The organism is uncultured Sphaerotilus sp. (assembly GCF_963924895.1).
GTDB lineage: Bacteria > Pseudomonadota > Gammaproteobacteria > Burkholderiales > Burkholderiaceae_C > Sphaerotilus.
Window position 1 is genome coordinate 54,856 of sequence record NZ_CAWURG010000041.1, and the last position, 55,206, is coordinate 110,061.

General features: G+C 67.8%; 57 protein-coding genes (2 of these 57 cut by a window edge). 23 read left to right on the forward strand and 34 right to left on the reverse strand.

Annotated features, from left to right (window positions below):
• The 4 genes from AABN02_RS15325 to AABN02_RS15340 all read left to right on the forward strand — a co-directional run.
• Positions 1-2,309, forward strand: partial view of a hypothetical protein gene (locus AABN02_RS15325; RefSeq protein ID WP_338415793.1) — the 3' portion only. Its footprint begins 454 nt before the window's first position; 2,309 of the gene's 2,763 nt are visible here — the last part of the coding sequence; its start codon lies off the left edge, out of view; the stop codon is at positions 2,307-2,309.
• A gap of 40 nt (positions 2,310-2,349) precedes the next feature.
• Positions 2,350-3,027, forward strand: a complete 678-nt coding sequence (locus AABN02_RS15330; RefSeq protein ID WP_338415794.1) for a riboflavin synthase subunit alpha — start codon at positions 2,350-2,352, stop codon at positions 3,025-3,027.
• Positions 3,024-3,584, forward strand: a complete 561-nt coding sequence (locus tag AABN02_RS15335; RefSeq protein WP_338415795.1) for a DUF1415 domain-containing protein — start codon at positions 3,024-3,026, stop codon at positions 3,582-3,584. Before AABN02_RS15330 ends, AABN02_RS15335 begins: the two co-directional genes overlap by 4 nt.
• Before the next feature lie 150 nt (positions 3,585-3,734).
• Positions 3,735-4,445, forward strand: coding sequence for a septal ring lytic transglycosylase RlpA family protein (locus AABN02_RS15340; RefSeq protein WP_338415796.1), 711 nt, complete (start codon positions 3,735-3,737; stop codon positions 4,443-4,445).
• Positions 4,446-4,467: 22 nt separating this feature from the next.
• On the opposite strand, the gene AABN02_RS15345 is transcribed toward AABN02_RS15340, so the two are convergent.
• Genes AABN02_RS15345 through AABN02_RS15370 form a run of 6 tightly spaced genes read right to left on the reverse strand, consistent with a single transcriptional unit; the run spans position 4,468 to position 12,723 of the window.
• A complete protein-coding gene (locus tag AABN02_RS15345; protein WP_338415797.1) occupies positions 4,468-5,382 on the reverse strand; it encodes a hydroxymethylglutaryl-CoA lyase in 915 nt (304 codons plus the stop codon).
• Positions 5,379-7,361 carry an acetyl/propionyl/methylcrotonyl-CoA carboxylase subunit alpha gene (locus AABN02_RS15350; RefSeq protein WP_338415798.1) on the reverse strand — a complete coding sequence of 661 codons (1,983 nt, stop codon included), beginning with the start codon at positions 7,359-7,361 and terminating at the stop codon, positions 5,379-5,381. The genes AABN02_RS15345 and AABN02_RS15350 overlap by 4 nt, the downstream gene beginning before the upstream one ends.
• Position 7,362: 1 nt before the next feature.
• Entirely contained in the window at positions 7,363-8,208 is an 846-nt protein-coding gene (locus tag AABN02_RS15355) for an enoyl-CoA hydratase/isomerase family protein (RefSeq protein WP_338415799.1), read from the reverse strand.
• A 16-nt stretch (positions 8,209-8,224) separates the two neighbouring features.
• On the reverse strand, positions 8,225-9,832 hold the full coding sequence (locus tag AABN02_RS15360; protein ID WP_338415800.1) for a carboxyl transferase domain-containing protein: 1,608 nt from the start codon (positions 9,830-9,832) through the stop codon (positions 8,225-8,227).
• 19 nt (positions 9,833-9,851) lie between these two features.
• Positions 9,852-11,024 carry an isovaleryl-CoA dehydrogenase gene (locus tag AABN02_RS15365; RefSeq protein WP_338415801.1) on the reverse strand — a complete coding sequence of 391 codons (1,173 nt, stop codon included), beginning with the start codon at positions 11,022-11,024 and terminating at the stop codon, positions 9,852-9,854.
• Between the two features lie 13 nt (positions 11,025-11,037).
• Positions 11,038-12,723: an AMP-binding protein gene (locus tag AABN02_RS15370; RefSeq protein WP_338415802.1), complete on the reverse strand. Its 1,686-nt coding sequence runs from the start codon at positions 12,721-12,723 to the stop codon at positions 11,038-11,040.
• Positions 12,724-12,918: 195 nt separating this feature from the next.
• On the opposite strand from AABN02_RS15370, the gene AABN02_RS15375 reads away from it, so the two are divergent.
• Both AABN02_RS15375 and AABN02_RS15380 read left to right on the forward strand, forming a co-directional pair.
• The gene (locus tag AABN02_RS15375; RefSeq protein WP_338415803.1) at positions 12,919-13,641 is read left to right on the forward strand and encodes a TetR/AcrR family transcriptional regulator; all 723 of its coding nucleotides are present in this window, start codon (positions 12,919-12,921) and stop codon (positions 13,639-13,641) included.
• A complete protein-coding gene (locus AABN02_RS15380; protein WP_338415804.1) occupies positions 13,638-14,054 on the forward strand; it encodes a signal peptide prediction in 417 nt (138 codons plus the stop codon). The genes AABN02_RS15375 and AABN02_RS15380 overlap by 4 nt, the downstream gene beginning before the upstream one ends.
• On the opposite strand, the gene AABN02_RS15385 is transcribed toward AABN02_RS15380, so the two are convergent.
• Entirely contained in the window at positions 14,003-15,100 is a 1,098-nt protein-coding gene (locus tag AABN02_RS15385; protein WP_338415805.1) for an acyltransferase family protein, read from the reverse strand. The two genes, AABN02_RS15380 and AABN02_RS15385, sit on opposite strands and share 52 nt — an antisense overlap.
• Before the next feature lie 107 nt (positions 15,101-15,207).
• The gene (locus tag AABN02_RS15390) at positions 15,208-15,402 is read right to left on the reverse strand and encodes a hypothetical protein (protein WP_338415806.1); all 195 of its coding nucleotides are present in this window, start codon (positions 15,400-15,402) and stop codon (positions 15,208-15,210) included.
• Positions 15,403-15,665: 263 nt separating this feature from the next.
• On the opposite strand from AABN02_RS15390, the gene AABN02_RS15395 reads away from it, so the two are divergent.
• From AABN02_RS15395 to AABN02_RS15410, 4 genes are all read left to right on the forward strand, one after another.
• Positions 15,666-16,307 (forward strand): CAP domain-containing protein, encoded by a 642-nt coding sequence (locus tag AABN02_RS15395; RefSeq protein WP_338415807.1) that lies wholly within the window; start codon positions 15,666-15,668, stop codon positions 16,305-16,307.
• Between the two features lie 31 nt (positions 16,308-16,338).
• Positions 16,339-16,482, forward strand: coding sequence for a hypothetical protein (locus AABN02_RS15400; protein ID WP_338415808.1), 144 nt, complete (start codon positions 16,339-16,341; stop codon positions 16,480-16,482).
• Positions 16,479-16,856, forward strand: a complete 378-nt coding sequence (locus tag AABN02_RS15405) for a type II toxin-antitoxin system HicB family antitoxin (RefSeq protein WP_338415809.1) — start codon at positions 16,479-16,481, stop codon at positions 16,854-16,856. Before AABN02_RS15400 ends, AABN02_RS15405 begins: the two co-directional genes overlap by 4 nt.
• Positions 16,857-17,046: 190 nt before the next feature.
• Positions 17,047-17,634 (forward strand): hypothetical protein, encoded by a 588-nt coding sequence (locus AABN02_RS15410; protein WP_338415810.1) that lies wholly within the window; start codon positions 17,047-17,049, stop codon positions 17,632-17,634.
• Here the strand turns inward: AABN02_RS15410 and AABN02_RS15415 are convergent.
• The 10 genes from AABN02_RS15415 to AABN02_RS15460 all read right to left on the reverse strand — a co-directional run bounded on the left by AABN02_RS15415 (position 17,570) and on the right by AABN02_RS15460 (position 25,788).
• Positions 17,570-18,544 (reverse strand): tripartite tricarboxylate transporter substrate binding protein, encoded by a 975-nt coding sequence (locus tag AABN02_RS15415; RefSeq protein ID WP_338415865.1) that lies wholly within the window; start codon positions 18,542-18,544, stop codon positions 17,570-17,572. The genes AABN02_RS15410 and AABN02_RS15415 overlap by 65 nt on opposite strands.
• Positions 18,544-19,272, reverse strand: a complete 729-nt coding sequence (locus AABN02_RS15420) for a hypothetical protein (protein ID WP_338415811.1) — start codon at positions 19,270-19,272, stop codon at positions 18,544-18,546. The genes AABN02_RS15415 and AABN02_RS15420 overlap by 1 nt, the downstream gene beginning before the upstream one ends.
• Complete coding sequence (locus tag AABN02_RS15425; protein WP_338415812.1) at positions 19,269-19,763, reverse strand: hypothetical protein; 495 nt, start codon at positions 19,761-19,763, stop codon at positions 19,269-19,271. Before AABN02_RS15425 ends, AABN02_RS15420 begins: the two co-directional genes overlap by 4 nt.
• A gap of 37 nt (positions 19,764-19,800) precedes the next feature.
• Positions 19,801-20,421 (reverse strand): hypothetical protein, encoded by a 621-nt coding sequence (locus AABN02_RS15430; RefSeq protein WP_338415813.1) that lies wholly within the window; start codon positions 20,419-20,421, stop codon positions 19,801-19,803.
• 4 nt (positions 20,422-20,425) lie between these two features.
• Entirely contained in the window at positions 20,426-21,127 is a 702-nt protein-coding gene (locus AABN02_RS15435; RefSeq protein ID WP_338415814.1) for a hypothetical protein, read from the reverse strand.
• Complete coding sequence (locus AABN02_RS15440) at positions 21,124-21,951, reverse strand: ABC transporter permease (protein WP_338415815.1); 828 nt, start codon at positions 21,949-21,951, stop codon at positions 21,124-21,126. Before AABN02_RS15440 ends, AABN02_RS15435 begins: the two co-directional genes overlap by 4 nt.
• Positions 21,948-23,108 carry a branched-chain amino acid ABC transporter substrate-binding protein gene (locus tag AABN02_RS15445; protein ID WP_338415816.1) on the reverse strand — a complete coding sequence of 387 codons (1,161 nt, stop codon included), beginning with the start codon at positions 23,106-23,108 and terminating at the stop codon, positions 21,948-21,950. The genes AABN02_RS15440 and AABN02_RS15445 overlap by 4 nt, the downstream gene beginning before the upstream one ends.
• Positions 23,105-24,082, reverse strand: coding sequence for a PQQ-dependent catabolism-associated beta-propeller protein (locus AABN02_RS15450; protein WP_338415817.1), 978 nt, complete (start codon positions 24,080-24,082; stop codon positions 23,105-23,107). Before AABN02_RS15450 ends, AABN02_RS15445 begins: the two co-directional genes overlap by 4 nt.
• A gap of 28 nt (positions 24,083-24,110) precedes the next feature.
• Positions 24,111-24,827: an ABC transporter ATP-binding protein gene (locus AABN02_RS15455; protein WP_338415818.1), complete on the reverse strand. Its 717-nt coding sequence runs from the start codon at positions 24,825-24,827 to the stop codon at positions 24,111-24,113.
• Between the two features lie 112 nt (positions 24,828-24,939).
• Positions 24,940-25,788 (reverse strand): MBL fold metallo-hydrolase, encoded by an 849-nt coding sequence (locus AABN02_RS15460; protein WP_338415819.1) that lies wholly within the window; start codon positions 25,786-25,788, stop codon positions 24,940-24,942.
• Between the two features lie 243 nt (positions 25,789-26,031).
• On the opposite strand from AABN02_RS15460, the gene AABN02_RS15465 reads away from it, so the two are divergent.
• Entirely contained in the window at positions 26,032-27,015 is a 984-nt protein-coding gene (locus AABN02_RS15465) for a hypothetical protein (RefSeq protein WP_338415820.1), read from the forward strand.
• Positions 27,016-27,036: 21 nt separating this feature from the next.
• On the opposite strand, the gene AABN02_RS15470 is transcribed toward AABN02_RS15465, so the two are convergent.
• On the reverse strand, positions 27,037-29,133 hold the full coding sequence (locus tag AABN02_RS15470) for a sigma-54-dependent Fis family transcriptional regulator (RefSeq protein ID WP_338415821.1): 2,097 nt from the start codon (positions 29,131-29,133) through the stop codon (positions 27,037-27,039).
• Positions 29,134-29,409: 276 nt separating this feature from the next.
• On the opposite strand from AABN02_RS15470, the gene pedF reads away from it, so the two are divergent.
• The 11 genes from pedF to AABN02_RS15525 all read left to right on the forward strand — a co-directional run bounded on the left by pedF (position 29,410) and on the right by AABN02_RS15525 (position 41,480).
• A complete protein-coding gene (gene pedF, locus AABN02_RS15475) occupies positions 29,410-29,886 on the forward strand; it encodes a cytochrome c-550 PedF (protein ID WP_338415822.1) in 477 nt (158 codons plus the stop codon).
• 124 nt (positions 29,887-30,010) lie between these two features.
• The gene (locus AABN02_RS15480; RefSeq protein WP_338415823.1) at positions 30,011-30,889 is read left to right on the forward strand and encodes an ABC transporter substrate-binding protein; all 879 of its coding nucleotides are present in this window, start codon (positions 30,011-30,013) and stop codon (positions 30,887-30,889) included.
• A 35-nt stretch (positions 30,890-30,924) separates the two neighbouring features.
• Positions 30,925-32,136 carry an NAD(P)/FAD-dependent oxidoreductase gene (locus AABN02_RS15485; RefSeq protein WP_338415824.1) on the forward strand — a complete coding sequence of 404 codons (1,212 nt, stop codon included), beginning with the start codon at positions 30,925-30,927 and terminating at the stop codon, positions 32,134-32,136.
• Between the two features lie 139 nt (positions 32,137-32,275).
• Positions 32,276-32,488, forward strand: a complete 213-nt coding sequence (gene rpsU, locus AABN02_RS15490; protein WP_179635735.1) for a 30S ribosomal protein S21 — start codon at positions 32,276-32,278, stop codon at positions 32,486-32,488.
• A gap of 144 nt (positions 32,489-32,632) precedes the next feature.
• Positions 32,633-33,079, forward strand: a complete 447-nt coding sequence (locus AABN02_RS15495) for a GatB/YqeY domain-containing protein (protein ID WP_338415825.1) — start codon at positions 32,633-32,635, stop codon at positions 33,077-33,079.
• Positions 33,080-33,113: 34 nt separating this feature from the next.
• Positions 33,114-33,464, forward strand: coding sequence for a TIGR01244 family sulfur transferase (locus AABN02_RS15500; protein WP_338415826.1), 351 nt, complete (start codon positions 33,114-33,116; stop codon positions 33,462-33,464).
• A 232-nt stretch (positions 33,465-33,696) separates the two neighbouring features.
• Positions 33,697-34,236 carry a TRAP transporter small permease subunit gene (locus AABN02_RS15505; protein ID WP_338415827.1) on the forward strand — a complete coding sequence of 180 codons (540 nt, stop codon included), beginning with the start codon at positions 33,697-33,699 and terminating at the stop codon, positions 34,234-34,236.
• Positions 34,233-35,780 (forward strand): TRAP transporter large permease subunit, encoded by a 1,548-nt coding sequence (locus AABN02_RS15510; protein ID WP_338415828.1) that lies wholly within the window; start codon positions 34,233-34,235, stop codon positions 35,778-35,780. Before AABN02_RS15505 ends, AABN02_RS15510 begins: the two co-directional genes overlap by 4 nt.
• An 80-nt stretch (positions 35,781-35,860) precedes the next feature.
• Entirely contained in the window at positions 35,861-37,291 is a 1,431-nt protein-coding gene (locus AABN02_RS15515) for an efflux transporter outer membrane subunit (RefSeq protein ID WP_338415829.1), read from the forward strand.
• 8 nt (positions 37,292-37,299) lie between these two features.
• Complete coding sequence (locus AABN02_RS15520) at positions 37,300-38,406, forward strand: efflux RND transporter periplasmic adaptor subunit (protein WP_338415830.1); 1,107 nt, start codon at positions 37,300-37,302, stop codon at positions 38,404-38,406.
• Positions 38,403-41,480: an efflux RND transporter permease subunit gene (locus tag AABN02_RS15525; RefSeq protein ID WP_338415831.1), complete on the forward strand. Its 3,078-nt coding sequence runs from the start codon at positions 38,403-38,405 to the stop codon at positions 41,478-41,480. The genes AABN02_RS15520 and AABN02_RS15525 overlap by 4 nt, the downstream gene beginning before the upstream one ends.
• Here AABN02_RS15525 and AABN02_RS15530 read toward each other — a convergent pair.
• The 7 genes from AABN02_RS15530 to AABN02_RS15560 all read right to left on the reverse strand — a co-directional run bounded on the left by AABN02_RS15530 (position 41,468) and on the right by AABN02_RS15560 (position 45,475).
• On the reverse strand, positions 41,468-41,881 hold the full coding sequence (locus AABN02_RS15530) for a type II toxin-antitoxin system VapC family toxin (RefSeq protein WP_338415832.1): 414 nt from the start codon (positions 41,879-41,881) through the stop codon (positions 41,468-41,470). The genes AABN02_RS15525 and AABN02_RS15530 overlap by 13 nt on opposite strands.
• Entirely contained in the window at positions 41,881-42,117 is a 237-nt protein-coding gene (locus AABN02_RS15535; protein ID WP_338415833.1) for an AbrB/MazE/SpoVT family DNA-binding domain-containing protein, read from the reverse strand. The genes AABN02_RS15530 and AABN02_RS15535 overlap by 1 nt, the downstream gene beginning before the upstream one ends.
• 92 nt (positions 42,118-42,209) lie before the next feature.
• Positions 42,210-43,853 carry a gamma-glutamyltransferase family protein gene (locus tag AABN02_RS15540; protein ID WP_338415834.1) on the reverse strand — a complete coding sequence of 548 codons (1,644 nt, stop codon included), beginning with the start codon at positions 43,851-43,853 and terminating at the stop codon, positions 42,210-42,212.
• Between the two features lie 47 nt (positions 43,854-43,900).
• Positions 43,901-44,293, reverse strand: coding sequence for a VOC family protein (locus AABN02_RS15545; RefSeq protein ID WP_338415835.1), 393 nt, complete (start codon positions 44,291-44,293; stop codon positions 43,901-43,903).
• Positions 44,294-44,334: 41 nt separating this feature from the next.
• Positions 44,335-44,763, reverse strand: a complete 429-nt coding sequence (locus AABN02_RS15550) for a PACE efflux transporter (protein WP_338415836.1) — start codon at positions 44,761-44,763, stop codon at positions 44,335-44,337.
• A gap of 50 nt (positions 44,764-44,813) precedes the next feature.
• Positions 44,814-45,245, reverse strand: coding sequence for a TA system VapC family ribonuclease toxin (locus AABN02_RS15555; RefSeq protein ID WP_338415837.1), 432 nt, complete (start codon positions 45,243-45,245; stop codon positions 44,814-44,816).
• Positions 45,242-45,475: a CopG family transcriptional regulator gene (locus tag AABN02_RS15560; RefSeq protein ID WP_338415838.1), complete on the reverse strand. Its 234-nt coding sequence runs from the start codon at positions 45,473-45,475 to the stop codon at positions 45,242-45,244. Before AABN02_RS15560 ends, AABN02_RS15555 begins: the two co-directional genes overlap by 4 nt.
• Positions 45,476-45,598: 123 nt before the next feature.
• Between AABN02_RS15560 and AABN02_RS15565 the strand changes: the two genes are divergently transcribed.
• Positions 45,599-45,823, forward strand: a complete 225-nt coding sequence (locus AABN02_RS15565; RefSeq protein ID WP_338415839.1) for a hypothetical protein — start codon at positions 45,599-45,601, stop codon at positions 45,821-45,823.
• Positions 45,824-45,973: 150 nt separating this feature from the next.
• Here AABN02_RS15565 and AABN02_RS15570 read toward each other — a convergent pair whose 3' ends face one another.
• The 8 genes from AABN02_RS15570 to AABN02_RS15605 all read right to left on the reverse strand — a co-directional run.
• Positions 45,974-47,581 carry an MFS transporter gene (locus tag AABN02_RS15570; protein WP_338415840.1) on the reverse strand — a complete coding sequence of 536 codons (1,608 nt, stop codon included), beginning with the start codon at positions 47,579-47,581 and terminating at the stop codon, positions 45,974-45,976.
• A 97-nt stretch (positions 47,582-47,678) separates the two neighbouring features.
• Positions 47,679-49,193 carry a tripartite tricarboxylate transporter permease gene (locus AABN02_RS15575; protein ID WP_338415841.1) on the reverse strand — a complete coding sequence of 505 codons (1,515 nt, stop codon included), beginning with the start codon at positions 49,191-49,193 and terminating at the stop codon, positions 47,679-47,681.
• Positions 49,194-49,207: 14 nt separating this feature from the next.
• Positions 49,208-49,684 (reverse strand): tripartite tricarboxylate transporter TctB family protein, encoded by a 477-nt coding sequence (locus AABN02_RS15580; protein WP_338415842.1) that lies wholly within the window; start codon positions 49,682-49,684, stop codon positions 49,208-49,210.
• An 83-nt stretch (positions 49,685-49,767) separates the two neighbouring features.
• Entirely contained in the window at positions 49,768-51,567 is a 1,800-nt protein-coding gene (locus AABN02_RS15585) for an ATPase, T2SS/T4P/T4SS family (RefSeq protein WP_338415843.1), read from the reverse strand.
• A 43-nt stretch (positions 51,568-51,610) separates the two neighbouring features.
• On the reverse strand, positions 51,611-52,510 hold the full coding sequence (locus AABN02_RS15590) for a methyltransferase domain-containing protein (RefSeq protein ID WP_338415844.1): 900 nt from the start codon (positions 52,508-52,510) through the stop codon (positions 51,611-51,613).
• Positions 52,507-53,001, reverse strand: a complete 495-nt coding sequence (locus AABN02_RS15595; RefSeq protein WP_338415845.1) for a DNA-deoxyinosine glycosylase — start codon at positions 52,999-53,001, stop codon at positions 52,507-52,509. The genes AABN02_RS15590 and AABN02_RS15595 overlap by 4 nt, the downstream gene beginning before the upstream one ends.
• On the reverse strand, positions 52,998-53,822 hold the full coding sequence (locus tag AABN02_RS15600) for a TatD family hydrolase (RefSeq protein ID WP_338415846.1): 825 nt from the start codon (positions 53,820-53,822) through the stop codon (positions 52,998-53,000). The genes AABN02_RS15595 and AABN02_RS15600 overlap by 4 nt, the downstream gene beginning before the upstream one ends.
• Before the next feature lie 43 nt (positions 53,823-53,865).
• Positions 53,866-55,206: the 3' portion of an HDOD domain-containing protein gene (locus AABN02_RS15605; RefSeq protein WP_338415847.1), read on the reverse strand. The gene runs 366 nt beyond the window's last position; 1,341 of the gene's 1,707 nt are visible here — the last part of the coding sequence; the start codon falls outside the window, past its right edge — the gene reads right to left on this strand; it ends in the stop codon at positions 53,866-53,868.

The window sequence follows — 55,206 nt, forward strand, 5'->3', positions numbered from 1 at the left end:
GCGGCGTTGGGCGCACCACCGCTCTAATGACATATGTGGCAGCCTGTATGCAGGAGTCGAGCACAGGGCCAAAAAAGATCTTGGTAGTGGACGCCGATTTGGAAGCTCCTGGTGTCAGCTTCTGGCTGGATGAAGCTAACCGGCCAACCGTGTCGTTCGTCCATCTGCTAGAAGCCCTTCACTACCCGCCTACCGGGTTAGTGGATGCATCACTGGATTTCTTCGCACAAGAATTGCGCAAGACTTCTCTTAGCGTCAATGGCATGCAACGCGAGCTATTCGTCTTGCCGGCGGCACTGGACCTGTCCGAGATTCAAGACATGCCCGTCACACCAGAACACTTGGCCCGCAATCCAGGCAACCCCTGGCAATTATCCGATCACCTGCATGCACTGGGCCGACGTCTAGGGGTGGACGCAGTTTTCATTGACTTGCGGGCAGGTTTGAGCGAATTGGCTAGCCCGATTCTGTTTGACCCTCGAGTAGATCACTTCTTTGTCAGCACGGTGGCTCCGCAATCAGTCAAGGGGATGGAGGAAGTGTTGCGCCGCCTTTATGCCTTCAACCGCCGACTGCCTGCAGAACAAAAAGAAGACGCACGGCCAACGGTGGTACTGAGCCTGCTGACCAAGGAACTCCGTGATGCTGGGCACTACGAACGGGCATTGAGGGTGCTCGGGGCGGCCTACCCCACAGACGATGCGCTAACACCCGGAGTGCAGTGGCTGGAGGCGGAGTTCCTCAGCAGCCTGATGTCGATTGGCTCCGTGCGGGATGCACTGGACATGTTGCCCATGTCAAGCCGCCTGTTCAACAGCGCGAGCGAATGGGCCTCGGCGCTCTACGCAGCACCCGCATCAATCCCCCCACCAACAACATACGCCACCACTGTCTCTGCTCCACAACAGACACCGGCGATGAAGCTCCGCGATATCTGCACAAGCGCCGAGTTTGCAGACAGCAGCGCCCCAAGCACCATTCTGGCCACGGAGCCTCTGTTAAATCTTGGAAAACACTATGCGAACGATTTGCCGAATATCTTGATGATTGGGGCAAAGGGAGCAGGCAAAACATTCACCTTTCGCCAAGTAGTCACCTCGATAACATGGTCGAATTTTTTAGGCAAGCTGGGATTTTCTGCCCGCAGCACAACAGATGCAGCCATCTTTCCAGTCCTCTGGTCCGACAACATACCAGACACGCCCGACGGAGAAATAAAGACCGCGCAACGCCACGCGATTAATCCGATCAAAGGTAAAAATGGCGGCAAAGACTCCCTTATTTTAGGCACCGCAGTTCGAAGGATGATCGAAGAGGCAATCAATAACCCTCCTAGCCACTGGGATGACTTCTGGGATGAGATCATCACCCGTCAGTTCGGCGTTTACCCAGATGGCTTGGGCGCCTTGAACAAGAAGTTGATTGAAAATTCAACTCGCATCGTGCTCGTTTTTGACGGGATCGAAGATGCGTTCAAAGATGCCACTGAGATTTGTGCTGCGGGGGCCATCCAATCCCTGCTGAGGCTGCCCAACCGCATCAGCGAGCTTGATGACCGGCAAATTGGTGTCATTGTCTTTGTGAGGGCTGACTACGTTCAGGCCACGATCCGTCAAAATCTAGGTCAATGGCAACAGCGGTTCCTGCCATTTCGACTGCAATGGAATCCAGAGAGCTTCTTACGTCTAGCGTTCATGCTGAGTTGTCAGGCGGGCATCCATACACAAGACCCAAAAACGGCGGAATCTCTGCGGATCGAGGAACTAAAATTCGAGTTAGAAAAACTATGGGGCAAAAAGCTCGGCACCGAGAAATCAAAAGAGGCATACTCTGCGCGATGGGTTTATTCTGCCCTGTGCGACCTGAAAGGCAATGTACAGGCCCGTGATTTGGTTCGTTTCCTGAAATTCGCTGCAGAAAAGGAATCATCACGCACAGGGCAGGCATGGGATCGCGTACTCGCCCCAGAATCAATGCGCCAAGCAATTCCACTGTGCAGCAAAGAAAAAGTTGACGAGGCCAAAACAGAGATTGCGCCATTAAGAAAGTGGATGGCACTCATACAAGACAACAGCGTTCGCAACCTCAAAGTACCATTCAGCGCGGAACAAGCTCAGCTTGATGCTCCGTTATTGAGTGCATTACAAGAGATTGGCGTCATCTATGAAGACACCGATGGAAACCTGGGTGAAGAGAGATTATTCCTACCCGAGATCTACCGATACGGCCTGGGCTTTGAAACTTCAGCGGCCGGTCGTCCTCGCACCCAGGCATTATTGAAAAAAAATATCGGCACTATTCCGCTGTGACTCACACATTCCCCATGATTTCCTACCCGAACTACTGACCATGTTCACCGGCATCGTCCAATCCATCGCCACCGTCGCGGCCATCACCGACCGCCCCGGCCTGCGCAGCTTCACGCTCGCCTTCCCGCCCGGCTTCCTGGAGGGCCAGGACATCGGCGCCAGCGTCGCCTGCGACGGCACCTGCCTGACCGTCACGCAGCACCGCGATACGCTGCATGCCGACTTCGACGTCATGCAGCAGAGCCTGAACCTCACCACGCTCGGCACGCTCCAGGTCGGCAGCCGGATCAACGTCGAGCGCGCGGCCCGCGACGGCGTGGAGATCGGCGGCCATCCGCTGTCGGGCCACATCGATTTCCAGGCAACGCTCGCCGGGATCCGCCAGCCCGAGAACAACCATGTCCTGCGCATCGCGGTGCCGGCGCCGTGGATGCGCTACGTGTTCCCGAAGGGCTACATCGCCATCAACGGTGCGAGCCTCACCATCGCCGAAGCCGACCGCCAAGCCGGCTGGTTCGAGGTGTGGCTGATCCCCGAGACGCTGCGCCAGACCACCTTCGGCGACAAGCAGGTGGGGGACGCGCTGAACATCGAGATCGAGCGGCAGACGCAGGTGCTGGTAGACACCGTGCGCGACACGCTGGAAGAGAAACTCGGGCCGCTGCTGCCCGCCCTGAAAGACCTGCTGCGCGAACGCGGCGTGGAGATCGACGCATGAGCCAGAACACCCCGACCCCGAACGACACCCAGGTCATCGCCGACACCGTCGAGTGGCTCGAAAAAGCCGTCATCGGCCTGAACCTGTGCCCCTTCGCCAAGGCGGTGCATGTGAAGGAGCAGATCCGCTACGTGGTCAGCGCGGCGACCACGCCGGAGGCGCTGCTGGAAGACCTGGTGAAGGAGCTGGAGCTGCTGGCCGAGGCCTCGCCCGAGAAGATTGAGACCACGCTGCTGATCCACCCGCAGGTGCTCGGCGACTTCATGGACTACAACGATTTCCTCGACGTGGCCGATGCGGCGGTGGAAGAACTGCAGCTCGACGGCATCCTGCAGGTCGCCAGTTTCCACCCCGACTACCAGTTCGACGAGACCCACATCGACGACATCGAGAACTTCAGCAACCGCGCGCCCTACCCCACGCTGCACCTGCTGCGCGAGGACAGCATCGACGCCGCGGTGGCCGCCTTCCCCGATGCGGAGGACATCTACGAGCGCAACATCGAGACGCTCAAGGCACTCGGACATGCCGGCTGGAAGCGCCTGTTCACACGCTGAACCCGGTGTTCCAACAGCGGTAAGTGCGCGCTGCAATTGAATAAATCGACTGGTACCCGCGCTTATCCCTGTTTCACGCTGCTTGCAGATGCCGTTAGACTGCGCTCCCGACACACCCCCGGACGGAGATCGACATTGATTGCACGCACCGTGAAAGTCCCCCTGCATTGCCTGAGCCTCGCCCTCGCGCTGACCACTTTGGTGTTCAGCAGCCACGCCGCAGAGGAACAAGCCACCAGCGAGGCTCCACGGTCACCGACCGCAGCAGCCGCAGCAGAGCTGCCTGAGCGGGCGGCCTCCGCCGCGACGCCGTTCGAGCGCCTGGTCGAGCGCCCCATCGGACGTGTCACCAGCGCGGCCGGCGCAGTGGTCACGGGCGCGGCGACCGCCGCCACGAACGTCGCCACCACCGCGGCCAACACAGCCACCCATGCCGCCGTGGACGCCGCCACCGCCGCGACAGCGGCCGTGTTCAGCGTCGCCAATGTCGCCACCTCCACCGCGGTGAACGCCGCCACAGCCGCCGCCACGCTGTTCCAGACCGGCCGCGTGTCGTTCTATGCCGACAAGTTCCACGGCCGCCCGACGGCCAGCGGCGCGCTCTACAACGCCGAGGAGATGACGATGGCGCACCGCACGCTGCCCATCGGCACCAAGGTGATGATCACCAACACCACCAACCAGCGCAGCGTGGTCGTGACCGTGAACGACCGTGGTCCGTTCACGGGCGGCCGCGTCGCCGATCTGTCACGCGCGGCGGCCGAGAAGCTCAACATGATCCGCGTCGGCATCGCCGAGGCGACGCTGCACGTGCTGCCGAACTCCGGCAACAAGCAGGACAGCAAGACCAAGGTCCGCTGACCTGCCACCGCGTGGCCGGTGTTCAGCCGCGCCGCGCCAGCAAGGCCCGCGCCACCCGCGAACCCGACACCCGCCCGAGTTCCGCGCTGATCCAGGCGCCGCAGTCGACCAGCGCGTCCAGATCGATGCCCGTGCTGGCACCCAGACCGTGCAGCAGCCAGACGAGGTCCTCGGTGGCGACATTGCCGGTCGCGCCCTTGGCGTAGGGACAGCCGCCCAGCCCGGCCACCGAGCTGTCGAACACCCGCACCCCCATCGCGTAGCTCGCGTAGACGTTGGCCGCGCCCATGCCGTAGGTGTCGTGGAAATGGCCGGCCAGCAAGGCCATCGGCACCCGCGCCGCCACGGCATCAAGCATGCGGCCGACGCTAGCCGGGTTGCCCACGCCGATCGTGTCGCCCAGCGACACCTCGTAGCAGCCCAGATCGCGCAGCCGCCAGGCGATCTCGGCAACGGCCTGTGGCGCGATGGCCCCTTCGTAGGGACAGCCGACCACACACGAGATGTAGCCCCGCACGCGCACGCCAGCCGCCTGCGCCGCCGCCATGATCGGCTCGAAGCGGGCCACCGACTCGGCGATCGAGCAGTTGATGTTCTTCTGCGAGAAGGCCTCGGACGCCGCGGCAAACACCGCCACTTCCTTGGCGCCCGCCGCGACTGCGGCCTCGAAGCCCTTGAGGTTCGGCGTCAGCACCGGGTAGTTCACGCCCGGAAATTCGGTCTCGGACGGCAGGCCGGCCATCACCTCGGCGTGGTCGGCCATCTGCGGCACCCACTTCGGCGAGACGAAGGACGTCGCTTCGATGTCCTTCAGACCGGCCGCGGCGAGGCGTCGGATCAGCGCCAGCTTGGTGGCGGTGGGGATGGGCTGCGGCTCGTTCTGCAGGCCGTCGCGCGGACCGACCTCGACGATGCGGACCGTCTCGACGGGGTTCATGGCTGCACCTCGGCTTCGAAATCCACCAGATCGACCCCGTCCGTCACCTGATCGCCCGCCGCGAAATGGAAGGCCTTCACCAGCCCCTTGGCCGGCGCGCTGATGGTGTGTTCCATCTTCATGGCTTCGAGCACCAGCAGCGGCGCGCCCTTCTCGACCACGCTGCCCGCGGTGGCGATCAGCGCGATCACCTTGCCGGGCATCGGTGCCTTGAGTCCGCCCGCATGGTCGTCGCCACCACCGCCCGCGCTGAGCGCGCCCACGACGGTGACCGGCCACGAGCGGCCCTCGAAGAACACCTGTCGTTTCTCGCCGCTGGTGACGACGGCTGCGCTGACCCGGCGCTCGCCGAGCTGCGCGTGGACCGTGCCGCTCGGGCCGAACTGGCCGCGCACGGTCAGCGACTGGCCACCGATCGTCAGTGCATGGCCGCCGCTGACGTAGGCGACACCGATCGGCTGCACCTCGTCGCCGAAGCGCAACGTCAGCGTGCGCTGCGTGGTCGAGTTGAGCCGCCAGCCATCGAGCACGGACCACGGCGAATCGTCGCGCACGCCTTGCGCCTCGCGCTGCAGTTCGGCGAGCGCAGCCAGCGCCCAGACCGCCTGCGGCACGGGCTGCGGCGCGGGGAACAGCACGGCGTTCTCGCGCTCGATCAGCGCCGTGTCCAGATCGGCATTGGCAAACGCGGGCGCCGTCACCAGCCGCTGCAGGAACTCGACGTTGTTCGACACACCCACCACGCGGTACTGCGCCAGCGCCGCCCGCATCCGCGCCAGTGCCCGCGGCCGGTCGCGGTCCCAGACGATGAGCTTGGCGATCATCGGGTCGTAGTGCGGCGAGATCTCGTCGCCCTGCTCGACGCCAGTGTCGACGCGCACATGGTCGTTCTCCGCGGGCGGCACCAGATGCACGAGGCGGCCGGTGGACGGCAGGAACCCGCGGTCCGGATCTTCCGCGTAGATGCGGGCCTCCAGCGCGTGGCCGTCGAGCGTGAGCTGCTCCTGGCGCAGCGGCAGCGGCTCGCCGGACGCCACGCGCAGTTGCCATTCCACGAGGTCCAGCCCGGTGATCATCTCGGTGACCGGGTGCTCGACCTGCAGCCGGGTGTTCATCTCCATGAAGTAGAACGAGCCGTCCTGGTTGGCGATGAACTCGACCGTGCCGGCGCCGACGTAGCCGACCGCCTTGGCCGCCTCCACCGCCGCCTGGCCCATCGCGGCGCGGCGCTCAGGGGTCATGCCGGGCGCGGGCGCTTCTTCCAGCACCTTCTGATGTCGGCGCTGCACCGAGCAATCGCGCTCGAACAGGTAGACGCAGTCGCCCTGCGTGTCGCCGAAGACCTGGATCTCGATGTGGCGCGGCCGGAGCACGTACTTCTCGACCAGCACGTGCTGGTCACCGAAGGCGTTGATCGCCTCGCGCTGGCACGAGGCGAGCGCGGATTCGAAGTCCTCCGCACGGTCGACGCGGCGCATGCCCTTGCCGCCGCCGCCCGCGCTGGCCTTGATCAGCACCGGATAGCCGATGTTGGCGGCCTGTTCGGCGAGGAAGGCCGGCTCTTGCCGGTCGCCGTGGTAGCCCGGCGTCAGCGGGACACCGGCCTTGTCCATCAGCGCCTTGGCTGCGGACTTGCTGCCCATCGCCCGGATCGCCGACGCTGGCGGGCCGATGAAGACGATGCCCGCCTCGGCGCAGGCGTCGGCGAAGGCGTCGTTTTCGGACAGGAAGCCGTAGCCGGGGTGGACCGCCTGCGCACCCGTGGCGCGGGCGACTTCGAGGATCTTGTCGGCGCGCAGGTAGCTCTCGCGCGCGGCGGCCGGTCCGATGCGCACCGCCTCGTCGGCCAGTCGGACATGGCGGGCATTGGCGTCGGCGTCGGAGTACACCGCGACGGTCGCGATGCCCATGCGGCGTGCCGTCTTGATGACGCGGCAGGCGATCTCGCCGCGGTTGGCGATCAGGATCTTGGTGAACATGTCAGTGTCCCGTCGAGGGGTTCGGTGCAGGCGCGGAAACCATCCACGCAGGCGGTCGTTTGTCGAGGAAGGCGCTCAAGCCCTCACGCGCTTCCGGCGTGGCGCGCAGCGTGGCAATGCGGCGGGCGGTGTCGTCCACCACGTCATCGGTCACCGGCTTGTTCGCAACCGCCCGAATCAGATCGGTCGCCGCCGCCTGCGCGTTCGGACCGCCGGCCAGCAACGCCTCGACTATCGCCTCGACCTGCGGGTCCAGCCCGCCTTCGCTGTCGGTGACCTCGTGGGCCAAGCCGATCTCGCGAGCACGCGCCGCGGAGATGCGCTCGGCGGTCTGGAAGTAGCGGTAGGCCTGCCGCTCGCCGATGGCGCGGATCACGTAGGGGCTGATGGCGGACGGGATGATCCCGAACTTGACCTCGGAGGTCGCGAACACGGCCCGGTCGCTCGCCACGCAGATGTCGCAGGCGGCGGCCAGTCCCATGCCGCCACCGAGGGCGGCGCCGTGGACACGGGCAATCGTCGGCTTGGCCAAGGTGGACAGCGTGCGGAACAGCTCGGCGAGGCGGCGCGCGTCGGCGAGGTTCTCGTCCACAGACGCCGCGCCCTGGCGCTGCATCCACGTCAGGTCGGCGCCGGCCGAAAAGCTCTTGCCCTCGCCGGCCAGCACGATCACGCGCACGGCGGGGTCGGCATCCAGCGCCAGCAGCGTGGCGGTCAGCTCGGCGATCAGTGTTTCGTCGAAGGCGTTGTGGACGGCGGGTTTGGCCATCCAGACCCAGGCGACGCACTGCGCTGCGTCGCCACGCCGATCGATCTTCAAGGTGTTCAAGGTGGTCAAGGTGGTCATCGTCATCGCTGTGGCCTCACATGCGGAACAAGCCGAACTTGGTCGGCTCGATCGGCGCATTCAGCGACGCCGACAGCGACAGCCCCAGCGTGCGCCGCGTCTGCGCCGGATCGACCACGCCGTCGTCCCACAGGCGGGCGGTGGCGTAGTACGGATGGCCCTGGTCCTCGTACTGCTGGCGGATCGGCGCCTTGAACGCGGCCTCATCGTCCGCGGACCACGCGCCGCCCTTGCCCTCGATGCCGTCGCGCTTGACGGTGGCGAGCACGCTCGCGGCCTGTTCCCCGCCCATCACGCTGATGCGCGAGTTCGGCCACATCCACAGGAAGCGCGGCGAATACGCCCGGCCGCACATGCCGTAGTTGCCCGCGCCGAAGGAGCCGCCGATCAGCACCGTGAGCTTGGGCACCTGGGCCGTGGCGACCGCCGTGACCATCTTGGCGCCGTCCTTGGCGATGCCGGCGCTCTCGACCTTGCGACCCACCATGAAGCCGGTGATGTTCTGGAGGAAGACCAGCGGGATGTTGCGCTGCGCACAGAGTTCGATGAAGTGCGCGCCCTTCTGCGCCGACTCGCCGAAGAGGATGCCGTTGTTGGCGATGATCCCGACCGGCATCCCGTGCAGGTAGGCGAAGCCGGTGATCAGCGTCGTGCCGTAGCGGGCCTTGAACTCGTCGAAGCGCGAGCCGTCCACGACGCGGGCGATGATCTCGCGCACGTCGTAGGGCTTGCGCGGGTCGGCGGAGACGATGCCGTAGATCTCTTCCGGGTCGTACAGCGGCGCTTCGCTCGGGGCCAGCACGAGCTGCGACGGCTTGCGGCGGTTCAGGTTCGCGACGATGCGGCGGCAGATGAACAGCGCGTGGCTGTCGTTCTCGGCCAGGTGGTCGGCGACGCCGGAGACGCGGGTGTGGACATCGCCGCCGCCCAGGTCTTCGGCGCTGACCACTTCGCCGGTCGCGGCCTTCACCAGCGGTGGGCCGCCCAGGAAGATCGTGCCCTGGTTCTTGACGATGATCGTCTCGTCGCTCATCGCCGGGACATACGCGCCGCCTGCGGTGCAGGAACCCATCACGACGGCGATCTGCGCGATGCCCATCGCCGACATCGTGGCCTGGTTGAAGAAGATGCGGCCGAAGTGGTCGCGGTCGGGGAAGACCTCGTCCTGCTTCGGCAGGAAGGCGCCACCAGAGTCGACGAGGTAGATGCACGGCAGGTGGTTCTGCATCGCGATCTCCTGCGCGCGCAGGTGCTTCTTGACCGTCATCGGGTAGTAGGTGCCACCCTTCACCGTCGCGTCGTTGGCGACGATCATGCATTCGACGCCCTGCACGCGGCCGATGCCGGCAATCATCCCGGCGGCCGGCGCGTCGTTGTCGTACAGGCCGAGTGCGGCGAGCTGGCCGATCTCCAGGAAGGGCGTGCCGGGGTCGAGCAACTGGTCCACGCGCTCGCGGGGCAGCAGCTTGCCGCGGGCCGCGTGCTTGGCGCGGGCCGAGACACCGCCGCCGAGGGCCACCTTCGCGGCCTGCACGCGCAGGTCCTCGACCAGGGCTTTCATGTGGGCCGCGTTGGCGCGGAACTCGTCCGAGCGCGGATTGATCTTGCTTTGAAGGGCTTGCATGGTGTCGCTCGGCTCGGGCTCAGCAGGTTTCGTTGAACAGCTCGCGGCCGATCAGCATCCGGCGGATTTCGCTGGTGCCGGCGCCGATCTCGTAGAGCTTGGCGTCGCGCCAGAGGCGGCCGGTGGGGTACTCGTTGGTGTAGCCGACGCCGCCGAGTGCCTGGATCGCCTCGCCCGCCATCCACGTCGCCTTCTCGGCGGTGTAGAGGATCACGCCGGCCGCGTCCTTGCGCAGCGTGCGGCTGTGGTCGCCGCGGTCACAGGCGCCGGCCACCGCGTAGCCATAGGCGCGGCAGGCCTGGAAGGTCGAGTACATGTCCGCCAGCTTGCCCTGCATGAGCTGGAACTCACCAATCGACTGGCCGAACTGCTTGCGCTCGTGGACAAAGGGCACGACCACGTCCAGGCACGCCGCCATGATCCCGAGCGGCCCGCCCGACAACACGATGCGCTCGAAATCGAGGCCCGACATCAGCACCTTGGCGCCGTTGCCCTCGCCGCCGAGCACGTTTTCTTCCGGCACTTCGCAGTTGTCGAAGAACAGCGGCCACGTGTTCGAGCCGCGCATCCCGAGCTTGTCGAGGTGGTGGCCGTGCGTGAAGCCGGCCATGCCCTTCTCGACGATGAAAGCCGTCATGCCGCGGGCGCCCATTTCTGGCTCGGTCTTGGCGTAGACCACCAGCGTGTCGGCGTCGCCCCCATTGGTGATCCACATCTTCGAGCCGTTGAGCACGTAGCGGTCACCGCGCTTCTCCGCCTTGAGCTTCATGCTGACCACGTCCGAGCCCGCGCCCGGCTCGCTCATCGCCAGCGCGCCGATGTGCTCGCCGCTGATGAGCTTGGGCAGGTACTTGCGCTTCTGGGCGTCGGTGCCGTTGCGGTTGATCTGGTTGACGCACAGGTTGGAGTGCGCGCCGTAGCTGAGGCCGACCGAGGCGCTGGCGCGGCTGATCTCCTCCATCGCGACCATGTGGGCGACGTAGCCCATGTTCATGCCGCCGTATTCCTCGGCGACGGTCAACCCGTGGACGCCGAGGTCGCCGAGCTTCTTCCACAGCGCGTGCGGGAAGAGGTTGTCGCGGTCGATGTCGGCGGCACGCGGGGCGATCTCGTGCTGGCTGAAGTCGCGCACGGCATCGCGCAGGGCGGCCACGTCGTCGCCAAGGGGGAACTGGAAAGTGGATTCGAACATGGTGGTTTCCTGGTCAGGCGGTCTTGTCTTCGGCACGCTGCAGCGCTTCGGTCATGGCGCGGCGCATCAGGTACTTCTGCACCTTGCCGGTGATGGTCATGGGCATTTCGGCGACGTCCACGAAGCGGATGTGGCGCGGCACCTTGTAGTGGGCGATCTGGTCGCGGCAGAAGGTCTGGATCTCCTCGGCGGTGCTGGTCTCGCCCGGCCGCAGCACGATCCACGCGCAGACCTCCTCGCCGTACTTCTGGTCTGGCACGCCGAAGACCTGCACCGACTGCACCTTCGGGTGGCGGAACAGGAACTCCTCGATCTCGCGCGGGTAGACGTTCTCGCCGCCGCGGATCAGCATGTCCTTCACGCGGCCGACGATGTTGCAGTAGCCCTCGGCGTCGATGGTGGCGAGGTCGCCGGTGCGCATCCAGCCACCGTCGACGATGGCCTCGCGGGTCTTGGCTTCGTCGCCCCAGTAGCCCTGCATCACGAGGTAGCCGCGCGTCCACAGCTCGCCCGGCGTGCCGACCGGGACGGTGTTGAACTCGGCATCGACCACCTTCGCCTCGACGTGCGGCTGCACGCGGCCGACGGTCGTCACGCGGCGGTCGAGCGGATCGTCGGCGCTGCTCTGGAACGACACCGGGCTGGTCTCGGTCATGCCGTAGGCGATAGTGATCTCGGCGAGGTGCATCTGCGCGACGACCTTCTTCATCGTCTCGATCGGGCACGGCGAGCCGGCCATGATCCCGGTGCGCAGGCGGCTGAGGTCGAAGGTGGCGAAATCCGGGTGGTCCAGCTCGGCGATGAACATGGTCGGCACGCCGTGCAGCGCGGTACACCGTTCCTCCGACACGGCGGCCAGCGTCGCCCCCGCGTCGAAGATCTCGCCGGGGAACACCATCGCCGCCCCGCTCGACACGCAGGCCAGCACCGCCAGCACCATGCCGAAACAGTGGTACAGCGGCACGGGAATGCAGAGCTTGTCCGCGTCGGTCAAGCGCATCGCCGCCGCGACCGCCAGGCCGTTGTTGACGACGTTGTGGTGCGTCAGCGTCGCGCCCTTGGGGTGGCCGGTGGTGCCGCTGGTGAACTGAATGTTGATCGCATCCAAACAGCCGAGCGTGGCCTCGATCGCGTCCAGCGCCGCCACATCGACGGCTTCCGGCGCCGCCAGCACATCGGCGTAGCGCAGCATCCCCGGCGTCTGGCCATCGCCCATGCGGATGATGAAGTCGAGCGCCGGCAGCTTCGGCGCCACCGTCTGCAGCATCGCCAGGTAGTCCGCCGTGCGCAGCCGCTCCGCCGCGACCACCGCCCGGCAGCCCGACAACTGCAGCGCATATTCCAGCTCCGACAGCCGGTACGACGGGTTGATGTTGACCAGCACGATCCCGACGCGGGCGGTGGCGAACTGCGTGACCAGCCACTCGACGCGGTTCGGGGACCAGATGCCCAGACGCTCTCCACGGCGCAGGCCCAGCGCGAGCAGGCCCGCCGCCAGCCGATCGACCTCGACCGAGAACTGGCGCCAGGTCCAGCGCACGCCCTGCTCGCGGAAGACGACGGCCTCGCGGTCGCCGAAGCGCGCCACGGTGTCCGCCAGCCACTGCGGAATCGTCCGCGCCGACAAGGGCGTGTCGACCGGGCCGCGCACATGGCTCAGTCCATTCAGGGGCACGGTGCCCGGCATTGCTTCCGTCATGTCTCACTCCACGTTCGATTCTGTATTGAGTGTTACTCAATATGGTCTGAATCCGCGTAAACCCTTGGCGGATGCAAGCCCAGATCACGGCGCTGCATCGGCGTGCGTAGCATAGGCTATCCAGAAGTCGGGCGCAAGTTATTGAGTAATACTCAACTTCTGTGCAGCCATCGGCGAACCCACTAAGATCGCGCCATGACGCACGCCCTCCCCGACACCGACGATCCGCGCAGCGCGCAGCGCCGCGGCCCCGCCAGCGCCAAGTCCGAGCAGCGCATCCGCGACCTGCTGCGCGTCGGCCGCGAGGTCTTCGCGGAAAAAGGCTACGAGCGCGCGACGACCACCGAGATCGCCCAGCGCCTGGGCATCAGCGAGGCGACGGTCTTCACATACTTCCGCGGCAAGCGCGAGCTGTGCGTGCGGGTGATCAGCGACTGGTACGACGAGATCATCGCGACGATGGAGTCGGGCCTGCCGCGCGAGCAGCCGATCCGGGCGCAGCTGCACTACCTGATCCAGACGCACCTGCGGCTGTTCCTGGTGCAGGGCACGGGGCTGTGCGCGCTGGTGCTGTCGGAGGGGCGCTCGAAGGGCCAGGAGCTGGGCGAGAGCTTCCTGCCGCTGCAGCGCCGCTACACCGCGCCGCTGATGGACCTGCTCGCCCGCGGGCAGGCATCCGGCGAGTTGCGCCGGGATGTGCCGCTGCGGCTGCTGCGCTCGATGGTGCTCGGGCCGATGGAGCACATCCTGTGGGAGGCGGTCGCGCAGGACAAGGCGACCGACATCGATGCGGTGTCGACCGATCTGGTCGCGCTGCTGTGGTCGGCCATGCAGGCGCCGGACGCCGAACTCGCGGCACTGCGCCGGATGCGCAACGAACTGGCCGACGCGCTGGCGCGCACCGGCGCGGTCACTTGAAGCGCCGCCGCCTCCACCGCAGCCGGCGCGTCGCGGCCTACCTCTGGGTGGCGCCGGTGACGCTGGTCGGGCTGGTGCTGGCGCTGGTCGCGCTGGCCGGCGGGGGGCAGGCGCGGTGGGTCGAGGGCCAGCTCGAAGTCGCGGGCGCGCGCAGGCTGCGCAGCTTCGGGCGCTGGCCGCAGGTACGCCACTTCGGCGCGATCACGCTTGGCCACGTCATCCTCGGCCGTGACCACGCCACGCTCGCCCGCTGGCGCCGCCACGAGCAGGTGCATGTGCGGCAGTACGAGCGCTGGGGGGTGCTGTTCTGGCCGCTCTATCTGGCGGCCAGTGGCTGGTGCTGGCTGCGTGGCCGGGACGCCTACCTCGACAACCCCTTCGAGATCGAGGCCCGCCAGACGGACGGCGCCTGAATCGGGGACGGCCGCAGCGGACCGCTCCCGGGCGAGGCCAGCAGCCGCTCTAGCCCCCACCCGGCCAGCAGCGCCAGGCCCCACGCCACGAGCAAGCCGACCAGGTGCATCTCTGGCGAGGCGGGCCACAGGCGGTAGACCACCGCGCCCACCACCAGCATCACCGGGTAGTGGAGCAGGAAGACGGTGTAGGAGATGCGGGACAGGAAGGCCAGCAGCCGCTGCAGCGGTCCCGCCCGGAGCCAGCGCCAGCTGCGGCCGACATCCAGCGCCAGCACCAGCGCGACAGTGCCCGCCAGGGCCAGCCGACTGCGCCACTCCACCAGCAGCGCCAGCCCGGTCAGCAGCACGATGAGCGTGGTCCACCACACCCGGTGGGGTGTGGCCTGCGCCCACTGCGCCAGGATGCCCAGGCCGTAGGCGCCGAAAAAATAGGGTGCCCAGATGTCGAGTGTCCGGTCACGGTTGAACACCAGCAGCGCGCCCGCGGTCAGCAGCAGCACGGCCAGCGCCGTGGCAGTCCCCCGCCAGGCCCCGTCGCCCACCCGGACGGCCCGCCCCGCACACAGCAATGCCAGCAGCGCGTAGAGCTGCAGGTCGATCGCCACATACCAGAGCCCGGCCGACAGCGCCGGCTCGCCCAGCACATCCTGCAGCATCAGCGCATTGGCGATGAACTGCCCGGCGGTCGGCGCCTCGGGGATGTCCGGGTACTCGCCCAGCGCCCGCGCGAAGAACGCACAGGCCACCGCCGCCAGCAAGGCGACCGCATACGGTGGTACCAGGCGCTGCAGCCGCCGCCACAGCGTGCGGGGCAAGGCAGCGGGAAAGCGGCCGACCGGGGCATCCGGGGTGGGCAGCATTCCACGGGCGGCGAGGAACCCGCCGATCACCAGGAAGACCTGCACGGCCAGCCGGGCCTGGTCGACCAGCCATTCCCGCAGGTCGCCCGCGAGCATGCCGGCGACATCGGACATCGGCCCGTAGAGCGCCAGGTGGTGCAGGACGATGAGTTGAGAGGCGACTGCCTTGCCCAGATCGACCATCGGCAGCGATGGTCCTTGAGGGTTCCGGTTTGAAAACTGCATCGCCGGCATCCTAGCCGGCGACGCTTGCGCGGAAGTTATGCCAGAAGCTTCACTTCAGGTTCGCTTCAGGCGAGCGCGCGGAGCGGCCGGGTCATGCCCGACTTGCGACGCAGACCGGCCGACAGGCTCCAGCGGGCGCGGCCATGGCGGGCCCGGGTGTCGATGCGCTCGGCGGTGCAGGTGATCAACCAGGTGTTGACGCCGATCGACCGGACGGAGGCCATCGAACGTTCTGGGGCTGGTGACGAAAAGACGGACATGCACTGACTCCTGTAGCAGAACCGAACGCGATGCAGACAACTGCTTGCGACTTCTTTCAGTTCCGGCTTCGAAGTCTGCTGGAGGCCTGTGCGGATTGCCAGCTTCAGATCCCCCGCGAACACGGGCCGAAGGAACAGGTCGACGTGAAGATGGCGCGGTTTGAAGCGTGTGGAAGCCACGAACCCCCCGGGTCTGTGGCGTACCAATCGACACCAGGTGGGACCACCTCCCAGAATGAATTCAAGCAAAGAGGCCACCTGACATGACCCACAAGAACAGCCACTCCATCCACCGCATTTGTAACTTCGCCCGTTTGTTCGGCGCCACCCTGCTGATCGGGCTGCTGAGCGCCTGCAACGGTGGCGGCGACGAATCGCCGGTCCCGTGGACCCCCAGCACGGTGCTGCCTTCCGGTACCGCGACGCCCACCAGCAGCGGCACGCCGACCAGCAACGCACTGACCGCCGCCAACAGCTGCAGCATCACCGCCTTCCAGGCTTCGGTCATCGCCGAAGTGAACCGGCGGCGCGCCAGCACGCAGTCTTGCGGCAGCCGGGGCAACTTCGCCGCCGCGGGCGGCCTGCGTTGGAACGACACGCTGTTCCGCGCCGCCGCGGCCCATGCCAACGACATGGTGACGAACAACTTCTTCGCCCACATCGGCAGCAAGGGCAGCAGCATCAGCGACCGGATCAACGCGATCGGCTACAGCTGGGCCAGCGTCGGTGAGAACATCGCCGCCGGCCAGCCGACCGTGGCGCGGGTGGTCGATGCCTGGATGGGCAGCGATGGCCACTGCGCCAACCTGATGAATCCGGTGATGGAGGAGTTCGCGGTGGCCTGTGTCTACAACACGACCAACCGCTCGAACTACTGGGTGATGGATCTGGCGAAGCCGCGTTGAAGCCCTGACGGTTGCGCTGGGCTATCGTGTGGTGGAAGGTCCAGGGTCTTCCCTCACCTTCGAACACCAGGGGCGCAAAGCCACGCTGCATCGCCCTCACCCTGGAAAGGAAGCGCTACGCTACCGGGTCAAGGCCGTGCGCGAGTTTCTGCAACGCCTGGAGATCGGACCATGAGCAACACCCTCTCGTACCGCGGCTACACCACCAGCATGACCTTCGATCCGGACGACAAGATCATCGTCGGCCGTGTGCTGGACATCGATGACATCCTGTCTTTTCACGGCGAGTCCGTCGGCGAGTTCGAATCCAACTTCCACATGGTGGTGGACGACTACATCGCCGCCTGTGCCCAGTTGGACAGCCCGCCCGAGAAGCCAGCCAGCGGCAAGATCATGCTGCGGGTCGCCCCCACCGTTCACGCCGCGGCGCTCAAGGCAGCCGCTCGGAGCGGAATCAGCTTGAACAAATGGGCCGAGCAGGCGCTGAGCGCCGCAGCGCACTTGCCTGCTGGCCGCTCGACTTCATCAGGCAAGAGCCGCCACGCTTGAGCGCGCTGCGTGCATCGACATCCAGGCTTTGAGCCAGTTTTTACGGGAGGGAAACCATGCAAGACAGAGAGAAAATTCAACCCAGGCGCGGACTTACGTCCTGCAATTGGCAAGCTAATACTCAGCATTCAGGCTGTTACGCCAGCAGGGCGTGACGTCCATATTGAGTTAGCCCGCATCGGGGAAGTCCATGTCACAGTTGAATTTAATTGGCGCTGCAGGCGAGTACTACGTTTGCGCTGAGCTATGTCGCCAAGGCATGCTTGCCGTGCTCACACCTAAGAACAATCCACTGTTTGATGTCGTCGCTACCGCACTCGACGGATCGGCGAGCGTCACGATCCAAGTCAAGACGCGATCCATTCATAATAAGCTTGGCTGGAAGTTGGGTGCGGACATCGCGAACGCAACCAAGTCAAAAGGGCAATTCATTGTCTTGGTAAATCTGCACGAAACCCATCTACCGGATTTCTATGTCTACACTTGCGAGGGCTTGGCGGCTCGTGTCACCGCGATCTATGAGAAGTACATAGCCACGCCGAAGCGTGATGGCACACCGCGCAAGGCAGTTGGGTTCAGATGGTTCGATGAAATCTCGTTTGCACCAGACGATCACGCTCGCAAGAATGATTGGTCGGCAATCGGTCGGGCGCTAAATGCGGGCCAACTCAAACGTTATCCAGACAAAGAAACCACAAAACAATCCCCGAAACTCACCCCCCCTTATTCAACCCCAACCTCTCCACCGCCCTCTTCTCCGCCGCAAACCCCTCCTTGAGACTGCGCCCATAGTCCTCGGCGTCAAGGTAAGTCAGTTCCTGGTCGTATTTCGCCAGCTCGGCGATGTGCGCCGGATCATTCATCGCGGCCTTGAACGCATCGTGCAGCACCGCGACCACCGCCGGCGACATCCCCCGCGGCCCGACCAGCCCGTACGGTGACGTGGCGACGATGCCCAGGCCCAGCTCCTTCAGCGTCGGCACCGTCGGCCAGCGCTTCGTGCGGTGTTCGCCGAAGGTGGCCAGCAGGCGCAGCCGCCCGGAATCGACGAACGGTGCGAACCCGTTGGAGTTGATGCCGACCATCACCTGCCCCGACGACACCGCCAGCATCTGCTCGGACGTGCCCTTGTACGGCACATGCACGTACGTCAGCCCGCGCTTGGCGCACAGCTCGTCGAACACCACGTGCGGCGTCGTGCCCACCCCGTTGGTCGACACCGTCAGCTCGCCCGGATGCGCCTTGGCCCAGGCGAACACATCGTCCAGCGACTTCAGCGCACTGCCACCCGGCACCAGCACGCCGAAGGTCACGCCCGAGATCTGGATGATCGGCGTCGTGTCGCGGATCGGGTCCCAGAGCACCTTCTGGATGTGCGGCGCACGCAGCACGGGCTGCGGCAGTTGCGCGATGGTGTAGCCGTCGGGCGCGGCCTGCTGCAGCACCGGCATCGCCAGCGTGCCGCCCGCCCCGGCGCGGTTGTCCACGATCACCCGCTGGCCCAGCTGGCGCCCGGCCAGTTCGGCCAGCAGGCGCATCGTCAGATCGGTGGCCCCTCCGGCCGGCCACGGCACCCACAGCGTGATCGGCCGTGTCGGAAAACGCTCGCTCGGCTGGGCCATCACCTTGGCGCTGACCGGCCCGAAGGCCGCGGCACTCAACGCGCCCAGCACCTGCCGGCGGCTCATCATTCCCATGACATCAACTCCATCTTCATCACGCCGCCCAGCAGAAAGGTCGAATTGGCCGGCTCGCTGCGCTCCACGCGCACGAGGCCGACGCCTGGGCAGTACCACTCCAGCGTCGTCAGCGGCATGTCCTGCCAGCCTTTGACAGGGTCGGAAAACAGTTTCAGCTTCGCCTCGCCCTGGACCTTGACGCAGCCGTCGAACGCGCCCGCGGGCGTCTCGACCTTCTGGTTCAGCGCCGCGATCGTGTAGACCATCGGCACCGCCGGGTGACTGTGCCGGATCTCGGGCGGGAAATCATTGCGCCTGCGCAGCAGGTAGGTCGTCGTCGAGGCCGGCCAGTTGGTGCCGACCGCAATCGGCGCCTTCAGCACGTAGCGCGGCTGCGGATCGGGCTTGGGCGCGTCCTCCAGGTCGCTCTTGGTGGCGACGCGGTAGACGCCCGTGTCGTCCGCGCGCAGCCAGTAGTCGATGCCGGAGTCGCTGTGGCGGCGGAAGGCCGTGCCGGAGTCGAGCGTTCGGTCGCTGCCTTCGTTGCTGAGCACGACGGTCTCGCGCTCGACGGTGCTGTTCTCCCACTCGCTGCTCAGGCGGTAGGTCCAGCGGTGGCCGGACTCCAGCGGGAAGTAGGACGCCCCCGGCGCCGAGCGGCCACAGCCACTGAGCACGCCAAGCGCGAGGACGGAGGTGCCGACAGCCGCGGCAAGGCGCAGGGCGGCGTGCTTCATTTTTCGGGCAGCTGCGGCACCGGCAGGTCGCGGATCTTCACCACCTGCTCGTCCGAGCCGGGCCGCAGCCAGTTCAGGCCCCGCTTGCCGGCCTTCGGCTCGGTGGTGCCCAGCTGGGTGACGCCCTGGCGGGACTTCTTGATGCCCTCATTCAGCAGCGCGTGCAGGTCCTTGGCGTAGGGCAGCTGGTAGCCACGCGGCGCCTTGACCGGCTTGCCGTTTTCCAGCGCCTGCACCCAGACGAACAGTGCGCCCGACGACTTGGTCGTCGGCTCGTCGAACACCGCGGCCAGCAGCACGAAGCGCTCGGGCAGCGCGTCCGTGCTCGGCCAGCCCCACATCTGGTGGATCGCCTCGTCGGCCCAGAAATAGAACACGCAGACGCCGGCCACCAGCAGCCCCTTGAGCCACACCGGCCAGCGCGACCACAGCAGCGCCAGCACAGCCAGCGTCGCCAGCACCACAAACCCCAAAACCACCGCGAGTGTCATGTCTCGTTGCTCCTGTCCTTGTTGTCGTCGGCCCGCGTCACAGGCGCTGGACCAGCGTGCGCGGCAGCGTGTTGACGCTGCCCACGCTGCCATCGGGCAGCAGCGTGAAGCGCACCAGCGTGGCCTCATCGCCCTTGCGCGCGATCGTGGCCTGTCCGTAATAGGCGATCTCGGCCCGCGGATTCACCTTCAGCACCGACACCGTGGCGGTCACCGGCTGGCCGTCCTTGGTGTCGTAGTAGTGCGCGTTGACGGTGTACTCGCCCGGGGCAATGCCGCGCAGCGTCACCACTTCCTGGTTGATCGGGTTGATGATCTTCTGGCCGTTGACGACGATGGTGTCGTTCGACAGCCCGCGGTCGTCCCGGTCCAGGTGCATCATCCCGGCCTCGCGGGCGCGGAACCAGACGAGGTTGCCGCCGGGGTCCTGCACCCAGGTGTCGATGTCGTTGGGGTTCATGTCCGGCCAGGACACGGTGATGATGTACTCGGCCTTGGCCGGGATGTCGCCGGTCTTCAGCGCCTTCGGGTTCATCGCCAGCAGCGCGATGATGAAACAGAAGACGAAGGCGATCAGCATGTTGAACAACATGTCGTAGAAGGGATCGACCTCCGCCTCCCGCCCGCCGGAGCGGCCCCGCCCGCCGCGCGTGGCCACGCCGTCAGCCCCCGCGGCCGGCGTCGCGGCCGATCGTCAGACCGGCGCGCTGGCAGTCGCTGATGAGGGCGTCGGCGTAGCGGTCCAGCCGGGTGAGCTGCAGGCCGAGCACGATGTTGCCGACCAGCCCGACCATCGTCGTCAGCAGCGCCACGCCCAGCCCGGAGGTCAGGCTGCGCAGCAGGTCCTGCGACTGCGTGGCGTCGAAGCTCTGCATCTGCCCGATCTGGATCGCCAGGATCGAGAAGCCGATCACCTTGCCGAGCAGGCCGAGCTTGAGCTGGATGCCGTTGACCCACCACGCGGTGTGGTGCGGGCCTTGCGCCTGGTCCATCAGCAGATCGAGCGGCGCCCCGGCATCGCGCGGCGCAGCGGCCAGTGCGGACCAGTATTCAGCCGCCCAGCCCTCGACGCCGACCAGCCCCTCGTGCCGGGTCGACATCGCCAGCGTCATCAGCCGGCGCTGGCGCTGCAGCTCCCGCGAGCGGCTGCCGCACCACAGCGTCGAGGCGACGAAGACCACGATGATCACCAGCGTCAGCCCGGTCGGGTCGGAACTCAGCAGCAGGTGCCACACCCCGCGCATCCCGAGCAGCCAGGTCGCGAACACCAGCAGCCCGCCGAGCGTGCACCACTCCAGCAGCAGCGGCTCGTCGACCTGACCCTGCCCGCCCGCGGCGCGCCACAGTTTCGTCAACGCCGTCATGCCGGACCTCCGCCGCCGCGCTTGGTCAGTGCACCGAAGCCGCGTTGCGGGTCATACCCCCAGCTCGCCGCGGCGAAGCACAGCGCCAGCGTCCCCAGCACGATCCACGGCGACAGGCCCGCGTCCTTGCCGTACATCGCGAAGCGCATCCACTCGACGGCGTGCGTGAAGGGGTTGAAGCGCGCGATCTGGTAGACCCAGCCGGCGCCCGACTCCTCCAGCTTCCACAGCGGGTAGAGCGCGGTGGACATGAAGTACATCGGGAAGATCACGAAGTTCATGGTGCCGGCGAAGTTCTCCAGCTGCTTGATGTGCACGCTCAGCAGCAGCCCGAGCGCGCCCAGCATCAGCGCGCTGCACACCGCCGCCAGCAGCAGCTGCGGCGTCTGCGGGCCGATCAGCGGCAGCTCGGTGCCGATCAGCCGCGCGATCACGACAAAGGCCAGCGCCTGCGCCAGCGAGAGCACGGCCGTGGCGGTGAGCTTGGAAAACAGGATCCACGGGCGCGGCAGCGGCGCCGTCAGCAGCAGGCGCATCAGGCCCATCTCGCGGTCATAGACCATCGCCAGGCTGGACTGCATCCCGTTGAACAGCAGCACCATGCCGACCAGGCCGGGCGCGATGTAGACGTCGTAGGGGATGTAGGTGTCATACGGCTCGGCGATCGCCATGCCGAACACATTGCGAAAACCCGCCGCGAACACCGCCAGCCACAGCAGCGGCCGCACCAGCGCCGACACCAGCCGGCCGGTCTGGCGGGCAAACTTGGCGATCTCGCGCCAGACGATGGCGCGCATGGCCTGCAGGGCATGGCCGAGGTTCATGGGCGGGCCACCTTGCAGAGTTTTTCGGGTGCATCGACGCCGAGGGTGTCGAGGTTGTTCTTCGGGTGCAGCACGCCCTCGACCGGCGCCATCGCGACGACGCCCTGCCCGTCCGTCAGCAGCATGGGCTGGCGCAACTGGCCGTCCCAGGCGCGGAAACTCATCGGCGTGCCCTTGGAGCCGTCGAATTCGAGTTCATTCAGCGCCTTGGCGAAGGCGGCCACCGGTCCCTTGGGCACTTCGGTGGCTGCGGTGACGATGGCCTTGCCGGCCATCCACGACGCCCAGTCGTGCGCGGTCATCGGGCGGCCGGTGGTCTTGGCAAAGCGGCGCGACACCTGCGGCGCACCAAAGCGGTCGAACTGCGACGACCACGCCAACGCCGTCAGCCCCGCATCGCCCACCACGGGGCGCGGCAGGCTGGTGCGGTAAGGCAGCGTGCGGGCGAACTCGCCATCGCTGTCCACCACCCAGACCACGTCGTAGGTGGCGTTGCCGGTCAGCAGCTTCAGGTTCGCCAGATCCCGCTCGCGCGGATCGGCCGAGAGCTTGAAGGGCTTGCTCGCCGCCAGCTTCAGGCCGTAGCGCTTGATCGAGGCCTGCGCGGTGGCGCTGCGCTGGGCGTCTGCGGGTGACGGGCCGGTCAGCAGCAACACCTGGCTCCAGCGGGCCGCCGACAGCGTCTGCGCCAGCGCGTCGGTGCGCATCCGTTCGCTGGGCAGCAGGTGCAGCAGGCGCGGTCGGCAGTCCTGCTCGCGCAGGCGGTCGCTGGCGTCGCCCAGGTTCATCACGGGCAGCTTGACGGCGTCGGCCGCAGCCAGCGTCCAGTCGGCGGGCAGGTCGGTCAGCACGACGGCGGCGCCGCCCTTCTCCGCCTTCTGCGCGGCGTCCTTGGCCGCGGCGGCGTTGGCGACCGGCACGGTGTCCAGCGTCAGCACCGCACCGGCGGCCTCCAGCTCGAACTTCGCCTCCTTCAGCGCCACCTGCAGCCCATCCGCGGCGGGGCCGCCCGGGTGGCCGAGGTAGGCGCGCTCGGTGCGGCTGCGCTCCAGGCGCGGGTCGTCGGCGGGGACGAGCAGGGTCAGCTTGAAGGTCGCCGCCTGCGCAGATCCAAGGGCAGCGCCAGCCAGCAGCGCGGCGAACACCGGGCGCTTCATTCGACGATCACCGCGCCATACGGCACGCGGCCCACCGGCAGACTCTTGAGCGGCTTGGCCGTCGCGACATCGACCAGCGTGACGTCGTCCGACAGGCCGTTGACCACCAGCAGCTGTTTCTCGGCCTTGTCGAGCGTGACGTTCCACGCCCGCTTGCCGACCAGCGCCAGCGCGGTCGTCTTGTGGCTGGCCACGTCGACAAAGGCGACATGGTTGGCGCGGCCGAGCGCAACAAAGGCCTGCTTGCCGTCCTTCGTCATCGTGATGCCCACGGGCGTGATGTCGGTCGAACGTGCGCCCTTGACCTCGAACTTGACCGTGTCCGTCACCGACCAATCCTTGGTCGAAATGATGCTGACGCTGGCCGACATCTCGTTGGTCACCCAGAGCTGACTGCCGTCCGGCGTCAGCGCCAGGCGGCGCGGGCGCTTGCCGACCTTGACGTTCTTCACCACCTTGCCGGTGGCCGCGTCGATGACGTGGACCATGTTCGCCACCTCGGAGGTAACCCAGACCAGCTTGCCGTCGGGGGACGCCTTCACGCCTTCCGGCTCCTTGCCGACCTCGACCGTGCGGGTGAACTTGCCGCTGGCGATGTCGAAGAAGCCCAGGGCCGCGTCGTCTTCCTGCGAGATGTAGAGCGTCTTGCCATCCGGCGACAGGTCGAAGGCTTCGGGGTCTTCGCCGATCGCCAGACGGCCGACCGACTTGCGCGTGACCAGGTCGATCACGTCCGCCGCGTTCGACTCGCCGCAGGCGACCATCAGCTTCTTGCTGTCCGAGGTGAGCTGCACGTGGCGCGGGCGCTTGCAGGTCGGCACCGTGCCGGTGACCGCCATCGTCTTCAGATCGATCACGGTCAGCGTGTGGTCCTTCTCGCTGGACACGTAGGCGGTCTGCGCCTGCGCCAGCAGGGACACCGCCACCATCGCGGCGCCCAGCAGGCTGCGCTTGGACACAAGCTTGTTGTTCATCGTCGTCTCCAGAATGTTGTTCAGGCGTTCACCGGGCCGTGGCGCGGATGAAGGCTTCTTCCAGCCCGCCGCCGCCCAGCGCCGCAGTCACGTCGGCCGGCGTGCCGTCGGCCAGCAGCTTGCCTTTGTGCAGCACGACCACGCGGTCTGCTGCCTCGGCCTCTTCGACCAGATGGGTGGCCCACAGCACCGTGCTCTGCCGCTCGGCGACGTCGGCGCGGATGGCGGTCATCAGGTCGCGGCGGGACTTGGGATCGAGGCCGACGGTCGGCTCGTCCATCAGCACCACCTTCGGCCGGTGCAGCAGCGCCCGCACCAGTTCCACCTTGCGCCGGTTGCCGCCGGACAACTCGCGCACCTGGCGCGCCAGGTCCTTGTCGATGCCGAGCGCCACACAGCCGGACTGGATGCGCTCGGTCGCCACCGCCTTCGGCAGGCCATGCAGATCGGCGTGGAAGCGCAGGTTGCGCTCCACCGACAGGTCCAGGTCCAGCGACATCTGCTGGAACACCACGCCGATGTCGCGCAGCGCCCGCACCGCCGAATGGCGCAGTGACTGCCCGGCCACCTCGACCTCGCCCTCGTCGGCCACAAAGAGGCCCGTGAGCACCTGGAACAGCGTGGACTTGCCGGCGCCGTTCGGGCCCAGAAGCGCCACAAACTGGCCCGCGGGCAGCGCCAGCGTCAGGCCGGCCAAGGCCGTGCGGTCGCCGTAGCGCTTGATCAGACCGTTGAGACGCAGCATGGGCAGTGGATCGGTGTGGGAAATGGCACAGCCTGCGTTGTACAGGGGCGAGCAAGCGGCGTCGTGCCCGGACTTACACCGAGGCGCGCGGCCAGATTGTTCCAATTGGCGTTCAGAGATCGATCTCCATCCGGTCCGCGGCCAGCTCCACGCCGTGCCGCGCCAGCTCACCGTGCAGCCGGACGGGGCCGGCATCCCAGTCCGGCATGGCCATCAGCACCTTGCGGCGTGCGCCGACCCGGTCGAGCTGCGCCAGCATGCCCAGACCACCCAGCGCTCCCGGATCGCCGTCGTCCGGCCAGACGTCGACCCGGTCGTCTCCAAGCAAAAGGCAGTCGGCCTGTTGCATCCACTCGACCGCCTCGAAGCCGGCGGCCGCCAGACTGCGCGCGCAGAAGAAGCGCTGCCCGGTCACCAGATCCCGCACGGCCAGCGCGATGGTTTCACCCACCCCACCCGACGCGGGTTGCGCAGCGTGGCGCGGCAGGGGACCGTCGGTCGCGACCGCCGTGAATTCGAGCGTGGGCTGCCCCTCGATGTGGAACACCGCCTCGCGCGACTCACCCGCCACCGGGATGACGTGCCACTGCACGCCGCAGTAGTGCTCCAGCAGCGGCAGCACGGGCAGCGCGTGCGTCAGTTCCTCGAACACCGCCGGCGTCGCGTAGAGATGGATGGGCGCACCATCGCGCAGGCTCAGTAGGCCGGTGACATGGTCCACCTGCGCATCCGTCAGCACGACGGCACGCACGGCCGCGTCCGGCAGACCTGGATGCCGCAGCAGGCGGGCATCGGTCGACAGCTGCGTCGCCACCGAAGGCGACACATTGATCAGCACCCAATGCAGGCCATCGCCTGACAAGGCCACCGCACCCGGCGCACGGGTCGAGTTCGGCCCTGCCCGGGCGCACTGGGCCAGTGGCACGGCTTCGTCGCCGCCTTTGAGTACTACCAGTTTCATGAAGTCCCCCCTCATGGTCTTCACAGTGAACACGCGACTGCATACAGCCGCCTCGTCCGTTTTTTGCAAGAGCCATGCCGATGATTGACGTGCACGTGAACCGCGGTTCCGGGCTGCTACAGGCGGGCGCGGCGCCTCTCCAGGCTCGGAACGTCTTCGATTTCGGCGGTGGCTGGCGCCATGGAAGCAAGTTGCTCCATTGCGGAACAGCATCGTTTCAAACCTGACACAGGGGCAACCCCAATGCAACGGAACTGGACATCGACGGTGTGCCATGTCGCCACGGCCGCCCTGCTGCTGCTGGCCGGACCGGCGTGGGCGGCCAATGCCTGCCCCGGACCGGCGATCCGGGTGCAGTCCGCCGCACCCGGTGTCTGGCTGATTCCCGGCGCACCGGGCGACACCACGGCAGACAACCGAGGCGCCATCTCCAACCTGCTGGCCGTGCGCGAGGGCCGCCGGCTCTGGCTGGTCGGCAGCGGGCCGTCGATCGCCTACGCACGGGCACTGAACTGCCAGCTCCAGCGCATCAGCGGACGGCGGGTGACGGACGTGATCGCGCCATGGCCGCGGCCGGAACTGGTGCTGGGACAGGCCGGACTGGTCGGCGCCCGGCGCTGGGCGCACGAGGACGTGGCCGGCGCGATGCGGGAGCGCTGCCCACGCTGCATCGAGCGCCTGCGCCTGCGCCTGGGGGCGGCCGCCACCGATCTCGCCGACGCCAAGATCGCCCTGCCCGACCACCGCCTGCAGGGCGAACGCGGCACGCTCGGGCCGCTGCGCTGGCAGCGGCTGCAACGCTCCGGCGACACGTCCGTCACGCTCTGGTCACTGCCACGCGCCCACCTGCGCACCGCCCACGGCCTGCTCTGGGCCGATGGCGCACCCGATCTGCGGGACGCTGACACCGACTCCCTGGAACGCGCCTGGCAGCAGCTGGCCGCCGACGTGACCGAGGACGCGCGGTGGGTGCCTGAACAGGGCCCCGTGCTGCCAGCAGCAGCGGCAGCCGCGCACCTGCGCTATCTGCAGGCCCTGCGGTCCGCCATCGACGACGCACAGGCCCGCGGCGCGCCGGAGTCGGATCCGGCACCGGCCTTGCCCGGCGTGTCCGACGTGGTCAACCAGAGCCTGCGCCACCAGCTCAACTGGCAGCACGTCTGGCGCGAGGCCGAAGCCCGCTGGATGGCGGCACCGCTGACACCCGCGGCCAGCAGCAGCCAGTGACGCCAGCGCCAGCGCGGACGCTCAGCGCGGCGTTTTCCAGCGCAGCTTGCGGTAGATGGTGTTGCGGCTGATGCCCAGCTGCTTGGCCGCCACGGAGATGTTGCCGCCCGCCGCATCCACGGCACGCTGGATGGACTGCAGCTCGATGTCTTCCAGCGAGCGGCCTGCCTGATCGTCCACGGGAAAGCCAGCGGCCGGGGACACAGGTGTGGCGTCGAGCGGCGCCATCCGCTGCACCGGCTCCGGCTCTGGCGCCTGCATGGCCACCGCCGGGCGTTGCGCCGAGGCCTGGCGGGCGTCGTCGATGAAGTCGTCCGACAGGTGGTCGCGGCTGATCACCGCATCCCCGGACGCCATGACGCTGGCGGTGCGCAACACGTTGAACAGCTGGCGCACATTGCCCGGCCACTGGTAGCCCTGGAACAAGCGCAGCACGTCCGGGTTCAGGCGCAGGCGGCGGTCCGGGTTCTCGCGCTCCAGGATGCGCTCGATCAGCGGCATCAGGTCGGTGCGCTCGCGCAGCGGTGGCAGGCGCACGGCCAGCCCGTTCAGGCGGTAGTACAGGTCCTCGCGGAAGGTCTTCTGCTCGATCATCTCGCGCAGGTTGCGGTGCGTGGCGCACACCAGCATCACGTCCACCGACACCGCCTTGGCGCTGCCCAGCGGCGTGACCTGACGCTCCTGCAGCACGCGCAGCAGGTGCGCCTGCAGCGTCAGCGGCATGTCGCCGATCTCGTCCAGGAAGAGCGTGCCGCCGTTGGCCTGCACCAGCTTGCCCACCGCCCCCTTGCGCCGGGCGCCGGTGAACGCACCTTCCTCGTAGCCGAACAGTTCGGCCTCGATCAGCGTCTCGGGGATCGAGGCACAGTTCACCGCCACGAAAGGCTGGCGGGCGCGTTCGGAGTCCTGGTGGATGGCACGGGCCAGCAGTTCCTTGCCCGTGCCGGTCTCGCCCAGGATGAGGATGGGAATGTCGCGGTTGATGACGCGGCGGATCTTGTCCACCAGCGTGCCGACCTGCGCATCGCCCGTGATCAGGCTGGCCAGACCGGCACGCTCGGTCGATGCTGCAGGCGGTCGGGCGGACGGCTCGCGCGCCGGCGCCGACGCTCCCTGCGTCTCGTGGGTGGGCACGACATCACTGACCGGCGAAGCCGCCTCCATGCCATGCCACACCGGCCAGTTGAAGCGGGCATGCACGTGGAACTGACGGCCGTTCGACAGCTCGACCGGCTGCGGCTGTGCCAGCGGCGAGCGGAAGCGGTCCACCAGCGCCGACACGCTGGTGCCGAACAGCGTGGACAGCGAATGCATGCGCAGCGCCGCCCCGCTCAGGCCCAGCTGCTCCAGCGCGCCGCGGTTGGCGCCCACCAGCTTGCCGTCCTGACTCACCGCGAGGATGCCCTCCATCAGCGTGCCGATGAACTCGACGCGGCTGTGGAAATGCAGGCGCATCACGTTGCGGTAATCGTCGGTGAGCCAGTGGTTCTCGATCATCCGCGCGCTCATCTTCACCAGCCCCATCGTGTGCTGGTGGTAGGTGCGCTGGTCGCCGGACACATCCAGCACGCCGAGAATGTTGCCGCGCGGATCGAGGATCGGCGCGGCCGAGCACGTCAGGAAGTGGTTGGCGTGCATGTAGTGCTCGTCCGCATGGACGAGCGTGGGCGATTCCTCGATCAGCGCCGTGCCGACCGCGTTCGTGCCCTTGGACTGCTCGGACCAGTTCACGCCGGGCTGCAGCGCGACCTTCGAGGCGCGGGTCAGGAAGTCGTGGTCGCCGATCGAATGGATGATCGTGCCGGTGGCATCGCACAACACCACCATCGAGTCGCTGTTGACGATCTGCTCGAACAGCATCTCCATGACCGGCGCGGCGTGGGCGTAGAGGCGCTGGTTGCGCTCGCGGGCCACGACCAGGTCCGAGCGGCCGAGCGGGGAGAAGTCCAGGCGCTCGATGCGCGACAGGCCGAGGGCGGCGCAGCGCTCGTGCGAGTTGTCGATCTTCGAGACGTGGGTGTGGTCCAGTGGCAGCGCCGACGCGATCGGCCGGCGCACATCGCCCTGCGTCGCACGCAACCGCAACCCTGCCGAAGCGGGTGTGTAGGGTCCTGCCATGGTCTTGTCTCCTGTCTACTCTGCCAATCAGCGCTGCCGGACCACCCCATTGTCGTCCGACTGTCACTGTCATCTATTCGCACACGTTAGCCGTTGCGGCTGTCACAGCGGTGGAAAATCTCCCGAGCTGCCGCGCAATTTCGAAGCAACTACGGCGTACCACCTCCGGACAGACCCTTGTTTCAAGGCCGTATCCGGGACCTTGTCCGTGCTTGGCACAGCGATTGCAGAAACGATGCCAACCCCCTTTGAACAGACACTCTCTGGAGACAACGAATGGCACGAGGCAACCTCTTCCGCGCAGCAATCCTGGCCGCTTTCTGTGCCGTGGCCGGTGGCCCGGCCATGGCCCACGGCGATGTGACACCACAGGCCGTGGACACGACCAGCCTGCCACAACTGGGCGCCGACTGGCGCGCTGAAAACCCGTACCGCAAGAACGACAAGGCCGCGGCCATCGGCTCCTCTGCCTTCAACCAGAACTGCGCACGCTGCCACGGCCTCGAAGCCATCTCGGGCGGCATCGCCCCCGACCTGCGCAAGCTCGACAACGATTGCGCCCCAATGAAGGACGAGAAAAAGCGCAATGCCTGCGTCAAGGAAATGGACGACTACTACCTGAGCAGCCTCCGCCACGGCAAGGTACGCAATGGCGCGGTCTACATGCCTCCGTTCGAAGGCGTGTTCAGCCAGGAAGCCATGTGGGCCATCAAGTCCTACCTGGAAACCCGCCGCGAAAAGCCGCTGCCCTGACCCTGCCGGCGTCTTCACGAGGTCCGTAGCACGGGTTCACTGACAGAATCCGGCTCCGGGCCTCGCCCGTTTTCCAGACCCCAGACCACCGCCCGCCGCCTGCAGCGCGGACCAGGAGACAGACATGAGCCACTCCAACAACGACAAGGCGCACGACCGCCGCGCCTTCCTCGGCAAGACCTCGACGCTGGCGCTGGGCGCGCTCGGCGGCCTGCTCGGCGTCGGCAGCGCCCACGCCGAGGACAAGACTGGACTGGCCCGCGTGCGTGAACGCGGCCGCCTGACCGTCGGCATCTACAACGACCTGCCGCCGTTCCATGTCAAGGGCCAGGGCATCGAGATCGAGCTGGCCAAGGCACTGGCGGGCACGCTGGGCGTCGAGGTGTCGCTGCTGCCCTTCCCGGCCGACGACAACATGAACGACGACCTGCGCAACATGGTCTGGAAGGGCCACTACCTCGGCTACGGTCCGGCCGACGTGATGCTGCACGTCCCGGTCGACCGCCCGCTGATGCAGGACAACCCGAAGGTCAGCATCTTCGGGCCGTACTGGCGCGAGCGGGTCGTGGTCGCCCGCGATCTGGTCAAGCTGCCCCAACTGGACTCCCTGGAGCCGCTGCGCCAGGTGCGCTCGGCGGTGCCGGGCCTCTCGCTGGCCGGCTGGCTGATGATCGGCGCCGACGACGGCGCCCTGCGCGAGAAGCTGATCACCAAGGTCGACGACGGTGTGGCGGCGGCGCGGATGCTGCAGCGCGGCGAGGTCGCCGCGGCGGCGGGCCTGCGTTCGGAGATCGAGTCCGTGCTGCGTGGCGATCCGCGTTTCGCGATCGCGCCGATCCCGATGCCGCGGGCGCCGAAGGACGGCTGGGCGGTTGGCATGGCCGTCAAGAAGGAAGCCACCGATCTGGCCGAAGCGCTGCAGGCGGGCCTGAACACGCTGGGCGAAAAGGGCGAGCTGAAGGCCATGTTCGCGCGCGCCAATCTGGCCTGGCAGCGCGTCTGACCTCCACGCTCCTGGGGCGCGGATAATCCCGCCCCATGGAAACCTTTGACGTCGTCATCGTTGGGGCCGGCGCCGCCGGCCTTTTTTGCGCCGGTCGTGCCGGCCAGCGCGGCCAGCGGGTGCTGCTGCTCGACCACAGCCCCAAAGTCGCCGAGAAGATCCGCATCTCCGGCGGTGGCCGCGCCAACTTCACCAACCGCGATGTCACGCCGGCGAACTTCCTCTCGGACAACCCCCGTTTCTGCCGCTCGGCGCTGGCCCGCTACACCCCGGGCGACTTCATCGAACTCGTCCAGCGCCACGGCATCGCCTTCCACGAGAAGCACAAGGGCCAGCTCTTCTGCGACCGCAGCGCCGAGGACCTGATCACGATGCTGCTGCGCGAGTGCGACACGGGTGGCGTGGTGCGGCGCCAGCCCTGTGGTGTGAAGGCGATCCGGCAGCGCAGTGGTGAGGCTGGCGGGTTCGAACTCGATACCGATGCCGGCCCCGTGCAGGCATCGCGGCTGGTGATTGCCACCGGCGGCCTGCCCGTGCCCAAGATCGGCGCGACCGATTTCGGCCTGCGCATCGCGAAACAGTTTGGCCACACCCTGATTGAGCCGCGTCCGGCGCTGGTGCCGCTGACCTTCGATCCGGTGCAGTGGGCGCCGTATGCGGCGCTGTCGGGTGTGGCACTGCCGGTCGGCATCTCCACCGGCAGCGGCAAGGCGCGCACCACCTTCCTCGAAGACCTGCTGTTCACCCACCGCGGCCTGAGCGGCCCAGCCGTGCTGCAGATCTCCAGCTTCTGGCGCCCCGGCCAGGCGCTGCAGATCGATCTGGCCCCCGGCGTCGACCTCGGCGCGCGGCTGCTGGCCGCCAAGCAGTCTTCGCGGCGCCAGCTCGGCAACGAATTCGCCGCCCTGCTGCCCACGCGACTGGCCGAGGCCTGGCTGCAGGGCGCCGGTCTGGATGCCCAGCGCCCGATGCCCGACTGCAAAGACAAGGACCTGCAGGCGGTGGCCCAGCGCGCCCGCGCCTGGGACGTGACGCCGACCGGCGATGAAGGCTGGAAGAAGGCTGAAGTGATGGCCGGCGGCGTCGACACCCGCGAACTCAGCTCGCAGACGCTGGAGAGCAAGCGCGTGCCGGGCCTGCACTTCATCGGCGAGGTGGTCGATGTCACGGGCTGGCTGGGCGGCTACAACTTCCAGTGGGCCTGGGCGAGTGCCGCCGCCTGCGCGGACGCTTGCGCGACAAGCTGATTGATTTCCACCAGCTCCAGCAAACTCACCTATAATCCAAGGCTTTGCTGGCAAAGAAGCCTGTTCGAGTCGGCGACACCAGGGTTTCCGGAACCCCGCGTCGGCCACCGAGGGCATAAACCGAAGGATCTTTCAGTTCATGACGACCATCCGAGTCAAGGAAAACGAGCCGTTCGACGTTGCACTGCGTCGCTTCAAGCGCACCATCGAAAAGCTGGGCCTGCTGCCTGACCTGCGCGCTCGCGAGTTCTACGAGAAGCCCACGGCCGAGCGCAAGCGCAAGAAGGCTGCCGCCGTCAAGCGCCACTACAAGCGCGTGCGCTCGATGCAGCTGCCCAAGCGGCTGTACTGAACCCGGTGTACTCTGCACAGCGCGCTGTGCAGATGCCACCAGCGTTCGACGAAAGTCCAGAACCCGCGCGGGACGCCGTTGCGGGTTTTGTCGTTTCCGGAACCGATGTATTCAGGACCCTCCCGGTCCGCACAGGATGCCCCCATGAGCCTCAAGGACCAGATCACCGACGACATGAAGACCGCCATGCGCGCCAAGGACACGGCCCGCCTCGGCACGATCCGCCTGCTGCTGGCCGCGTGCAAGCAGAAGGAAGTCGATGAGCGCGTGACGCTGTCGGACGCCGACGTGGTCGCCATCGTCGACAAGCTGATCAAACAGCGCAAGGACTCGATCACCCAGTTCACCGCAGCGGCCCGCATGGATCTGGCCGACAAGGAAAGCGCCGAACTCGTGGTGCTGGAGGCCTACCTGCCGAAGCGCCTGAGCGCCGACGAGATCGACGCCGCCGTGCAGGCCATCGTCACCGAGCTGGGCGCCACGGGCCCCGGCGACATGGGCAAGGTCATGGGCGCGGTGAAGCAGCGTCTGGCCGGCAACGCCGACATGGGACTGGTCTCCGCCGCCGTCAAGCGCGCGCTGACAAAATGACGGGCACTTTGCCGCGTACTTCCGGAGCCACACCATGAGCACTTCCCTGCCGATCCAGCGCATCGCCGCCGACGTCTGCGTCTCGCCGCAACTCACGCCCGCCGCCATGGCCGACGTGGCCGCGGCCGGCTTCCGCAGCGTGATCAACAACCGCCCCGACTTCGAGCACGGCCCGGACCAGCCGACCAGCGCCGCCGTCGAGACTGCCTCGCTCGCAGCCGGCCTGCAGTACGCCCACCTGCCCGTCGCCGGCGGCTACCAGAGCCCCGAGGAGATCGCCCGCTTCGCCGCGCTGATCGCCGCGATGCCGCGCCCGCTGCTGTGCTTCTGCCGCAGCGGCGCCCGGTCCACCAAGCTCTTCATGGCGGCGACCCAGCCAGGCTGAGGCCGCTCCAGAGCCCGTTGGTGACAGCGTGGCACGCCAGGGTGCTCCATCCTGCGTGCTGCCGCTTCGTGCTGCGTAGTCGTAACACCCGATGTGCCAGATCGGGATTTTCAAGTGTGATACGGCCTGAAAAACGGAGACCCTGCGCTGTGCCCCACCACCCCACACCACTGCACCGCACCGGCCGCGACCCGGCCGGCACCGGTTCGTGCGACCGCCTGGAGTCGCCTCGATGAAGCGCCTGCTGTCTCTGGCCCATGCCGTCGACCGCCTCACCGACCTGTTCGGCGTGGTGGCGAAATGGGCGGTGCTCGCCTCGTGCCTGATCAGCGCCGGCAATGCCCTGATCCGCTACTTCTTCAACAACAGCTCGAACGGCTGGCTCGAGATCCAGTGGTACCTCTTCGCCGCCTGCGTGATGCTGGGCGCGGCCCAGGTGCTGCGGGTGAATGAACATGTCCGGGTCGACCTGCTCTACGGCCGCCTGTCCGCGCGTGCGCAAGTTCTGGTCGATCTGTTCGGTCTGGTGGTCCTGCTGCTGCCGGTGATCGGGCTGATGTCGTGGATGACGTGGGAGCTATTCCTCAGCAGGTTCCTGTCCGGCGAGATGTCGAGCAACGCGGGTGGCCTGATCCGCTGGCCGGCCGTGCTCATGCTGCCGCTGGGGTTCGGACTGGTCTGCCTGCAGGCGCTGTCTGAAATCGTCAAGCGGGTGGCCTGGCTCAACAACCAGTACGACATGGACACGCACTACGAGAGGCCCCTGCAATGAGCATGGAGCACTTCCCGCCCCTGATGTTCCTGGGGCTCATCCTCATCATGCTGATCGGGTTTCCGGTCGCCTTCTCGCTGGCAACGCTGGGCCTGGGCTGCGGGCTCTACGCGATCCACATGGGCTGGTTCCAGCAGGCCTTCCTGTCGAACGTGCCGCTGAACATCTTCGGCATCCTCTCGAACGACCTGCTGCTGGCGATTCCCTTCTTCACGCTCATGGGCGCGCTGCTGGAGAAATGCGGTCTGGCCGAGGACATGCTCGACTCGATGGGCCAGCTCTTCGGCCCGGTCAAGGGTGGCCTGGGCTACTCGGTGATCATCGTCGGCTTCATCCTCGGCGCCATCACCGGCACCGTGGCGGGTCAGGTCATCGCGATGGCGATGATCTCGCTGCCGGTCATGATGCGCTACGGCTACAACATGCGCTATGCGACCGGTGTGCTGGCCGCCTCCGGCACCATCACGCAGCTGGTGCCGCCGTCGCTGGTGCTGGTGGTGATGGCCGACCAGCTCGGCAAGCCGGTGGGCGACATGTACAAGGGCGCCTGGGGTCCGTCGATCCTGCAGATCCTGATCTTCGTCGCCTACACCTTCCTGGTGGCCCAGTTCAAGCCGGAATGGGTGCCGGGCGTGCCCAAGGAAGCGCGCACCCTCCAGGGCTGGGCGCTGTGGGCCAAGTGCCTGCGCGGCATCATCCCCTCGGCCGTGCTGATCTTCGCCGTGCTGGGCAGCATGGGCGGCCTGCCCGGCATGAACACCGCCATCTGCACGCCGACCGAAGCCGGTGCGATGGGTGCCGTCGGCGGCCTGGTCCTGGCGGCCCTGCACCGCCGCCTGAGCTGGTCGCTGCTGCAGGAGGCCATTCTTGGCACGATGCGCCTGACCGCCATGGTCGTGTTCATCCTGATCGGCTCGCGGATATTCTCGCTGGTGTTCCTCGGCGTGGACGGCGGCGTCTGGATCGAACACCTGCTCACGGGTCTGCCGGGCGGCCAGGTCGGCTTCCTGCTCGTGGTCAACGTGTTCATCTTCTTCCTCGCCTTCTTCCTCGACTTCTTCGAGATCGCGTTCATCATCCTGCCGATGCTCGGCCCGGTGGCGGACAAGCTGGGCATTGATCTGGTCTGGTTCGGCGTGCTGCTGTGCGTGAACATGCAGACCTCGTTCATGCACCCGCCCTTCGGCTTCGCGCTGTTCTACCTGCGCGGCATCTCGGACACGCTGTTCAAGAACGGCTCCATCCCGCGCAAGGTCGAGTCCCGCGACATCTACATGGGCTCGATCCCCTGGGTGATCATGCAGCTCGTGCTGGTGGTCGTCGTGATCTTCTTCCCGGCGACGGTGACGTCCTTCCTCGACAAGCCGGTCGTGGTGGACGAGAGCAAGGCGACCGAGCTGCTGCAGGAGGTGGACCGCGGCACCAAGTCGGACAACAACGACGACGCGATCCGTTCCATGCAGCAGGGCGCGGGCGACAAGGCCAAGGAAGAGGATCCGATGGCCGCCTTCAAGGACCTGCCGAAGGACGGCGACAAGAAGTAAGGCGTCCGCAGCCGACCGTCCCCCGGCGGCGGCAACCACTGCGTCACATGCGGGCGCGCTTTCGTTGATAAGCTCACCGAATGCGCGCCCGTTTTTCATTCTGTTTCCAGCTTTCACAGCTGTCCCAGCTCGCCGCGCTCGCGGCATTCGGTCTGCTCGCTGGCTGCAGCACGCCGACACCACTCCAGCCCCCACCCGCCGTCGCCACACCCGCGTGGCACGCCCCCCTGCCCCACGGCGGCCAGACGGGCCAGCTCAGCGCCTGGTGGTCGCAGTTCGATGATCCGCTGCTGCCCGCGCTGATCGGCGAGGCACAGGCCGCCCACCCTGTGCTGTCGCAGGCGCTGGCCCGTATCCAGCAGGCGCGCGCCAGCCAGCGCGTGGCGGCGTCCGCCGGCTGGCCCACGGTCGGCGCCAATGTTCAGGCGCAGCGCGGCTCGACCGCGGCCACGAACTTCACCACCGTCAGCCAAGCCAGCGCCGTCGTCGATGCCGGCTGGGAGATCGACCTGTTCGGCGGCGTGCGCCACGGCGTCGAGGCCGCCCGCTCTCGCGCCGAGCAGGCCGAACTCGGCTGGCACGAGGCGCGGGTCTCGCTGGCTGCGGAGGTAGCCCAGACCTATGTGGCGCTGCGGGCCTGCGAAGCCGCGGCAGCGCTCTACACCCGCGAAGCCGACTCGCTCGGCCGCAGCAGCGCGCTGGTGCAGAAAAAAGCCGACGTGGGCTTCGAGGCCCCCGCCAATGCCCGCCTCATTCAGGCCAGCGCCGCGCAGGCCCGTGACCGCGTCACCGTGCAGCAGACTGAATGCACCCTGACGGTCCAGGCGCTGGTCCTGCTGACCGGCGTGGACACCCGCGCGCTGCGCACACGGCTCGCACCACGCACCGCGACACTGCCGAAGCCGGCCGCGTTCACGCTGAGCACCCTGCCCGCCGCCACGCTGACCCAGCGGCCCGACCTCGCCGCCGCCGAGCGCGACCTGCAGGCCAGCGCCGCCGAGGTGGGCGTGGCCGACGCGGCGCGCTGGCCCCAACTGACCGTGAACGGCAACCTCGGCATCGGCCTGGTGCGCACCGGCGGCAGCACCTCGGACGCCGTGACCTGGGGCTTCGGGCCGAACCTGTCGCTGCCGATCTTCAACCGCGGCCGGCTGCAGGCGCAGGCCGATGCGGCCCGCGCCCGCTACGACGAGGCCCGCGCCGGCTACGCGCTGAAGCTGCGCACCGCGGTGCGTGAAGTCGAGGAAGCACTGCTGCGGCTCGACGCCAGCCAGCGCCGCGAGGCCGACGCCCGCACCGCCGCCGAAGGGCTGCGCAGCTTCTTCACCAGCACCGAGGAACGCGCCCGCCTCGGCGCCGCCAGCGTGCTCGAAACCGAAGACGCCCGGCGCCAGACGCTGTCGGCCGAATCCGCGCTGCTGGCGCTGCGGCGCGAGCAGGTCGCCGCCTGGATCAGCCTCTACCGCGCCGTCGGCGGTGGCTGGACCCGCGAGAACAACACCCCTTCGTGACACCCGCCATGACCCAACGCATTCCTTTCCCCGTCACGCTGACGCTGGCCCTCGTCGTGTCCTGCTTCGCGCTGCCGGTCCGGGCCGCCGATGCGCCCGCCGCCTCGGCCGCGCCCAAGGCCGCGCTCACCGTGGCCGTCACCACCCCGCAGACCGGCAGCCTGCCGCAGTCGCTCGCCGCCAACGGCAGCGTGGCGGCGTGGCAGGACATCGTCATCGGCGCCGAGACGCAGGGGCTGCGGCTGGTCGAGGTGAACGTGCAGGTCGGCGACCGGGTCAAGAAGGGCCAGCTGCTCGCCCGCCTCCAAGCCGAAACGCTCGCCGCCGACCTCGCCGCCACCAAGGCCGGCATCGCCGAAGCCGAAGCGACCCTCGCCGAAGCGCAGGCCAACGCCGAGCGCGCCCGCGCGCTGCAGTCCAGCGGTGCGCTGAGCACGCAGCAGATCCAGCAGTACACGACCGGCGAGGCCACTGCCCGCGCCCGGCTCCAGTCGATCAAGGCGCGTCTGTCGGCCGACACGCTGCGCCTGAACCAGACCCGCATCCAGGCCCCCGACGACGGCATCATCAGCGCCCGCCTCGCGACGATGGGCGCCATCGCCCAGCCGGGGCAGGAGCTGTTCCGGCTGATCCGCCAGGGCCGGCTGGAGTGGCGCGCCGAGGTGCCCGCCGCCGATCTGCACCGGCTGCAGCCCGGCATGGCGGTGAAGGTCGTGCCCGCAGGCGGCAACCCGATCGACGCCAAGGTGCGCCTGCTCGCGCCCACCGTCGATCCGGTCACGCGCAACGGCCTCGTCTACGTCGATCTGCCGGCCGGCAGCGAGGCGCGGGCCGGCATGTTCGCCCGCGGCGAGTTCGTCGTCGGCCAGTCGACAGCGCTGACGCTGCCGCAGACCGCCGTGCTGCTGCGCGACGGCTACAGCTATGTCTTCCGCCTCGGCAAGGACAGCCGCGTGCTGCAGACCAAGGTGCAGGTCGGCCGGCGCCTGGGCGAGCGGGTCGAGGTCACCAGCGGGCTGGACGCCGGCGCGCAGGTCGTCGCGCAAGGAGGCGGCTTCCTGGCGGACGGTGATCTGGTCAAGGTCGTCGCCGCGCCTGCGGGAGCCAAGCCGTGAACGTCTCCTCCTGGTCGATCCGCAACCCGATCCCGGCAATCCTGCTCTTCATCCTGCTCACGCTCGCGGGCCTGGTGGGCTTCCGGGCGATGACGATCCAGAACTTCCCCGACATCGACCTGCCGACCGTGATGGTCACGGCCGCCCTGCCCGGCGCCGCCCCCGCGCAGCTCGAAACCGAGGTCGCCCGCAAGCTTGAAAACGCCCTGGCCACGCTCAAGAGCGTCAAGCACATCTACACGCTGGTGAACGACGGCTCGGTCACCGTCACGGTCGAGTTCCGGCTGGAGAAGTCCACGCAGGAAGCCGTGGACGACGTGCGCGACGCGGTGGCGCGGGTGCGCTCGGACCTGCCCGGCGACCTGCGCGACCCGGTGATCCAGAAGATGGACCTGGCCGGCTCGCCCATCCTCACCTACACCGTCGCCTCCGACCGGATGGACGACGAGGCGCTGAGCTGGTTTGTGGACAACACGATCACCAAGCAGATGCTGTCGGTGCGCGGCGTCGGCGCCGTGTCGCGGGTGGGCGGTGTGACGCGCGAGGTGCGGGTCGAACTCGATCCGGCGCAGTTGCTCGCGCTCAACGCCACGGCCTCGGACGTCTCGCGCCAGTTGCGCCAGATCCAGCAGGACGCGCCCGGCGGACGCAGTGACCTCGGTGGCGCCGAACAGGCCGTGCGCACGCTCGCCACGGTGCAGAGCGCCGAGGAACTTGGGCGGCTGGAGATCGCGCTCTCGGACGGGAGGCATGTCCGGCTCGACCAGGTCGCGCGGGTCACCGACACGGTGGCTGAGCCGCGGGCGGTGGCGCTGCTGAACGGCAAGCCGGTGGTCGGCTTCGAGATCACGCGTTCCAAGGGCGCCGGGGAAGTGGCGATCGCCGCGGACGTGCGCGCCCGGGTCGAAGCGCTGCGCAAGAGCCACCCCGAGATCACCTTCACCGAGGCGTTCAACTTCGTCGATCCGGTGCAGGAGGGCTACGACGGCTCGATGACGCTGCTCTACGAGGGCGCGGCGCTGGCGGTGGTGGTGGTGTGGTTCTTCCTGCGCGACTGGCGGGCGACGCTGGTGTCGGCGATCGCGCTGCCGCTGTCGGTGATCCCCACGTTCGCGGTGATGTACCTGCTGGGGTTCACGGTCAATGTGGTGACGCTGCTGAGCCTGTCGCTGGTGGTCGGCATCCTGGTGGACGACGCCATCGTCGAGATCGAAAACATCATGCGCCACCTCGCAATGGGCAAGACCCCGTTCGAGGCGGCGATGGAGGCGGCCGACGAGATCGGCATGGCGGTGATCGCGACGACGTTCACGCTGATCGCCGTGTTCCTGCCGACCGCGTTCATGAGCGGCGTGCCGGGCAAGTTCTTCGTGCAGTTCGGCTGGACGGCGGCGATCGCGGTGTTCTTCTCGCTGGTGGTCGCGCGGATGCTGACGCCGATGATGGCCGCCTACCTGCTGCGCCCGCCGAAGCACGCCGACAAGCCGCCCGGCTGGATGGCGTGGTACCTGCGGCTGGCCGCGTGGTGCCTGAAGCACCGCATCGTCACGACGCTGGCGACGACCGCGTTTTTTGTCGGCTCGTTCGCGCTGGTGCCCTACCTGCCGACCGGCTTCATCCCGCCCGATGACCTGTCGCAGACGCAGGTGACGGTGACCCTGCCGCCCGGCTCGACGCTGAAGGAAACGCGCGCGGCGGCCGAACAGGCGCGCCTGCTCGTCAGCCAGAACCCGCATGTCAAGCTGGTCTACACCGCCATCGGCGGCGGCGCGGCAGGCTCCGACCCCTTCGCGCCGCAGGGGGCGGCCAGCGTGACCAAGGCCGTACTGACCCTCAACATGACCCACCGCAAGGACCGCCCCGGCGTCAGCAAGCAGGCCATCGAAGGCGAATTGCGCAAGCTGGTCGAGGCGCTGCCCGGCGCGCGGGTCAAGGTCGGCTTCGGCGGCTCCAGCGAGAAGTACATCCTCGTGCTGGCGAGCGAAAACGGCGCCGCGCTGGCCGAGCACGCCAAGGTGGTCGAGCGCGAGCTGCGCACCATCCCCGGCATCGGCAACGTCGTGTCCACCTCCAGCCTCGTGCGGCCGGAGCTGATCGTGCGGCCGGACGCGGCGCGGGCGGCGGACCTGGGTGTGACGACCGCGGCCATCGCCGACACGCTGCGGGTGGCGACCAGCGGCGACTATGACCAGGGGCTGGCCAAGCTGAACCTGTCGCAGCGGCAGGTGCCGATCGTTGTGCGGCTGCCGGCCGAGGCGCGGGCGGATCTGGAGCTGCTCAGCCGCCTGCCGGTGCCGGGCGCACGCGGGCCGGTGCCGCTGTCGAGTGTCGCGACGCTGGAGATGGCGAGCGGCCCGGCGCAGATCGACCGCTACGACCGCCAGCGCAACATCAACTTCGAGATCGAGCTGAACGGCGTGCCGCTGGGCGAGGTCGAGCGGCTGGCGCAGGCGCTGCCGAGCCTGAAGCAGTTGCCGCCCGGCGTGATGCAGACGACGGTGGGCGATGCCGAAGCGATGGCCGAGCTGTTCCAGAGCTTCTCGCTGGCGATGCTGACGGGCGTGCTGTGCATCTACATCGTGCTGGTGCTGCTGTTCAAGGACTTCATCCAGCCGGTGACCATCCTGGCGGCGCTGGTGCTGTCGATCCCGGGCGCGTTCCTGGCGCTGTTTGTCACGCACACGGCGCTGTCGATGCCGTCGATGATCGGGCTGATCATGCTGATGGGCATCGCGACGAAGAACTCGATCCTGCTGGTGGACTACGTCGTGCTGGCCCGGCGCGACCACGGCCTGAACCGCTGGGATGCCGTGCTCGACGCCTGCCGCAAGCGGGCGCGGCCGATCGTGATGACGACGATCGCGATGGGCGCGGGGATGATGCCGATCGCGCTCGGGCTGGGGGTCGATCCGAGTTTCCGGGCGCCGATGGCGATCGTGGTGATCGGGGGCTTGATCACGTCCACGTTCCTGAGCCTGCTGGTGATTCCGGTGGTGTTCAGCTATGTGGACGACGGGATGGCGCTGGTGGGGCGGCTGTTGCGGCGCAAGGGTCGGGGCGTTCAGGCAGCCTGAAGCCAGTCCTCGACCTGCAACCCTGGAACGCGCTGGAACTCGCGAACGTTGTGCGTCACCACCACCAGGCCGCGTGAGCGAGCGTGCGCGGCGATCAGCAGGTCGTGGCTGCCGACGGGGGTGCCCGCGCGTTCCAGTGCGCAGCGGATGTCGGCGTAATGCTGGTCCGCTTCACCGTCGAACGGCAGGACCGTTACCTCTGCGAGCAACGCCTCGACCCGCGCAGTCAACGCAGCGGATCCCTTGCGCTGCACGCCATAGCGCATCTCGCAGGCCACGACGATGCTGGTACAGACAGACTCTCCTCCGGCTGCAGCAAGCCGCTGCACCAGGGCGGGCGACGGGCCACGGATCAACGCGGACAGCGTGTTCGTGTCCAGCATCCACAGCAGTGGTGCCATCAGAAAAGATCCCGATCTTGGAGCGGCAGATCGGGGATGTCGGGCCATTCCTCGGTCAGGGGCTCCCAGGACTTGACCAACTCCAGCAAACGGTGACGGCGAACCGGCGTGAGGATCAGGCTGTCCCCCTCCTTGCGGATCACGACCTCGGTGCTGTCGAGTTCGAACTCGCGCGGAATGCGGATGGCCTGGTTGGAGCCATTGCGGAAAACGGCAACGCGTCGCTCGGTGTGCATGTCGGTGTCCTCGTGAAACCAGCCTATGGTTCAGCATAGGCTTCGGGTGAAGTACCGTCAAGTCGGCGGTGCTCGCGCCCTGACACTCGCCTTCACCACCCCGCCGCGAGCCCATCCCGCCGCGGATCACTCGCCGCCACATACCCCTCCACCGCCGGATCGCCCAGCCGCCAGATGAACTGGCCCGCGCCGAAGTCCTGGTAGGTGTCGCTGATGACCTCCAGTTGGTGGCCCCGTGCCGCCAACCCGGCCACGGTCGCGGCCGGCATCGTCGCCTCGACGTTGAGCGACAGGCCGGCGTTGCAGCGCCAGCGCGGCGCGTCGCAGGCGGTCTGCGGGTTCTGGTGGTGGTCGAGCATGCGCACGAGGGTCTGCACATGGCCCTGCGGCTGCATGTGGGCGCCCATCACGCCGAAGCTCATCACCGGCTGCCCGTCGCGGGTCAGGAAGCCCGGGATGATGGTGTGGAACGGCCGCTTGCCCGGCGCGACCACGTTGGCGCTGCGCGGGTCGAGGCTGAAGGCGTGGCCGCGGTTCTGCAGGCTCAGGCCGTACTCGGGCAGCACCACGCCCGAGCCGAAGCCCATGTAGTTGCTCTGGATGAAGCTGACCATCATGCCGCGCTCATCGGCGGCGGTGAGGTAGATGGTGCCGCCCTTGACCGGCTGGCCGGCGCCGAAGTCCTGGGCGCGCCGCGGATCGATCAGGCGGGCGCGCTCGCGCAGGTAGCCGGGGTCGAGCAGGTCGGCGGCGCTGACGGCCATGCTCGCCGGCTCGGCGACGAAGCGGTAGACGTCGGCGAAGGCGAGCTTCATCGCCTCGATCTGCAGGTGCTGCCCCTCCGCGCCATCGACGGGCAGGCTGGCGAGGTCCACGTCCCCGTGCTGCAGCAGGCCGAGGGCGACCAGCGCGGCGAGGCCCTGGCCGTTGGGCGGGATCTCGTGCAGGGTGTGGCCGCGGTAGTCCTGCTGGATCGGCGTCACCCACTCGGGCGCAAAGCCGGCCAGGTCCGCCAGGGTCATCGCCCCGCCCTGCGCGGCGGACGCCCGGGCCAGCGCCTCGGCGATCTCTCCTTCGTAGAACGCCCGCCCCCGTGTCGCGCCGATCGCCCGCAAGGCCCGCGCCGCGCCGGGCATCGTGAAGCGCTCGCCGACCGCGGGCGCCCGGCCGTGTGGCAGGAACACTTCAGCGAACCCGGGTTGGCGCGTCAGGGCGTCGAGCGTGGCGGCGGCGGCCCATTTCTGCTGCACGACGACGGGCACGGCGTAGCCCCGCTCGGCCACCTCCGCGGCCGGGGCCATCAGCGCCTCGAAGGGCAGCCGGCCGAACCGCGCCGACAACGACGCCCACGCCGCCACCGCGCCCGGCACGGTCACGGCGTCCCAGCCGCGCACCGGGGGTGCCGTGGCGTCCGGGGCGTGGCGGCGGCGGAAGTGGTCGGGGGTCCACGCCTGGGGGGCTGGGCCGGAGGCGTTGAGTCCGTGCAGCTGCTGGCCGTCCCACAGGATGCAGAACGCATCGGACCCCAGCCCGTTGCTGCACGGCTCGACGACGGTCATCACCGCGGCGGCGGCCACGGCAGCGTCGACCGCGTTGCCCCCTTCGGCCAGGATGCGCAGACCGGCCTGCGCCGCCAGCGGGTGCGAGGTGGCGACGACGTTGCGGGCGAACACCGGCAGGCGGGCGCTCGGGTACGGGACGGCGTAGTCAAAACGGGCTTGGGCGTGGGTGGGCATGGGGATGGTGTCCAGGTGGCGGGCGGGCCGGTGGTCGTGCGCGAGGCTCAGCCGCCGACGGGCGAGCAGAGTTCCACCAGCGTGCCATCCGGACAGCGGACATGCGACACCGTCTGACCCCAGGGCTTGGACTCGGGCGGGTTGAGTTCGGTGGCGCCATTGGCCAGCGCCTTCGCGTGGGCCTCGGCGACGTGGGGCGTCACCAGCGCGAGTTCGAAGCCCAGCGGAAGGGCCGATGCGCTGGCCGCCACGAACCCCGCCGGGAAGTTCATGTGCCCCAGTGCCAGCGAGGCAAACGCGAGCGTGGTGGCCCCGGTGTCGAGTTCGCCGTAGTCACCGGCTTCGTGCAGGAAACGGCGGGACAGGCCGAAGGCGCGCTCGAAGAAGGACAGGGATTCCGCGACGTCGGGGACGTAGACGATGGTGTAGCCGAGTTTCATGGTGTTCCTTGGCTTGCGCCATCCAGGTTCATGGAGACACATCACCTCGGGCCCAGCGCGGACTGCGGCAAGCCAAAGACCTTGTCGAAGGCCCAGGTGTAGCCCATGGCGTAGACGAAGAAGAAGGCCAGCAGGCCCAGGTTCACCAGGAAGGCGGCCTGCAATGTCGTGTCAAGCCACAGCGCCATGACGGGCACGAGGATGAGGGTGAGACCGCCTTCGAAGCCTGTTCCGTGCGCCAGACGCCGAGCGAAGTTCCGTCCCTTGACCACTTGCCTGGACTCCCAGCGCTCGAAGACGGCGTTGAAGACGTAATTCCAGCAGAGGGCGATGGTGGACAGCACGACGGCCAGCAGGAAGGTGGAGCTGGCGGGTTTCTCGAAGGCGAGCCCCAGCACCGGACCGACCACCGCGATGGCCCCGACTTCATACAGCACGGCTTGAAGAACACGTCGGGTTGTGGGCGTCATGCGGCGGGCAGTGAAGCGGTGGGTTCGGCGTTTCCCTCATGCAGCGAGGGTCAGATGAGTGCGAGTGCGCTCTTCCCGTCGGCGACGACCTCTGTTGAAAGCTTGTGATCCAAGGTGGCCAGCTTGCCTCGGTTCGCCTTGGCCAAGGCCAGCAGATAGCTGTCGGTCACGCGCCCATGACTCGAGAGAAGCGCTGGTTCGACAAGCTCGGTCTCTACCAAGCTGATGCTATCGGGCCAGAACGCGTGACCCGGCAGGGCGCGAATGGCACCGAGCGCCTCGACGACTGAACTCGGAGGCCCGGGCGAGTTTGGATACTTTGGGTGACCAACGATGCGCAGCAGGCCGTTTTCCGTGATCGGACAGGTTGCAAACGCCTTGTGTCCAGTGCGTCCAAACCACTCATGCACGGTGTCGTGCTGAACGTGGGCTGGATCCACAAGCGCAATCAGAACATTCACGTCCAGCAGGTAGCGAGTCAAGGCTGTTCGTCTCGCAGTTGGTTGACAAGCTCAAGCGTCACGGGAACAGCGGCCTTACGGCTTGGCAGCAGCGGGATTCCGTTGCGTTCAGACTTTTGGCTATGGGCGCTGCGACTCAGCCCTTGTCGGGCGAGCGCCGAAATCACTTCGCCCACGCTCTTCTGTTCTCGCGCGGCCAAGTGCCTCGCAGCAGCAAGGATGTCGTCGTCAATGGCAAGTGTGGTGCGCATGCGGTACTGCCTTCGAGAGTCATGGTCGGATCATACATCACGCATCACGCATCACGCCTGAGCCCGGGGACGCTGAGCTTCTGGTGCCTAAGCTGCAAACTTCCATCCCCGCCGACCTCAAGCATGACGCCCACCATCCCACTGCCAACCGACAACATCCACAAGTTCGTCTGCCTGTTCGGCTTGGCGGTGATCGAGCTTCAGGCCAACGCGCCCCCGACGGAGGTCGATGCAGATCGATTGAAGCTGGCCAAGGCGATGCTCAGCGTCACAACCCAGAACAGACAGGCCGGTACCTGGGGGATCGCCGCCACACTCAGCATCGGCCTGGTGTCGTGTCACGGCTGACTTGACGGTCAGCAAGCAAAAGCACATCCCGTCATGCCCGCGAAAGCGGGCACCCACGCATGCAAATGACCGTTTTTGGGACCGTGGATCCTCGCATTCGCGAGGATGACGGGGGCGAGTAGCAGGGGTCAGTGTGCGTGACGGGCACAGTCACGGTCTGGCCACCCCCTCCAGCGCCTCTCCCACATACCGCCGCACCGTCGGCGCCGCCTCCCCCAGATGAAACGCCATCCGCTGTGCCCGCAACTGGATGTCATCCGCCGTGAACCGCTCCTGGCGCCGCAGGTGCTCGACCCAGGTTTCATCGACGAAATACTCGACATACCGCCCCGGCCGCTCCGTGTCGCGGAACAGGCCCCACGACAGCGCCCCCTGCCGCAGGCGCGCACGGCGGGTGTGCTGCATCACGGCGGCGAAGTCGCGGGCGCGGGCCGGGTCGATCAGGTACTCGACCGTGACCATCACCGGCCCTTCGTCGGGGCCGATCTCGATGGCCGGCTGCGGCGTCTGGCTGGGTGAGGCGGGGCGCAGGTCGGCATCCCCTCCCCCGGACACCGAGTAGCCGCGCACCAGGAACAGCACCACCGGCCCGCAGAGCGCCGCCGCGACCAGGCTGTGCGGCACCGAGCCGAGCAGGTCCGCCATCTGCCCCCACACCACCGCGCCGGAGGCCGAGCCACCCATCAGCGCCATCTGGTAGGTGGACATGCCACGCGCGCGCACCCAGTTGGGCAGCGCGAGCTGCGCCGACATCGTCAGCGTGTTGGCACAACTGATCCACGCCATGCCGCCCAGCGCCATGCCCAGCGCGCTGAGCCACAGCCAGGGCGACAGCGCCACCAGCAGCGTCATGGCCGATACCACGAGCGAGGACACCTGCACGATCAGATCGCGGCTGTATCGCTCGCGCACACTCGGAATCACCATCACCGCCACCATCGCGCCCAGGCCCATGCAGGACATCAGCAGCGTGAAACTGCCCGCCCCGCCGCCGAGCTGGCGGGCCACCAGCGGCATCAGCGCGGTGAGCGCCGTGCTGAGGAAAAAGAAGACGAACACACGCAGCAGCACCGAGCGCATCCGCGGGTTCTGCGCCACGTGCTGCACGCCCACCCGCATCGCGCCGACGAAGCGCTCGCCGGGCAGCGCGCTGACACGCGGCTCGCTCTTCCAGCGCAGGATCTGCGCGAACGCCACCAGCGACAGCACGGCATTGAGCACGAACACCGCCGCGCTGCCCGCCGCCGCCAGCAGCGCACCCGCCAGCACGGGGCCGATCACCCGCGACAGGTTCATCGCCATCGCCTGCAGCGCCAGCGCGCCGGAGAGCCGCTCGGTCGGCACGATGTCCGGCACGATCGCCGCGAACACCGGCCAGCGCGCAGCCAGACCGATGCCGTTGGCGAAGGTCAGTACCAGCAGCATCGGCGCACTCAGCCCCCCGCCCAGCGACAGCAGCGCCAGCACCGTCGCAACCGACGCCACCCAGAGCTGCGTGGACGCGAACCAGCGCCGCCGGTCCACGATGTCCGCCAGCGCGCCGCTCGGCAGGCCGAGCAGGAACACCGGCAGCGTGGAGGCCGCTGAGACCAGCGCCACCATGACCGCGCTCGTGGTGAGCTGCGTCATCAGCCAGGCGGCGGCGACGTCGTTCATCCACATCGTCAGGTTCGCCGCCAGCCAAGCCAGCCACAGCATGCGGAACACCGGCAGGCGCAGCGGCTGCAGGGCCGCAGGCAGACGGTCGGGATCGATCATCGGGAACGCTCCAAACGAAACTCCAAACGAAAAAGCCCCACCGCGGAGGGTGGGGCTTCGAGGGTAGCCGGACTCGTAGAGTCCTGCACTGTCAGGGTCAGTCGGCGTCCTGGAACGCTTCCTCGCGCTTGTTCTTGATCGACGGCAGCATCACCACCACCACCATCGCGAATGCAGCGAGCAGCAGGCCGGCCGAGAGCGGACGGGTCATGAACGTGCTCCAGTCGCCACGCGACAGCAGCAGTGCGCGGCGCAGGTTCTCTTCCATCATCGGGCCGAGGATGAAGCCCAGCAGCAGCGGCGCCGGCTCGCAGCTCAGCTTGTAGAAGAGGTAGCCGACCAGACCGAAGCCGGCCGCCATGTAGACGTCGAAGTTGTTGTTGTTCAGCGTGTACAGGCCGATGCAGCAGAACACCAGGATCGCCGGGAACAGGAAGCGGTACGGCACTGTCAGCAGCTTGATCCAGATCCCGATCAGCGGCAGGTTCAGGATCACCAGCAGCAGGTTGCCGATCCACATCGAGGCGATCAGACCCCAGAACAGCTCGGGGTTGCTGGCCATGACCTGCGGACCCGGCTGGATGCCCTTGATCGTCATCGCGCCGACCATCAGCGCCATCACCGCGTTCGGCGGGATGCCCAGCGTCAGCATCGGGATGAACGAGGTCTGCGCACCGGCGTTGTTGGCGGCTTCCGGGCCAGCCACACCACGGATATTGCCTTGACCGAACGGCACTTCACCAGGGCGACTGCGAACCTTCTTCTCGACCGTGTAGGCCGCGAACGACGCCAGCAGTGCCCCACCACCCGGCAACACGCCCAGGATCGAGCCCAGCGCGGTGCCGCGCAGCACGGCGGGGAAAGCGTCCTTGAAGTCCTGCTTGGTCGGCATCAGGCCCTTGACGTCCTTGGTGAAGACTTCACGGTGTTCGGCCGGTCGGCTCAGGTTGGCGATGATTTCGGCAAAGCCGAACACACCCATGGCGATCGTCACGAAACCGATGCCGTCGGTGAGTTCCGGGATGTCGAACGAAAAGCGCGGCACGCCCGAGATGACGTCGGTGTTGATCTGGCCGAGCAGCAGGCCCAGCACGATCATCGCGATCGCCTTGACCAGCGAGCCCGAAGCCAGCACCACGGCGCCGATCAGGCCCAGCACCATCAGCGAGAAGTATTCGGCGGGGCCGAACTTGAACGCGAGTTCCGTCAGCGGCGGTGCGAAGGCGGCGATCACCAGCGTGCCCACGCAGCCGGCGAAGAACGAGCCCAGGCCGGCAGCGGCCAGCGCGGGACCGGCACGGCCCTTGCGCGCCATCGCATAGCCGTCGATCGCCGTCACCACCGAGCTGGACTCGCCGGGGACGTTGATCAGGATGGCGGTGGTCGAGCCGCCGTATTGCGCGCCGTAGTAGATACCGGCCAGCATGATCAGCGCGGGCGTGGCGTCCAGCGCGTAGATCGACGGCAGCAGCATCGCGATCGTCGCCACCGGGCCGAGGCCGGGCAGCACGCCGATCAACGTGCCGAGGATCGCGCCCATCAGCGCGTAGAACAGATTCTGGAAGGTCGCCGCAGTCTCGAAACCGAGCGAGAGGTTGTGGATCAGGTCCATGTATCAGCCCTCCCTCAGGCGCCCGCGCCGAATATCGTCGGCAGCAGCGGGATGGTCAGGCCGAGGCCCTTGGAGAAGATGCCCCACGACATCACGGTCAGCACGACGGCGTTGATCAGCGCGCCCTTGACAGTGAACTCGTCGCTGGCCATCGCCGAGATGAACACCAGCAGCGGCAGCGTGATGAACATGCCCAGGCGCGGCAGCAGGAAACCGAACAGCATGACGGCCCCGAGGATGATCCCCACCGGACGCCAAGCGAAGGCGCCCACCGGGTCACCTTCCGGCACGTGCGACTCCTTGGTGAGCGACGTGAACAGGACCATGCCGCCCAGCAACACCATCAACACGCCCAGCCCAAACGGGAAATAGGCGGGCCCGGGGCGGGCGGAATTGCCGAAGCTGTATTCGAGTGAGCCGACGGCAAAAGCTGCCCCGACCCCCAGGAACATCAGGCCCGACCAGAAGTCTCTCTGGCTCTTTATGTTCACGAGTCATCTCCTCAGGAATGGATGACCGATTCTAGGAAGCGCCCCCGTGCGATCTGCTGTGGATTCCACTTAGCGGACAAACTTCACGCATCCCAGCCCGGCGTCGAGCGCAGCACCTCGTCGAGCGTCGTGCGCCCTTCGGCGACCTGGCGCAGGCCGGCACGGCGCAGTGGCTGCAGGCCGTCCGACAGGCTCTGGCGGCGCAGCAGCGCCAGATCGGGCACCTCGCGCACCGCGCCACGCACGGCCTCGTTCACCGTGAGCAGTTCGAACAGGCCGCGGCGGCCCCGAAAACCGCTCTGCCGGCAGCTCGGACAACCGACCGGGCGGTGTGGCTGGAAGGCTTCGTTCTCGCCCAGCACCGGCACACCGGGCAGCGCCGCTTGCAAGGCCGGCAGCGTGAGCGAGAGGTCCGGCTGGCGGCACGCCGGGCAGAGCTGGCGCACCAGCCGCTGCGCCAGCACGCCGATCAGCGTCGCGCTGATCAGGTAAGGCGCCACCCCCAGGTCCAGCAGCCGCGTGATGGCGCTGGCGGCGTCGTTGGTGTGCAGGGTCGAGAAGACGAGGTGCCCGGTGAGGGCGGCCTGCACCGCCATCTCCGCGGTGGCGAGGTCACGGATCTCGCCGATCATGATGATGTCCGGGTCCTGGCGCATCAGGGTGCGCAGGCCGCTGGCGAAGTCCAGGTCCAGCGCCGGCTGCACCTGGGTCTGGTTGAAGGCCGGTTCGATCATCTCGATCGGGTCTTCGATGGTGCAGACGTTGACCTCGTCGGTGGCCAACCGCTTCAGCGTGGCGTAGAGCGTGGTGGTCTTGCCGCTGCCGGTCGGGCCGGTGACGAGGACGATGCCGTGCGGCTGCGCGGTCAGGCCCTGCCAGCGCTGGGCGTCCAGCGCGGTGAAGCCGAGGCCCTCGACCGGCTGCACGGCGGTTTCCGGGTCGAAGATGCGCATCACCAGCTTCTCGCCAAAGGCGGTGGGCAGCGTGGACAGGCGCATCTCGATCTCGTCGCCCTTGGGACTGCGGGTCTTGATGCGGCCGTCCTGGGCGCGGCGGCGCTCGATCACGTCCATGCGGCCGAGCAGCTTGATACGCGCGGTCACCGCGGCCATCACCGTCTGCGGCAGCTGGTAGACCGTGTGCAGCACGCCGTCGATGCGCAGCCGGATCACGCACTGGTCGCGGCGCGGCTCCAGGTGGATGTCGCTGGCGCGCTGCTCGAAGGCGTAGGTCCACAGCCAGTCCACCACCTGCACGACGCCCTGGTCATTGGCATCAAGCTGCTTGTGCTTGCCGAGTTCGACCAGTTGCTCGAAATTGACCGAGGCGCTCACCTCGCCCGTCTTCTGCGCGGCACGCACCGAGCGGGCCAGGTTGTAGAACTCGACCGTGTAGCGCGCGATGTCCAGCGGATTGGCTACCACCAGCCGCACGGTCTTGCGCGTGTGCTGCGCGATCTCGCTGATCCAGTCCACGACAAAGGGATCGCTGGTGGCCACGACCACCTCGGCCGCCCCCACCTGCACCGGCAGCACGCGCCGCCGCTCGGCGTAGCCGACCGACATCACCTCGGTCACCTTGGCCACATCGACCTTGATGGGGTCGATGCGCAGGTACGGCAGGCTCACGCGCTGGGCCAGCCATCGGGTCAGCGTTTCCAGATCCAGCGCATCCATGCTGCGCGCATGGCGCAGGCCGGCGTTGGCCAGCCGCACCAGCGGGTGCTGGGCACTGTCGCCGGCGCCCAGCCGCTGGGCCAGCTGGGCAGCTTCGCCAGCGCGCACGATGTCGTCCTCGACCAGCCAGTGCAGCAGGTCGCGCCAGGTCAGCGGCCCCTGGTGCGACTGCAGGCTCGGGGCGGGACGTTGGGGGATGAGGCTCATGTTCGACTCCCGAAATCTCGGAGCCGATCTTGACAGATCCGCCTCAGCCGGCGGTGTCTGCCGCGTCAACCACCGGTGTCGCCGCGACCGTGGCGGCCTTGCGGCGCTGCGCCGGCAGCGGCCCGATCAGCCCCAGCCAGCGCACGGCCTTGAGCCCGCAGCGCTCGGTGACCCGCACGGCCCGTTCGCGCAGCACGGCGTCGTCCGGGCGCTGTCCCCCCTTGAGCGCGACGACGATGGTGTTGCCCTCGTCCGTCGGCGCCAGCATCAGCACCTGCCCACCGCCGGGCGCGAAGGCCGCCTCGATGCGCCGCGCACTGCGTGCGAAGCTGGCGTTGCGGCCGAACAGGTTGACCACCAGCACGCCGCCCTCGGCCAGCACGGCGTGGCAGTCGCGGTAGAAGGCTTCGTCGTCGAGCACAGGCGCGGCGGCCTGGTGGTCATACAGGTCGATGCTGAGCACGTCGGCACTGCCATGGTGGGCCGGGTCGACCACCCAGGCGGCAGCGTCTGCCTCGACCACGTTCAGGCGCTCGTCGTTGGCTGGCAGGCGGAACCATTGGCGGCAGGCCGCGATCACCTGCGGATTCAGCTCGACCGTGGTGGTCTGCAGCCCGAGTTCGGTGTGGCAGAAGCGGGTCAGCGCGGCAGCACCCAGGCCGAGCTGCACGACGCGGGTGTCGTCCAGCGTGTCCGGGTCGCGCAGCAGCAGCCAGACCATCATGCGCTGCACGTAGTCCAGCTCCAGCGCACGCGGCTTGCGCAGCCGCATGGCGCCCTGCACCCAGGGTGTTTCACCGAGGTGCAGGTAGCGCACACCATCGAACTCGGAGATCGACGCCGAAGGCAGCGGGCGGGCGGCTCCGGACTTGCGCCGGGCACGGGCGGGTTTGGGCGGGGCGGCGGTGGACGATTCGTCGTCGGGCAGGTTTTGCAAGCTCATGCCAGATCGTAAAGCGCAAACACCGCCCGCCACGCGTCCAGCTTGCGTTCGAACGACCAGCTGGCGTTGGCGGGGCTGGTCGAGGGCAGCCGGTGCACCTCGAAACCGAGCGCCCGCAGGTGCTGCATCACCCGGGCCGATTCGCCGCCGTTGTGCGCCACCGCGACCAGCCCGGGCGCCTGCGCACGCAGGGTCGTGAAGTCGTTGCGTTCGGGCGCTTCGATGTCGGCGTCCAGACTGCCCTCGCGGCGGCAGTGGGCGTAGACGTCCCAGATGCCGAGTCCGCGGGCGCGCACCACGTCGAGCCGCTCCGCATACGGCAGGCTGCGCAGATCGACCGCCCATAGCGCCGACAGGATCGGCCAGAACTGGTTGCGCGGGTGGCCGTAGTACTGCTGCTGCACCAGCGAGGCCACGCCCGGAAAACTGCCCAGCACCATCAGCCGCGTGGCTGGCGTGACCACGGGCGGGAAGCCGGTCAGGCGCGTCATGCCGGCAGCCACTGCGCCAGCCGCGGCAAGGCGGCGCAGACGTTGGCGGTGGTGGTGGCCGCCGTTTCTTCCAGCGTCCAGCCGCGCAGCCCGGCCAGCGTCTGGGCGATGCGGGGCAGCTCGGCCGGCTCGTTGCGGCTGCCCAGGCCCTGCGCGCGCTCGTCGGCGGTGCGGTAGAGCCAGTGCGGCGGGATGTCGGGCGCGTCGGTTTCCAGCACGATGGCCTCGGCGGGCAGGATCTGCGCCAGCCGGCGGATCTGCAAGGCGCGCTCGAAGGTCATCGCGCCGCCGAAGCCGAGCCGGAAGCCCAGGTCGATGAAGGTGCGCGCCTGCTGCTCGCTGCCGTTGAAGGCATGGGCGATGCCGCCGCGCACCCCGGCACGGCGCAGGTGCTTGAGCAGCGCGTCGGCCGAGCGGCGCACATGGAGGATCACCGGAAGGTCCACGCTGCGGGCCAGCGCGAGCTGCGCGGCGTAGAAGCGCTCCTGTTCCGCCCAGTCCAGCCCTGGAACGAAACCGTCCAGACCAATCTCGCCGACGGCGACCAGACGCTCATCGCCGCGGTGCTGGTGCAGCGCCCGGGCGAGCTGGTCCAGCGCATCCAAAGGTTGCCGGTGCACGTAGAGCGGATGCAGACCCAGCGCGTAGACCTGGCTCGTCGCATGGGCCAGCGTGCGCACGTCCTCGAAATGCGCGGCCTCCACGGCCGGAATCACCAGCAGCCCGACGCCCGCGGCCCGGGCACGTTCGACCACGGCGAGGCGATCGGCGTCGAATTCCGGGGCGTCGAGGTGGCAGTGCGAATCGATCCAGAGGGACATGCGGTGTGCTGTCGTGGACAGCTCCGCGGGTCCAGATCGGCGATCAGTCCGTCGCGGAGGTGTTGAGGTGACGCGACAGCTTATCGCGTGCCCGGCGCATCGCGCTGCGCACCTGTTCGGTGTCCAGCGCAAGCGCGTTGTGGTAGCGGTCCAGCACGGAGGTCAAGGCATCGGGCTGGGCGGCCTGGGGCAACTCGGTCAGCGCCACGATCTCGTTGGCGCAACTGGCCACCAGCTTGATCCAGCCAGCCGGCGTCGTCGGGCTGATGACGCGCCGGTCGAGGGGAATCGGCTTGACCCGCTGGCGCAGCGACTCGGTCAATCCCCACAGACGCAGGAACGCCGAGGCCAGCCCAGGCAAATCGACACCCAGCACGGCCAGGGTCGCGGTTTCTTCGCTGATCGGCTGGCCGCTGCCCACGTCTCCCGCCGCCTTCAGGCGCGCGATCTGCTGGAGTTCGTCGGGGAAATGGTAGGCCGCCAGCAGCGTGCCGAGATGCTGGAATTGCGCCGCCAGCAAGGCGGCTTCGGCATCCATGCCGGCGGGCGCCAGCGTCTCGGCGAGGTGCCCGGCCAGCAGGGCGCGGTTCATCGCCGTCTCGAAGGCGCGCATGCCCGTCGGCTTGAGCGTGCCCGGCCACGGCTTCATGCTGCCAGCGACACGGCGCAGGCCATTCGTGCCCATGAGTAGCATGGCGCGGTTGACCGTGATGACCGCCTCGTCGACGCTCACGGCGGAGGCCTCTGCCGAGTTCGCCGCGCGCAACAGGCCGAGGCTCAGGCCGATGTCTTCCAGCAGGACATCCACCACGGTATCGAGCCGCTCCTGCTCCATGCTGACGATCTGCGTGACCCGGTTGACCAGCAACGGGCGCGCAGGGAGATGCCCACCGCGGCGGATGCGATCGGCCAGCACCGAGTCGAAGCCGTTGTCGTCCAGCAACTGGGTCTGGTGCCAGTTGCCGAGGACCCGCTCGAAGCTGCGGGCATGCAGGTAGCGTCGCTGCGGATGCAGATCGATCGCCCGGTTGAGGATCAGGCGCAGCGACTCTGGCACCGGCTGCGGCAGCTGGATGGGCAGACGCAGATCAAGCGTGTTCATCTGGCCGAGCAGCGTGGGCATGTCCGCCTCGCCCGCAGGCACGCGGCCAGTCAGCCAGTGCTGCATCAGCAGGCTGCAGCCCGCGATCTCTCGGGACAGCAGATGCCCGATGGCGGGTGGCGGTGCAGCGGGGGACGCCGTGGCGGTGCGTGCACTGGCCAGCGCGATCCCCAGGCCACAGCCCCACAGGCGCAGTCGCCCGGTCGGGTCCTGCACCAGGGTATGGTTGCCGAGATCACCGTGGACCATGCCCGCTTCGTGGACATAGGACAGGCCGTCCAG

Excerpts from the sequence above, each read along its gene's own strand:
- AABN02_RS15330 (WP_338415794.1), top strand. The coding sequence starts at position 2,350 with ATGTTCACCGGCATCGTCCAATCCATCGCCACCGTCGCGGCCATCACC.
- AABN02_RS15335 (WP_338415795.1), top strand. The coding sequence starts at position 3,024 with ATGAGCCAGAACACCCCGACCCCGAACGACACCCAGGTCATCGCCGAC.
- AABN02_RS15345 (WP_338415797.1), bottom strand. The coding sequence starts at position 5,382 with ATGAACCCCGTCGAGACGGTCCGCATCGTCGAGGTCGGTCCGCGCGAC.
- AABN02_RS15350 (WP_338415798.1), bottom strand. The coding sequence starts at position 7,361 with ATGTTCACCAAGATCCTGATCGCCAACCGCGGCGAGATCGCCTGCCGC.
- AABN02_RS15355 (WP_338415799.1), bottom strand. The coding sequence starts at position 8,208 with ATGACCACCTTGACCACCTTGAACACCTTGAAGATCGATCGGCGTGGC.
- AABN02_RS15360 (WP_338415800.1), bottom strand. The coding sequence starts at position 9,832 with ATGCAAGCCCTTCAAAGCAAGATCAATCCGCGCTCGGACGAGTTCCGC.
- AABN02_RS15365 (WP_338415801.1), bottom strand. The coding sequence starts at position 11,024 with ATGTTCGAATCCACTTTCCAGTTCCCCCTTGGCGACGACGTGGCCGCC.
- AABN02_RS15370 (WP_338415802.1), bottom strand. The coding sequence starts at position 12,723 with ATGACGGAAGCAATGCCGGGCACCGTGCCCCTGAATGGACTGAGCCAT.
- AABN02_RS15375 (WP_338415803.1), top strand. The coding sequence starts at position 12,919 with ATGACGCACGCCCTCCCCGACACCGACGATCCGCGCAGCGCGCAGCGC.
- AABN02_RS15385 (WP_338415805.1), bottom strand. The coding sequence starts at position 15,100 with ATGGTCGATCTGGGCAAGGCAGTCGCCTCTCAACTCATCGTCCTGCAC.
- AABN02_RS15390 (WP_338415806.1), bottom strand. The coding sequence starts at position 15,402 with ATGTCCGTCTTTTCGTCACCAGCCCCAGAACGTTCGATGGCCTCCGTC.
- AABN02_RS15395 (WP_338415807.1), top strand. The coding sequence starts at position 15,666 with ATGACCCACAAGAACAGCCACTCCATCCACCGCATTTGTAACTTCGCC.
- AABN02_RS15405 (WP_338415809.1), top strand. The coding sequence starts at position 16,479 with ATGAGCAACACCCTCTCGTACCGCGGCTACACCACCAGCATGACCTTC.
- AABN02_RS15410 (WP_338415810.1), top strand. The coding sequence starts at position 17,047 with ATGTCACAGTTGAATTTAATTGGCGCTGCAGGCGAGTACTACGTTTGC.
- AABN02_RS15415 (WP_338415865.1), bottom strand. The coding sequence starts at position 18,544 with ATGAGCCGCCGGCAGGTGCTGGGCGCGTTGAGTGCCGCGGCCTTCGGG.
- AABN02_RS15420 (WP_338415811.1), bottom strand. The coding sequence starts at position 19,272 with ATGAAGCACGCCGCCCTGCGCCTTGCCGCGGCTGTCGGCACCTCCGTC.
- AABN02_RS15425 (WP_338415812.1), bottom strand. The coding sequence starts at position 19,763 with ATGACACTCGCGGTGGTTTTGGGGTTTGTGGTGCTGGCGACGCTGGCT.
- AABN02_RS15435 (WP_338415814.1), bottom strand. The coding sequence starts at position 21,127 with ATGACGGCGTTGACGAAACTGTGGCGCGCCGCGGGCGGGCAGGGTCAG.
- AABN02_RS15440 (WP_338415815.1), bottom strand. The coding sequence starts at position 21,951 with ATGAACCTCGGCCATGCCCTGCAGGCCATGCGCGCCATCGTCTGGCGC.
- AABN02_RS15445 (WP_338415816.1), bottom strand. The coding sequence starts at position 23,108 with ATGAAGCGCCCGGTGTTCGCCGCGCTGCTGGCTGGCGCTGCCCTTGGA.
- AABN02_RS15450 (WP_338415817.1), bottom strand. The coding sequence starts at position 24,082 with ATGAACAACAAGCTTGTGTCCAAGCGCAGCCTGCTGGGCGCCGCGATG.
- AABN02_RS15455 (WP_338415818.1), bottom strand. The coding sequence starts at position 24,827 with ATGCTGCGTCTCAACGGTCTGATCAAGCGCTACGGCGACCGCACGGCC.
- AABN02_RS15460 (WP_338415819.1), bottom strand. The coding sequence starts at position 25,788 with ATGAAACTGGTAGTACTCAAAGGCGGCGACGAAGCCGTGCCACTGGCC.
- AABN02_RS15465 (WP_338415820.1), top strand. The coding sequence starts at position 26,032 with ATGCAACGGAACTGGACATCGACGGTGTGCCATGTCGCCACGGCCGCC.
- AABN02_RS15470 (WP_338415821.1), bottom strand. The coding sequence starts at position 29,133 with ATGGCAGGACCCTACACACCCGCTTCGGCAGGGTTGCGGTTGCGTGCG.
- pedF (WP_338415822.1), top strand. The coding sequence starts at position 29,410 with ATGGCACGAGGCAACCTCTTCCGCGCAGCAATCCTGGCCGCTTTCTGT.
- AABN02_RS15480 (WP_338415823.1), top strand. The coding sequence starts at position 30,011 with ATGAGCCACTCCAACAACGACAAGGCGCACGACCGCCGCGCCTTCCTC.
- AABN02_RS15485 (WP_338415824.1), top strand. The coding sequence starts at position 30,925 with ATGGAAACCTTTGACGTCGTCATCGTTGGGGCCGGCGCCGCCGGCCTT.
- rpsU (WP_179635735.1), top strand. The coding sequence starts at position 32,276 with ATGACGACCATCCGAGTCAAGGAAAACGAGCCGTTCGACGTTGCACTG.
- AABN02_RS15495 (WP_338415825.1), top strand. The coding sequence starts at position 32,633 with ATGAGCCTCAAGGACCAGATCACCGACGACATGAAGACCGCCATGCGC.
- AABN02_RS15500 (WP_338415826.1), top strand. The coding sequence starts at position 33,114 with ATGAGCACTTCCCTGCCGATCCAGCGCATCGCCGCCGACGTCTGCGTC.
- AABN02_RS15505 (WP_338415827.1), top strand. The coding sequence starts at position 33,697 with ATGAAGCGCCTGCTGTCTCTGGCCCATGCCGTCGACCGCCTCACCGAC.
- AABN02_RS15510 (WP_338415828.1), top strand. The coding sequence starts at position 34,233 with ATGAGCATGGAGCACTTCCCGCCCCTGATGTTCCTGGGGCTCATCCTC.
- AABN02_RS15515 (WP_338415829.1), top strand. The coding sequence starts at position 35,861 with ATGCGCGCCCGTTTTTCATTCTGTTTCCAGCTTTCACAGCTGTCCCAG.
- AABN02_RS15520 (WP_338415830.1), top strand. The coding sequence starts at position 37,300 with ATGACCCAACGCATTCCTTTCCCCGTCACGCTGACGCTGGCCCTCGTC.
- AABN02_RS15530 (WP_338415832.1), bottom strand. The coding sequence starts at position 41,881 with ATGGCACCACTGCTGTGGATGCTGGACACGAACACGCTGTCCGCGTTG.
- AABN02_RS15535 (WP_338415833.1), bottom strand. The coding sequence starts at position 42,117 with ATGCACACCGAGCGACGCGTTGCCGTTTTCCGCAATGGCTCCAACCAG.
- AABN02_RS15540 (WP_338415834.1), bottom strand. The coding sequence starts at position 43,853 with ATGCCCACCCACGCCCAAGCCCGTTTTGACTACGCCGTCCCGTACCCG.
- AABN02_RS15545 (WP_338415835.1), bottom strand. The coding sequence starts at position 44,293 with ATGAAACTCGGCTACACCATCGTCTACGTCCCCGACGTCGCGGAATCC.
- AABN02_RS15550 (WP_338415836.1), bottom strand. The coding sequence starts at position 44,763 with ATGACGCCCACAACCCGACGTGTTCTTCAAGCCGTGCTGTATGAAGTC.
- AABN02_RS15560 (WP_338415838.1), bottom strand. The coding sequence starts at position 45,475 with ATGCGCACCACACTTGCCATTGACGACGACATCCTTGCTGCTGCGAGG.
- AABN02_RS15565 (WP_338415839.1), top strand. The coding sequence starts at position 45,599 with ATGACGCCCACCATCCCACTGCCAACCGACAACATCCACAAGTTCGTC.
- AABN02_RS15570 (WP_338415840.1), bottom strand. The coding sequence starts at position 47,581 with ATGATCGATCCCGACCGTCTGCCTGCGGCCCTGCAGCCGCTGCGCCTG.
- AABN02_RS15575 (WP_338415841.1), bottom strand. The coding sequence starts at position 49,193 with ATGGACCTGATCCACAACCTCTCGCTCGGTTTCGAGACTGCGGCGACC.
- AABN02_RS15585 (WP_338415843.1), bottom strand. The coding sequence starts at position 51,567 with ATGAGCCTCATCCCCCAACGTCCCGCCCCGAGCCTGCAGTCGCACCAG.
- AABN02_RS15590 (WP_338415844.1), bottom strand. The coding sequence starts at position 52,510 with ATGAGCTTGCAAAACCTGCCCGACGACGAATCGTCCACCGCCGCCCCG.
- AABN02_RS15595 (WP_338415845.1), bottom strand. The coding sequence starts at position 53,001 with ATGACGCGCCTGACCGGCTTCCCGCCCGTGGTCACGCCAGCCACGCGG.
- AABN02_RS15600 (WP_338415846.1), bottom strand. The coding sequence starts at position 53,822 with ATGTCCCTCTGGATCGATTCGCACTGCCACCTCGACGCCCCGGAATTC.